The following is a 57,671-nucleotide window of genomic DNA, read 5'->3' as shown; positions in this document are numbered from 1 at the left end:
GCCGTTTTCAGCCTATATTTGCACAAATAAGGACTTTGGTGTCCGCTTACCTCCAAATGTGCCTGCATAACTCCAGGTCTAACCTTGGTTGTGGTATTCTAATAGAGGGGAGTGTGAGATATGAAAATAATTGATACACATTGTGATGTTCTATTGAAACTACAACTTGCAAAGCGAGGGATGTATTATAAGGATGGAGCATTAACTTTTACAAACTCGAAGCATCTAAACGCTAACTTACATAATTTAAAAGCTGGAGAAGCGATGGTACAGTTTTTTGCGATATTCATTCATCCGGATGTGTCGTCTGATGAAAAATGGCAGCATGCACTTGAGCAAGTTGATTTATTTTATACGGAAGTATTAGGGAAAAATCCAGAAATGAAGCACATCAAGTCGTGGGCGGAATTTGACTCGCTTCAGGAAGGTGAAATTGGTGCAGTACTAACATTAGAAGGTGCTGATCCGATTGGAAATGACCTTGGTAAAATGCGTCACTTGTATCGGCTTGGCGTCATGTCAGTAGGGTTGACGTGGAATGCTGCAAATTTGTGTGCTGATGGAGCAGAAGAGCCGCGTGGAGGTGGATTAACGCTCCTTGGGAAGGAGTTAGTAAAGCTCAATAACGAGCACCATGTACTTACGGATGTTTCCCATTTAACGGAAAAAGGATTCTGGGATGTTATGGAGCTGGCAGATTATCCAATTGCTTCCCATTCGAATACGCGTGCCTACGCAGATCACCCGCGCAATCTGTATGATGAACAAATTAAGGCTATGTTTCCTAATAATGGTAATATCCACGTTGTATTTTTCACGCCATTTGTTAACGACAAGCGGGATGATGCAACCATCTCTGAACTGATTACACATATTGATCATCTTTGTTCACTTGGTGGTGAGAAGCGGATTGGCTTCGGTTCAGACTTTGACGGAATGTCGTCCATTGTTACTGGACTTGAGGATTATTCAAAGTACCAAACGTTGATTAATGAACTGCTTAAGCACTATTCAGAGGAACAGGTGAGAGGTTTCGCTTATCAGAACTTCTTGGATAATCGGCCAGGTATGTAAGAGAAAACCCTGAATAAAAAAACTCGGCATTCGCTATTAAGACGAGGCGAATGTCGAGTTTTTCTAAAAAGATAAGAATGTATAAAATCTGTCCAGCACAAGCGGACTAGACACTCGGGACATAAGCAGTCCACATCCGTGTGGTAAAAACCACCACACTGCAGCGTTCTGCTTATGCTTGTCGTGTCTTTTAAGGCACTTGCGCTTTTCTAATTCATGCAAGCTATTATTCAGCCGCAGCATGTGCCCACTTATATTCGTAGGTAGCTCCTGCTGGGTTGGTAATTACACCTTTTAGTTTAGGTGAAATTAATTGTGCACGAGCACTTTGATAGAGTGGTGCTACTGCAGCATCCTCTGCTAATATTTTTTCAGCTTCTAAGAACGCTTCAAATCGTTTTACTGGATCTAACGCAAATTCATTTACAGTGCTTTTAATTAACGCATCATACTTAGGATTGGAATATCCCATATTGTTGTTCGCTCCGCCGGTTAACCAAACGTTTAAAAACGTGTATGGATCCAAGTATGCTGGAGCCCATCCGCCAAGCAGCACATCATAGTTTCCACTTGTTCCTAACTCGATTCGTTGTTCGAAAGGAACTTGTTTCAACGTGATGGACAAACCTGGGAGGTTGGATTCTAGTTGATTAGCTAGAAACTCTGTCATTGTTTTCGTTGTTTCACTATCACTACTTAAAAGCTCAAGTTCTACTTTTTGTTTACCTATTTCTTCAAGACCACTCTTCCATAATTCCTTTGCTTTTTTCACGTCATAGGTTACTAGATCGCCATTAATTTCACGGAAATCTTCACCTGTTTCAGGATGTTTGACAAAGTCCTTCGGAATAAAGCCATTTGAAACGGTCGATCCATTATTGAGAATCTCGTTGACTAAAGCTTTTTTATTAATTGCCTTACTAATTGCTTTGCGGATGTTTGTGTTCGCAAGTGCATCCGAGCTGTTTTGATTGAATTTCAAATAATATAATCCCGCTTCAGATGTAACGGTATAGTCATCATGTGTTGCATATTGATCAACTAAATCAGACGTAAGATTTGCACGGTCTACTTCACCTTTTTCATATAAATCAACTGCTGTTTGTGGGTCTTTCACCACGTCATACGTGAGTTTTTTTAATGAAACCGTATTTGCATCCCAATAATCGGTATTCTTTACTAAGTTCCAAGACTGTGATGTACTTTTCCAATCAGCTAGCTTGAACGGTCCATTAAATAATAATGTATCGCTGCTTGTCCCGTATTTCCCATTCTGCGCTTCAACAAATTCTTGATTCATTGGTAAAAATGTTCCAAAAGCTGTGAGCGATTCAAAATATGGAATCGGTTTTTGCAGGGTGACCACTAATGTATAATCTCCCTCTGCACGTACACCTAATTTCTCAACCGGTAATTCTCCTTTGTTAATAGCTGTAGCATTTTTAATAACGTCACCCATCATATATGGTCCATACTCAGAGCCGGTTTCTGGATTCACTACGCGTCTCCAAGCATAAACGAAGTCATGTGCGGTTACAGGATCACCGTTTGACCAGACCGCATTTTCGCGAAGAGTAAACGTCCAAGTTAATCCATCTTCACTTATTGTGTGTTTCTTGGCGATACCTGGTTTAAGCTCGGCATCTTTACCAAGACGATATAGACCTTCCATGCTTGCGTTTAAAAAGTTCATTGCGTACACATCAGAGGCTAGGGCAGAGTCCATCGTTGGGATGGTATCTCCGTTTGTTAGGTTAAAAACCTGTTCACCTTGAGACGATTCTGCTGACTTTTCTTTCGAGTCGTTAGAAGAAGTACCATTGTTATCAGAACTCGAGCAAGCTACCATAAAAATACTTAGTAAAAGTCCTAACGTTACTAGTAGTCCAAATTTAAATTGTTTCATGGCTATCGTCCTCTCTCTGTGTAATTAATATCGTCAACCTAGAAAATCTATATTCTTGTCTTCTTCTTTTACAAATGCTTTTAATAGATCCTTCACTGCCTTTAAGTCACTTGCATCAATTACTTCAACTGGTGAATGGGCGTTTCGCGATGGAATGGATAAGACTCCTGTTGGTACACTTTTATTTGCTAAGGTGACAGCACCAGCATCTGTTCCGATTCCTGTAAAAATTTCTAGTTGATATGGTATTTTTTCTTTCTTAGCTAATTTAACGAGTAATTCCTTTATTGCGGGATGTGAGATAAGGCTACCATCCATAACCTTTATTCCCGCGCCGCCCCCGAGAGCAAGTGACTGATCCATAACATCTTCAGGAGTGTCGCTAACTACTGTCGCATCTATCGCAATTGCTATATCGAATTGCAAATTAGCTAGTGCCACTTTTGCACCACGTAAGCCAACTTCTTCTTGTACGGCAAAAAGTGCTATTACTTCGCCAGGGAAATTCTTATTCTGTAGATCTTTCAAAAGTTGAACTAGTACAGCACAACCGGCTCGGTCATCTAAACCTTTGCCGACTATTTTTCCGTTCTGTTCATCTCCGAGGAACGCTGCCTCAGAATCCCAAGTAATTGGGGTACCAATTTCAATTCCCATTTCTTCAACCTCTGATGGTGAGCTTGCACCAACATCTACGTATAATTGACGATAATCTCTAATCTTTTGTGGATCATCAAATTTTTGGTAGTGAGCAGAAATAGTACCAATTACTCCTAGCTTCGGTCCATTTTGACTTCGAACAACTACTTTTTGGGCAAGTAAGATTCGATTATCATGACCACCTAGCTTTTCGAATCGGAGTAATCCATTTTTTTCAACTTTTTTAACGATGAATCCAACCTCATCCATATGTGCTGTTACAAGTACTGTAGGTCCCGGTTTATTACCACGTAGCCTAGCTATTACGTTTCCTATTCCATCAACCTGTATATCATCACATAATGAAGTTGTTTTTTCTTTGATATAGGATGTAACAGGTTGCTCAAATCCACTTGGACCTTGTAGTTGGGTTAGTTCTTTAAGTGTCTGAAACATAGCTAACACCTCCATTGATTAAAGAATATTTTGACATTTAATAGTAAAAAATTTAGATGAAGTCAAATGTATTTTTATGAACTTCCGTTTGAAGGAGTACATTTGTTGAACTGATATTCGGTATTTGTTGAATTGACTTTATTGTTTCGTTCAGTTCATCGTTATCGCGAACATTCAACTGCAGTAACAGTTGGTAATCCCCTGTAGTAGATGAAATGTATCGAATGACGGTAATTTCCTTCAGGTTTTCAATAACTTGATCAATCTTTTGGGGAACAACTTTTAATTGAACGATCCCTCCAACGCGAATACCTAATTCAATAGGGTTAACGACACCAATAACTTTCATAATATTAGCATCAACCATGTTATTGTAACGATTTCGGATTGTTTTCTCCGTTACATCTAAATGGTTAGCTATTTCATTGAAAGACATTCGACCATTCGCAGATAGAAATTTAATTATATCTTTGTCGAGCCCATCAATTACCTCTTTTCCATCATTTTGAGTCACCATTTCTCCTCCTTTCAGTAATAAAATTAATATAAATTACAATATAGAATAAATAAAAATAAATATTTTACTAGATTAGGTACCAAATGGATTAGTTAGTACCGAAAAAGTAATTCTTAACAGTATAAATGTTCAGTTAACTAAATGCAAGCGTTTTTTGCAGGTAGGAAAGAAATCCTTTCTTACTGCATAAGTGCAACTAAGGTTTGGCGATAAACCAAGTTTTCTAATAACGTCGAAAAGTATAAGTTAATGGTAGACCTTATAAGAAAAACTTCGACTTTCGCTATTAAGGAGTTTTTCTAATAATTAATTTTTGACGTTACCTAGAAAATAATCGAATTATCATCTCTGTGACATCCGCCCACACCCTTGCATAACATAACCATGGAGAAAATTTTTCTCATGGAAGGATGAGTTATGGTGTGTGGCATTACTGGTATCGTTAACTGGAAGAAGGATGTTCGAGCAGAGCAGGCGACATTGCGTAAAATGACGGAAACGCTGTCACTTAGAGGGCCAGACGACTCGCAGATATGGATGGATCAGCATGTGGCTTTTGGTCATAAACGACTTGCTGTAGTGGATCTTGAGGGTGGAAAACAGCCGATGAGTAAGAGCCACAATGGCGTTACGTACACAATTGTTTACAACGGGGAATTATACAATACAGAAGATCTACGGAAGGAACTAGGAAATAAAGGCTATCGTTTTCGTACGACCTCTGATACAGAAGTTTTATTAACTGCTTATATGGAATGGGAAGAAAAATGTGTTCAGTACGTAAACGGAATTTATGCATTTGGTGTGTGGAATTCGGCTAACGAGCAACTGTTTATGGCGAGAGATCGACTTGGAGTGAAGCCGTTATTCTTCCTTGAGTCAAATGGTCGTTTATTATTCGGATCAGAGCTAAAGGCAATTTTGGCGCACGATGATGTAAAAGCAGAAGTTGATCGTGATGGTTTGGCTGAAATATTTGGCCTTGGCCCATCGCGTACACCTGGTCATGGTATTTTCAACGGATTTCAAGAATTGCGTGGTGGTCATGCGTTAATTTTTTCAAAGGATGGATTGAAAACATGGCGTTATTGGAATGTTAAAAGCGAGAATCATCTTGACACCACGGAGGAAACAGTAGAAAATGTACGGAATCTATTTACGGATGCTGTGGAACGTCAACTGATTGCTGATGTTCCGGTATCTACCTTTCTATCAGGTGGATTGGACTCTAGTGCGATTACTGCGATTGCTTCGAATTATTTTGAAAAAACGGGGCGTGGTAAGCTATCTACTTTTTCCGTTGATTATGAGGGAAATGAAAGGCACTTTAAAGCAAGTAAGTTTCAACCTTCTAGTGATCGACCATGGATTGAGAAAGTCGTCAATCATTTCAAAACAGATCATCATGATGAAATCATTAGTGGAATGGAGCTTGCGGACTTATTAAAGGAATCGGTAGAGTTACGAGATCAACCAGGTATGGCAGATATTGATTCATCGCTATTGTGGTTCTGCCGGAAGATTAAGGGTCACACCACCGTAAGTTTATCAGGTGAATGTGCAGACGAAATATTTGGTGGGTATCCATGGTTTCATGATCCTGCTAGCTCTGATGGAAAAAGTTTTCCATGGATGCGTTCGTTAGATTCACGGGTTAATTTGTTACGGCCAGAATGGCAAAAGAAATTAAATCTAAAAGACTATGTACAGAACCGGTACCAGGAAACGGTCGAAGAAACACCTCGTTTAGAAGGAGAAAGTGAGTTAGATGCGCGGAGACGCGAATTATTCTATGTGAATATGCAGTGGTTTATGGCGCAATTGCTTGATCGTAAAGATCGGATGAGTATGGGTGCGAGTCTTGAGGTTCGAGTCCCTTTTGCCGACCATAAACTAGTTGAGTATGTCTGGAATATTCCTTGGGATATGAAAGTTTACGAGGGTCGGGAGAAAGGTATTTTGCGGAAGGCGATGGAAGGGCTGTTGCCAGATGATGTGTTATATCGTAAGAAGAGTCCTTATCCGAAAACGTTCCAGCCTGAATACACACGGCAAGTAGTGAACTGGATGGAAGAAATTCTAGCTGAGGGTAATTCGCCATTATTCGATTTTGTAAAACGAGATCATATTGAAGCTATCGTAAAAAGTGAAGGGAAAGAGTTTACAGAACCATGGTACGGTCAGTTGATGAAGGGACCTCAACTCATTGCTCATTTATGTCAAATTGATTATTGGCTCAGAAAGTATGATGTGAAGGTTCGGGATTAGGTTGAAAAATGCTCATTTAAATGGGCATTTTTTTATCCCGTCTTAACGGGGAGTATGAGTAATGAACATGGAGGTGAACAAAATACTGGTGAGCATCGGCGAAATCGAGCGGTTTATCGGTTAAATAGCACGGAACATCGGCGAGAAATACCTTTTTATCGGCGATAATCCATCACTTGCTTTTTCATAAAGGAAACTCTACCATAATAAATAAAATGTAGAAATTTGTGGGAGGTTCCTGACATTGAATTACAAAGAGAAACTGGCAAAATTTAATCCGGCAAAAGCAATAAAGGGTAGTCAAAAGTATTTTTCAGAAAATAAGTTTGCTACGAAAATGGTCGACTATGCAAAAATCCTTGGAACAAAAATAGCGTACTATAGCTTTTTGTTGTTCTATGCGTTTAAAAGTCCCAAAACACCACGTAAAGCAAAATTGACGATAGCTGGTGCGCTTGGTTATTTAATTTTACCAATTGACTTGGTACCCGATTTTGTTCCACTGGTAGGACTGGCGGATGATAGCGCGGTTATTCTATACGCACTGTACCAAGTTATTTCACACATAGACGATGAAATAAAGCATCAAGCAGATGCGAAAATGAAAAAGTTTTTCGGCGACAATTATGATAAAAAGGATATTGATAAAAATTTGATCATTGATCAAGAAGCAGTGGAGCGCGATGAGGATTCGGTTAATTGAATCCAAGCGTAAGGGTAATTCAATGGAAATTATGGCTTAAAGAGTTCGAAAAGTTTTTTTTTCAAACGAGAATCCAGTTTTAAATGTGGTTCAACAGCTAAGTGAAGAGCTTTACGCCGAGCTCCTAACCTTGATAAGCTAAGCTCTTCATATGCTTGAAATTTTCTATCAAAAAAACATGAGGTTGGCGAGATCCCGCAGGACGGCGAATGATGAAGGCCGACTAAAACCGTCCTTTGCGGACAACGTCGGCATACGCCTTGCCGGGGCAAGGAGACTCGACACTCGCCCGCGGAAAGCGAAGTATATTTCCGGAGCGGTTTTTTACACCATTTTATATTATTGTTGCGATTCTCTTTAATAAATTTAATTTTGTCCCAGCCTCATGCCAAATTTCACTGTTGAAAGTGAGCTCATTATTTTATTTATTGATTTCGTATGTTCGCAAGATTGCATGATATAAAATCTTCACACCATTTAGCATAGCGGATTTATTGAATTTCATTGCTGGGTGATGAAGGCCTGGTTTTAGATCACAGCCGAGACCGACCATTGTTGCTTTAAGTGACGGTTTTTTAATTGTATAAAAATGAAAGTCATCGCCGCCAGGTGTAACAAGACGAGGCATTAATTTATTTGCGCCTAATGAGGCTGTTATGGCATGCTTCATGATCCCGATTGCTTCTTTATTTGTTTTTGCAGCCACAACACCACTAACTTCATCAACTGTAATTTTAATATCGTATAATTCACTTATTGCTGCAAAAATTCCTTGTACCTTTTGCTCCAACTGATCAATTAACGCGTTTGATTGTGCTCGCATGTCAATTGAAAATGTTGCACTGCCAGGTATAATATTAATGCTTTTTCCGCCTGCATGGAACGACGTCATTTTGACTGTATGCGGTATGCGCGGATCGAGATGAATTTTGTTCATCATGTCTACCAGCTGTGCGCCAATTTCGATTGCATTATGGTTAAGGTGCGGACGTGCTCCGTGTGCGTCATGCCCTTTGATTGTAGCACGGTATTTCCGTGTTGCACCGTGAACAATTACTGGAGTAGCATACCCCATTTGTGTTTCTTGAGCAGGACGTAAATGGATCCCATATAGATAGTCAACGTTATCGATTACGCCTTTTTCGACCATTTTCAGTGCCCCGGTGCTTTTTTCTTCTGCAGGTTGAAAAATAAATTTCACGGCTATTTGATCCCGAAGTGCTGGATTTTCTGCTAACGCCCAAAGCACACCAAGTGCAATTGCCATATGTGCATCATGTCCGCATGAGTGATTTGCTTGAAAAGTACCATTAACTTCTTGCCAGAGCGCGTCCATATCGGCGCGAATAGCAACAACAGGAAGTCCTTTTGTAAAATGACCAAATTCACCGATTACGCCTGTACAATCGTCAAAGGTTGTGACGTTGCAGCCACTTTCTTTCAGCAGATGAGCAATATACGTAGTGGTGTTTTTTTCTTCCCAACTGATTTCTGCATTATCGTGTAGGTAAGCAAACGTGTCTTGTACACGTTGGTTCAATTTATTCCATTTCATTTGTTTTCATCCTTGTTTGTCTAGTAGGTCTTGCTTACTTTCATTATACAAAATAGTTGTTGGAATAGCTTCACTTATTTTATTGTTTGTTGAATTGGGTAAGATGATGTAAATGGTGATGTACTGTTAAACGTTACGCTTTCGGCGGGCTTGCGCTAGGCCCTTCTCGTCACGTCAAAGAAGTCCACGAGCTAACCTAAGGTGCACCGAAGTGGAAATGAACAATCCTGTTACTGTGCAGTTTATAAAAAAGTAAGTTTACTAGCAGCGAAATGGAAATAAGCGGACACCAGAGCCCTTATTCGTGCAAAATTGATTGGAATGCGTCTGTTCGCGGACTTAGGATGCCTTATTGTGATAAAAATAGGATGAAATCACTACTTTTTACTAAATAAGGCATCCTGTGTCCGTTTGACCCATAAAACACGTATGAAACGTAAAAATAAGGTCTTTTGTGTCCGATATTCACCGGCTCTGAGCATACTTCACAGTAGTATCAACCTTTATTTTTAACCGACTTTTTATCGATGAAGTTTAAGAAGTGATCGTAGCGGAAAAACAATATGTAGGATGATAATTAGTTAAATAAAAAGGAGTAGATAGATAATGAAAGTTTTAGTTGCAGGTGCAAATGGACATACAGGACGTTTACTTATTCAGTATTTGAAGCAGGACGGTCATGAACCATACGCGATGATTCGTAAAGAGGACCAGAAACCGGAAATGGAGAAGCTCGGCGGAACTCCTGTTGTAGCGGATTTAGAAGGTGATGTTGGTCATGCGGTTCGTGGTATGGATGTAGTTATATTTGCTGCAGGATCAGGAAGTAAAACTGGCCCTGATAAAACAACCACTGTTGACCGAGACGGTGCCATTAATCTTGTTAAAGCAACCGAAAAAACTGGTATAAAGAAATTTATCATGCTAAGCAGTTTTGGTGCTGGTCGCGACTTAGGTGAACCTGAGAAAGGAAAAGAGTCTTTCCATCATTATCTAAAAATGAAAAAAGAGGCAGATGAATTCTTGATGGGAAGTGAGCTTGATTATACCATTGTGCGACCAGGAGGGCTGACACATGATGAGAGTACAAGTAAGATTAAGGTTGGTGAGACGGTAGAACGTGGCTCGATTCCTCGGGCAGATGTTGCGAAAACGATGATCGCAGCCATTCAAGAACCAAATGCTTATCATAAGGCATTTGAAATGATTTCTGGAGATGTCCAAATAGAAGAGGCATTACAAAGTTTGTAATTGACCCTTGTTTTTTAGGTACTAAGTACTTTTGTGCTTAGTACCATTATCATTTTATTGACAAAATAATGCTGGAATAATAAGATAATATGTAATCGTTTTCAAAATTTTGTAAGTAGAAGGTAGGGGATCTCGTGGCAAATATTCAAGAAGTGGCTAAACGTGCTGGGGTTTCCGTTGCAACAGTTTCAAGGGTTTTCAATAACCAAAGCACCGTTGCAAAAAAGACAAGATTACGAGTGGAACAGGCGATAAGTGAGTTAAATTATGAGCCCAGTGTCTTGGGCCGGAACTTGAGAAACTCCGAAAGCAGGTTACTTCTTGTTTTAATCCCTAGCATTTCAAACCCCTTTTATTCGGAAATTATTAACGGTATTCAAGATACGGCAATTGGTTTGGGTTATAACATTCTTCTATGCGAAACAGATTCAAATCCACAACGAGAATCGATTTACTTTAATTTGATTCGAAATCGATTAGCGGATGGCATCATATCGATGGACCCTACTGTAAATAAAGAAAAGTTAGTGGAGCTTGCGGGTCAATACCCGATTGTCCAATGTAGTGAATTTGATGAAGATGCGAATATTTCCTATGTCACGATTAACAATGAGTTAGCTGCATACCATGCGGTGAAACATTTGATAAAGATTGGCCAGGAAAAAATAGCACTTATCAATTCTGATGAGAAATTTTTGTATGCACGGGAACGACGTGCTGGATATGAAAAAGCAATGAAGGAATTTGGCTTACCTATTGATTCGAGCTGGATTTATCATACAGAGACATTGAACTTTGAAGATGGAAAACGTGCCATGCGTAGCTTGCTTGAGTTACCTGAAAGACCTACGGCAGTGTTTGCTGTATCAGATATTCTGGCGATTGGTGCACTAAAGGAAATCAATGCTTCTGGTCTAAAGGTACCGCAAGATATCGCGCTGGTAGGATTTGATAAAATTGCCTTTTCAAATATGACACACCCGACATTGACTACTATTTCACAACCAATGTACAAAATGGGATGTGCTTCTGCAACAATGATCATTAATAAAATCCAAGGAAAAAAAGTAGAAAATATCATTTTAGAACATGAACTTGTACTACGTGAATCTACATAAAGTGAAACTTCATTAAGTGGGCAACTTCTTCCCCACTTAATGTTAGTTGAACAAAATCGAACCTTTACGGGCGGTTGAATCCCGCTTATTTAGTCCTTTGTGGAAGAGGGGATTTTACGCCAGTTAAGGCAGGATGAAAGGTGGAACTCTAGTATGCAGAAAAAAATTGCGGTGGTAACCGGTGTTAGCCATGCAGAGGGAATTGGCGCAGCGATCTGTAAGCGTCTTGCTATGGATGGGTGTGCAATCTTTTTTACCTATTGGGATACAGAACCAGACTGGGCAAAATTTTTTCGGAAAGAACTAGAAGAGCTAGGTATTCGTGCTGCTAGTTCTGAGATTGATTTGAGCAATAAGCATGCAGCATACCAACTACTAGATGAAGTTGAGGAAAAATTAGGCTTGCCGACAATTTTAGTTAATAATGCTGCGTATTCAACTAGAGATGGATATGAACAATTGGATGTAAAAACGCTAGATTCGCATTATCAAGTCAATATGCGTTCGACATTTTTATTGTGTGTTGAATTTGCAAAGAGGTTAAAAAAAGCACAATTATCTGGTGGGCGAATTGTTAACCTGACATCAGGACAAGCTCAAGGACCAATGCTCGGCGAGCTTGCCTATGGCGCCACGAAGGCAGCTATTTCAGGATTTACGTTAACTTTATCAGCAGAAATAGCACCTCTTGGAATTACCGTAAACGCCGTGAATCCTGGACCTACTGATACGGGATGGATGACAGATGAAATTAAACAGGCGTTATCCAGCAAATTTTTAATGGGTCGAATGGGGTTGCCGGATGACGCTGCTAGATTAGTAACGTTTTTAGCAGGTGAAGACGCGGGATGGATTACTGGTCAGGTAATTAATTCTGAAGGTGGATTTTTACGCTCATAAAAAATGAAAGAAGAGGCACAGTTGTTAGTAGCCATAACATACTGTGCTTTTTTATGTTGATAAGAAATTTGATACGGGGTCAATAGTGTAGTTTAGGCTATCGTCATTAGAGCTTGTCGGTAAGCTACGTTTTCTACTGTGTCACCGATTTCAGATTCCTGTAAAATTTCTTATTGACATAGGTTAATGTTCTTGTATAATAAAAGGCAAGATGTAATCGATTTCATTTTTTTGAAAATTAAGTTTGCATCATTCGTTTATAATCCATTTCAAAAAGGTGGAATCATTAAAATTAAAGGGGGAACTAATTTGAAGTTCTGGAAAAGTACAGTAGGAATTCTGTTTGTAATCGCCATGGTCTTTTTCTTAGTAGCTTGTAACAACGGAGATTCGACTGATAATGCAGAAGGATCGTCTGATAATTCGAATGACGATACCACAAAAGAAGATGAAAAGGCTTCTGAAGAGGAAGTAACAATTGTTTACGCTCGTGGTGTCGATACAACTGGTGCTAACGAAAAGCTTGTTGCAGCATTTGAAGAAAAGCATCCAAACATTAATGTTGAGTTTCGGGAAATGCCTGCGGATACGGGGCAACAACATGATCAATATGTAACCGCTTTCAGTGCACAAAGCTCTGAAATCGATGTTTTTGATGCGGATGTAATCTGGCCAGCAGAATTTGCACAAGCAAATTACGCATTAGAGCTAGACCGTTTTATTGAAAAGGATAACATTGATATGAGTGCTTACTTCGAAGGGGCAGTAGCTTCGGGTAAATTTAATGGAAAACAATGGGCAATGCCAAAGTTCACAGATGCTGGAATGCTTTACTACCGTTCTGACATTGTGGAAGATCCTCCAGAAACGTGGGATGAGCTAATTGAGCAAGCTAGCAAGTTACAAGGTGAAGCAGGAACTGAATTTGGATACTTAATGCAAGCAGCGCAGTATGAAGGATTAGTTTGTAACGCAATTGAGTTCATTGCATCATATGGTGGCCAAATCATTGATGAAAACAACAATGTTGTGGCTAATAGTCCGGAAACAGTGAAGGCAATTAAGAAAATGCAAGAAATTGTCAACTCTGATTTTGTTCCAGATAACATTTTAAACTTTATGGAAGTGGAAACAGAAACAGCATTTATTGAAGGGAAATCAGTATTTGCTCGTAACTGGCCATACATGCAAGCATCTGCAGCTGACGAAGAACGTTCAAAAGTTGTAGGTAATGTTGAAATTACAACGCTTCCAAAGGGTGACGCAGGAAGCGCCGCTACACTTGGTGGATGGATGACAATGATCAACCGCTACTCTGAGCACCCTGAAGCTGCTTGGGAATTTGTGAAGTTCATGACTGGACCAGAAGGACAGAAGATCACTGCTATTGAGGGTGGATCTGCTCCTACACTTAAAGCTCTTTATGATGATCCAGAAGTACAGGAAGCTAGTCCATTATTTGCTAATCCAGAGTTCGTAAAAGTATTGGAAAGTGCTGTTCCTAGACCAGTAACACCAATTTACCCTGTGATCTCTGACATTATGCAAATCGAGCTTTCAAAAGCGTTAACTGGAGAGCAAACTGCTGAAGAAGCAGCGAAAAATATGCAAACAAAAATTGAAAAGGCCGTTAATGAATAATAGGTAGAAATAACAGTATAAGGCAAGATGGGAGGAAACCCTCATCTTGCCTTTTCTATCAAACTCGTAATTTTACATATTCAGCATCATAGTAAGGGGGGGTACGAATGGGTAATAAGAAAAAACCGCGATTTCAGTTGAATGAAAAGCAGCTTGGATATGCAATGGTAATACCATCTTTAATTCTAGTAGTAGTTGTTGTACTTTGGCCGGTTGCCCAGTCATTCTGGAATAGTTTGTTTGACTATCGGTTGAATGATCCCGCACGGTCGGAAACGTTACTAGGGTCAAATATTGATTTAGAAAATTATTTAGATAACTATTTTTATATTGAAAATCAGTTAGAAGATCTGAAATCTAAAGCTGAAAAACCTGAAGTGAAGGAAACGATTACTTCGATTGAAGAAGGTGTCACGAAGTACCACAGTGAGTTGCTTAGTGATGATGCAATAAAGCAAAAGGCGGATAAAATCAATGAAATGTTGATGGCCTATGAACCTGTTACGAATGAGGAGTTAAAGTACTCTGAGGTAGAGAATGATTTTGCAAAGACTTACCGTTCTGCATTGGAGTCGTATCAAAAGGATCTCCTGCAAATTTCTAAAACAATTAATGATGACATGTTAAGTGAACAGTTTAAACAAACAGCTGGATTACTTGGAAATACAAGTGAAACGATATTGAAATCTAATTTTGTTGGATTGGATAACTACATCAATTACCTACAAGACAAACGAATGTGGAAATCACTTTGGAATACAACGTTTTTCACCGTCGTCTCTGTTGCTTTTGAGCTTGTCCTCGGACTTGCAATCGCACTCCTAATTAATCGTGCGTTTAAAGGTCGGGGAATTATCCGGGCGTCTGTTTTGATACCATGGGCAATTCCGACAGCAGTTGCAGCAATGATGTGGGGATTTTTATACGATGGCCAGTCAGGAATCGTTGCACATTATTTGCAAGTACTAAATCTTATTCCAGATGCCGCATGGCTTTTATCGACAGCTGAAGGTGGAATGTTTTCGGTGATATTAGCAGATGTATGGAAAACAACGCCGTACATGGCTTTACTTTTATTAGCAGGATTACAAACAATACCTGCATCATTGTATGAAGCGTCCGATGTAGATGGAGCGAACAAATTCCAGCAATTTTGGCGAATTACTCTACCACTACTCAAATCTTCTATTCTAGTAGCATTGTTATTTAGAACGCTAGATGCATTTCGAGTGTTCGATCTTATTTACGTATTAACAGGTGGTGGACCGGCAAATGCGACCGAGTCGATTTCCATCTATGCGTATAAAACATTATTTGCGCAACAAAATTTTGGGGAAGGCTCAACGCTTTCCGTTATTGTATTTATCTGTGTAGCTATTATTAGCTTTATCTATGTAAAATTAATCGGATCTGAGTTATTTGCAGGCCGTTCAAAATAAGGGGGGACGAAGATGAATAAACGAGCAGGAATTGGATTCTATATTTTTCTAGTACTATTTGTGTTCCTTGTGATGTTTCCATTTATTTGGGTGTTCTTGACTTCGATCAAGCCCCCCGGTGAAATATTTTCATCGTATAAGTGGTTTACAAATAATCCGACACTCGAATCGTATACTGCTGCACTAACGAATCGACCGTTGCTTCGTTATATGCTAAACAGTTTTGTTGTTGCTACATTAACTACAATTCTATCATTGACATTCGCATCGTTTGCATCCTATGCGGTGACACGTCTGCCGATTAAAGGAAAAGGTTTAATATTGGGTGTTGTTCTTGCGGCGTCGATGTTTCCACAAATCGCAATTATTTCGCCAATGTTTAACCTAATTACTGGCCTAAATTTGCGCAATAGCTATATGGGTCTGGTAATTCCATACATTACAATTAGTTTGCCGTTGTCGATATGGATTTTGTCGACGTTTTTTCAAAAAATACCATATGAGCTTGAAGAATCAGCAAAGCTTGACGGAGCTAGTCCGTTTCAAACGTTTCGGAAAATTATATTCCCGCTTGCAGCACCAGGTGTTTTTACAACTGGAATTTTAGTATTTATTGCAGCTTGGAATGAATACTTATTTGCATTAACGATCAATACAGCTGATGAATGGCGAACGGTTCCAGTTGGAATTTCGTTGTATCAAAGTCAATTTTCTATACCATGGGGCGATATTTCCGCTGCAACGGTAATCGTGACGATACCGATCGTTATTATCGTATTATTTTTCCAAAAACGAATTGTGTCCGGACTAACATCAGGTTCGGTTAAGGAATAAATGTGGGAATGTGAATTTTCCCTCTCAGTTGTACAGTATTATGCCTGTGACGCTTAGTAGCGGACAGAGGATGCCTTATTTTACTTATTTGGCGTAATTTTGAAGATTAACGGACACAAGGTGTCTTATTCAGGTAAAAAAGGATGATTTGCATCTGTTTTAACCTAAATAAGGTATCCTCAGTCCGTAAACTGCCACGTTTACCCTTATTATTCACAAATAAGGAATCGTGTGTCCGCTAGCTTGTATGCCAACGCAAATGCTACTTTACCACTGGATTTTTCCCGGGGGAAAGAAACGTTAATGTCATTTTTAAAATGAACTTTCACTAGTGAACAATTTATATCGATTAAGAGTTTAAATCAGAAATATGCCGCATTTAGAAAGGGTTTTCTCCATTGCGGTCAGTAGAAGAATTTTTTTAACAGTAATAAACAATAAAGGATGATGTACGATGAAAAAATTACGTGTAGGAATTATTGGCTGTGGTGGGATTGCGAATGGTAAACACTTGCCAAGCTTACAAAAGTTAGAGCAAGTTGAGCTTGTGGCGTTCTGTGATATCGATGTACAAAAGGCGCAGGTAGCTGCTGATGAATATGGGATAGCAGAAGCGGCTGTATATGAGGATTATAAGGAATTATTAAACGATGCTTCGATTGATGTCGTACATGTTTGTACACCAAATAATTCACACGCGGAAATCTCGATTGCTGCGATGCGTGCTGATAAGCATGTAATGTGTGAAAAGCCAATGGCAAAAACATCCGCAGAAGCAAAAGAAATGGTAAAGGTAGCTAAGGAAACAGGGAAGAAATTGACAATTGGTTATCAGAACCGTTTCAGACAGGATAGTCAATATTTACGTAAAGTTACACAACGCGGAGATCTAGGTGATGTTTATTTTGCAAGAGCACACGCCATCCGTCGTCGTGCGGTACCAACATGGGGTGTTTTTTTAGACGAAGAAAAGCAGGGAGGTGGACCGTTAATTGATATCGGAACACATGCACTTGATCTGACGCTATGGATGATGGACAATTACAAGCCAAAATCAGTAATGGGGTCGACGTTTCACAAACTAGGAAAGCATAAAGATGCTGCAAATGCCTGGGGTTCATGGGATCCTGAAAAATTCACAGTGGAGGATTCTGCATTTGGATTTATTACAATGGAAGATGGTTCGACAATTGTTCTTGAATCTGCTTGGGCACTGAATTCACTTGAGGTTGATGAGGCGAAATGCTCGTTAAGTGGAACGGCAGGCGGCGCAGATATGAAAGACGGATTGCGTATTAATGGAGAAGAATTTGGAAAGCTTTATACGACCAATGTGGAGCTCGACAACAGTGGTGTAGCTTTTTATGACGGAGAATCGGAGAGTGATGCAGATCTTGAAGCTCGTTTGTGGGTCGAAAGTGTGTTGAACGATACCGATCCTGTTGTAAAACCACATGAGGCTCTTGTTGTAACGCAAATATTAGAAGCAATTTATGAATCTGCAAAAACTGGGAAAGCGGTATATTTTGATTAAGCGAATCTAGCTTCCGTAAAAATGACTTCAAGTAAAGGAGGTGTCTTGACGTGAAGGTTGCAATGTTAAGTAGATGGCATGTACATGCTGATGACTATGCACGTGAGGTTCAGGAAAATGAACAATTATCGATTGGCGTTGTCTGGGATGAAGATGCTGAGCGTGGTGCAGCTTGGGCTGATGAGTTAGGTGTGTCTTTCGAAAGCGACTTGGAAATTGTTTTATCAAACCCGGAAATAGACGCTGTTATCGTAACTACGCCAACCAGCTTGCATAAAACAGTCATTATGGAGGCAGCTAAGCATCATAAGCATATATTCACGGAAAAAGTACTAGCGTTCACTGTAAAAGACTGTAAAGAAATTTATGAAATGGTCGAAAAGCAAGGCGTCGAATTAATGGTTTCCATGCCAAGGTTAACAGAAAAAGAATTCCTCTATGCAGAAAATGTTGTTTCGGAAGGAGTTCTTGGGCGATTGACAATGATTCGTTGCAGGTTAGCGCATAACGGGGCAGTGATACCGCATGGGAAAAATCACGGCTGGTTACCAACCCGATTTTTCAATAAGCAACAAACTGGTGGTGGATCTCTCATTGATCTTGGTGCACATCCTATATACTTGACCAATCGATTGGCAGGGAAAGCGAGTGCGATTTATGCTCGATTGGAAAAAGGTGCTAACCATGATGTGGATATGAGTGCTGCTGTGATTGTCGATTATGAATCTGGTGCACTTGGTGTTATTGAAACTAGCTTTGTATCGCATGGGAGTCCGTTTCAGTTGGAAATCTACGGGACTGAAGGGACACTTTACTGTGTTGACGGTGAGATTCGGCTTCGAACTGTGCATCGTGGTAATGGAGAATGGATACAGCTTAAAGACGAATTACCAACTGTACGTAAGCCTATGGAACAATGGGTGGCTAAAATTCGTGATGGAATTGAACCGAGTATAACGAAGGAAGATGTACTTCAATTAACAAAAATAAATGATGGTGCTGTGCTGTCTAACCTTGAAGGGCGCCGTGTAGTATTCTAACGTTAGGAAGTATAAATTATGGTAAAACTTATAAGGAAATCTTGGCACCCGCTATAAGTCTAGGCGAATGTCGAATTTTCCTAACAACATGATAATGTATAAAATCTGATTATTTTTTGAGTATTCAACAAGAGTAACGTAAAGTAAAGATTAGACAGATTCGCAGTCGAAGTAAACTGCGAGCTAAGTAAGTGCTATGTTGATTTCCGCTCCGGTCAGTCGCTTTCCGCGGGCACGGCTTCAGTCTCCTCGAGAAAACCACTCTGCGGGGCCTTCAGACTCGTGCTTTTCCCGCAGGAGTCGACTGTCCTACGCTCCAATCAAAAATCCAATTAGTAAGTGTATTGTATTTAATCAAATAGTACGTAAAACTAAGGGGAATTTACAGCACTACATTAGCGGAGGAAAAACACGGAGACTCCTGTGGGAGCAGAAGCCTAGATGAGACCCCGCAGAGCGTAAGCTCGAGGAGGCTCATCAGCTGCCCACGGAAAGCGCAGTGTTTTTCCGTAGCGGTCGATGCTAGACTTAAATTTTCACTAGTTTGTAGCATTTACTTTTAAAGAGACCTGGTGACAACCAAGTTTTCTAATAATTAATAGATTACTAACTTTGGGGAGGAGAATGACCTATCGGAGCTATTGGTTTGCAGATGTATTCTGTCCGAACTGCGGCTGAAAAAGATTTTTTAGGAACAATTCGACAAGTAGCAGACATGGGCTATGATGGTATACAATTTGCTGGTTTTTTTGATACACCTGCAACAGAAGTGAAAAAGGTATTGAACGAGAAAGGACTTCATGTTGCGGGTAGTCACACAGACCTTGATTCGTTAAAAGATGATAAGCTAAAGGAAGCGATTTTGTATAATCAAGAAATCAACAATGACTTGATTATTTGTCCGTATGTTTCAGAAGAAAAACGTCGTTCTCGCGATGATTACAAGCGATTAGCAGAAGAGTTGAATCTAGTCGGTCAAAAGTGTAGAGAAGATGGAATGACGTTTGCTTACCATAACCACCAATTTGAATTTGATCTATACGATGGTACTACTGGATTTGATTTGTTGTTTGGAAACACTGATCCGGATTTGGTTAAAATGGAATTGGATTGCTTTTGGGCAAATTATGCTGGTTATCCAGCAACAAATATAATGGAGACCTATAGCAAACGGCTGATTTCGCTACATATTAAGGACATGATTGAGGAAGATGGTAGAAGGAGAAGTACTGAAATTGGCTTTGGTGCGTTTAATATGAAAGATCTTTTGCAAGCAGCAAAAAATCACCAAGTGGAATGGCTAATAGTTGAACAAGAGGATTTTGATCACGATCCAATGGTAAGCGCCAAATTAAACCAGGACAATTTACGGGCAATAGTAAATTAATAACGAGGTGAGGAAACATGAACGTAACGGTTTGGAACGAAAATCGGCATGAAAAACAAAACCCAGTAGTTGCAGAAGTATATCCGAAGGGGATTCATGGAGCGATAGCAGAATTTTTAGAGGAAGACGGAAATGTTGTGCGAACTGCAACTTTGGATGAAAAAGAGCATGGGTTGACCGAAGAGGTGTTAGCTGAGACAGATGTGCTCGTGTGGTGGGGACATATAGCGCATGAAGATGTAACGGAAGAGGTTGCTGAACGAGTGAAGCAACGTGTGTTAGATGGAATGGGATTAGTAGTTCTGCATTCTGCGCATTTTTCCAAAGTTTTCAAAAAGCTGATGGGAACTGGATGTGATTTAAAATGGCGTGAAGCGGATGAAAAGGAACGACTATGGGTTGTTGACCCAAGTCACCCTATTACGGAGGGAATTGGCCAATACATTGAATTAGAAAAAGAAGAAATGTATGGTGAACATTTTGATATTCCTGCGCCTGATCAATTGATTTTTGTAAGCTGGTTTGAAGGTGGCGAGGTTTTTCGAAGTGGTGCAACATTTAGTCGCGGTCGAGGAAAAATCTTTTACTTTAGACCTGGTCATGAAACATACCCAACGTATCACAATAAAGAGATTCAACAAGTTATTAAGAACGGTGTGAAATGGGCAAAAAATACAAATACACCAAAGCATGACTATGGAAATGCCAAACCTTTAGAAGAAATAAAAACGAAGTAGTTGCAGTAAAAGGGGAAGTAAAATCATGAAACTAAAAATGGGAATTATCGGAGTGGGCGGGATTGCACAAGACAGACATATACCTGCATATTTAGCTTTAAATGATAAAGTGGAGCTTTTCGCTGTTCAAGATCTGAACGGCGAACGAGCGCAAGAGGTTGCGGATAATTTTGGTATTCCGAAAGTTTTTGACGATTACACTGAAATGTTTTCTGTAGTGGATGCGGTAACTATTTGTACGCCAAATAAATTTCACGCGACAATTGCAATACAGGCACTAGAAGCGGGTGTGCACGTATTATGTGAAAAGCCAATGGCAATCACGACAAAGGAATGTGAAGCAATGATTGCCGCAGCGAAGAAAATGAATTCAAAGTTATCGATCGCCTACCACTATCGTCATACACAGGAAGCACGTGTAGCGAAACAAGCTATTTTAAATAACGAAATTGGCGATCCACTTGTAACCCGTGTTCGTGCGATGCGACGTCGCAAAGTTCCAGGCTGGGGAGTATTTACAAATAAGGATTTGCAGGGTGGAGGTAGTTTAATCGATTGGGGCTGTCATTTTCTTGATTTAGCGATTTGGCTACTTGGTGATCTGAAACCTGTGGAAGTCATGGGGACCACATACAATCGTCTGAGTAAAACGCCAAATCAGTTGAATGAGTGGGGAGCTTTTAATCACGAAACATTTGATGTAGATGATCATGTTACAGGTTACATCACATTTGAAAATGGCGTTTCGTTGATGCTCGAATGCTCGTGGGCTGCGAACATTAAAGAAGATGAAACAAGTTTAAGTATTTCAGGTGTTGATGGTGGATTGAATGTTTATCCATTCGAATTGTACCAAGCAAAATACGGAACATTTTTTAGCAATGAAGCAAAGTTCGCCTCGATAGAAGATAATGCTGGTTTACTCCAGGCTGAAAATTTTGTTTCGAGTTGTTTAGGTGAAGCAGAGTTAATTGTAAAACCAGAACAAGCGTTACAAGTGACGAAAATTATAGAAGCAATTTATCAAAGTAGTGAAATGGGTAAGAGTGTCAGATTGGGTTAATTGTAGACTTCATGGAAGGGTGATACATATGAAATTAGGTGTATTTTCTGTATTATTTTCAGAGAAATCATTTGAAGAAATGCTTGATCATGTAAAAGATTCTGGTCTCGAGGCAGTCGAAATTGGAACAGGTGGTCATCCTGGAAATGCGCATTGTAATGTTGATGAGCTTTTGGAAAGTGAAGCAAAACGAAACGATTATTTGGAAAAAGTTCATTCTCGTGGTTTAACGATTAGTGCATTTAGTTGCCATGGAAATCCAATTTCTCCAGATAAACAATTTGCAGCAGAATCACATGAGGCATTTGTGAAAACTGTAAAGCTAGCTGAGCGAATGAATGTGCCGGTAGTTAATACATTTTCCGGAACACCTGGAGATCACGAGGATGCCAAATATCCGAATTGGCCAGTTACCCCATGGCCGAGTGAGTACTCGGATATCTTACAGTGGCAATGGGAAGAAAAGCTAATTCCTTACTGGAAAAAACAAGGGCAATTTGCGAAGGATCATGGCGTGAAGGTTGGTCTTGAGCTTCATGCAGGATTCTTAGTACACACACCGTATACGATGCTCAAGTTACGCGAGGCAACGTGTGATGCGATTGGAGCTAACCTAGATCCAAGTCATCTTTGGTGGCAAGGGATTGATCCGGTCGCAGCAATTAAAATTTTGGGCAAAGAAAATGCTATCCATCATTTTCATGCAAAAGATACCTACATCGATCAAGAGAATGTAAACATGTACGGATTGACCGATATGCAACCATATGGTGAAGTCCAAACCCGTGCTTGGAGTTTCCGATCCGTTGGGTATGGGCATGGAATTCAAGAATGGTCGAATATTATTAGTGCATTGCGTACGTATGGTTATGATTATGTTGTAAGTATCGAACATGAGGATCCGATTATGTCAATCAATGAGGGCTTTACTAAAGCAGTTGCGAATTTAAAAAGGGTTCATATAGCAGAAAAACCTGCTGATATGTGGTGGGCATAAAATAGATATCCTCTAAACCAAAAAGGCCGGGCGTGAACTAAACTATCGCCCGGTTTTTCTTTTTCATCATTATCAATACTATCTGATGGTTGTAAAGCTTTCTTCTGTAATTGTGTATTCTGGTTTTTCCTCGCTTAGAACTGGTTCCCGCTTTTTCTTTTGGAACTTATAAAGAACACCGATTTTAGCTTGCTGCACTTCTTCAACACCTTTTATGATTAATTGCATTGCAAATATACTTAACATAAAAGCAAGTAATGGGAAAAATAAAACCCAAAAGTGCATACCGCCATGAATTTCCTCTTTTGAAGCGCCAATCAGACCAGCCCACTCGTTGGTAACAGACATGTCTGGATATATGGCACCTCCTTCTACAATTGTTCCTCCGAAAAAGAGCTGAACTACTCCAAGATGTATAAAGAGAAACAATACTTGAATAAATTGTTGACCAAAAAGGATAGTCATTTTTGGTCCAATATGTGGCAATATATGATGACGTAGTAGGTGCAGTTTACTTCCGCCTAATACTTTTGCGCTCATAATGAACTCTTTACTTAAAATAATATTAATATTATTTCCAATTAAAACAGTTGTCAATGGTACAACAAGTAAGGTTAAGATGACTACTTCAATTATAATCCGGTCGGGAGTTGAGTAATCTAATGATCCAACTGGTAGTATAGGTTTAAGAAATATGTACGCAATTAAAGCTAACGGTAGGAAGTGTATAGAATCCACCAGTTTTTCTAGCCATACTTGTTGCCGAGCTTTTAGTGTAAAGGCGTATAGAATTCCACCTAGCAAACCAATGATTACACGTAAGAAAGCAATTAATAACCCAAACAGTAAAGTGTATTTTGCTCCTATTAGAAGCATATCTAATAAATCATATCCGTAAAAATCTGATCCAAGTATAAGTATTTCACTTGGAGGATGTATTGGTGTACTTTTGATCGTTACTCCATCTTCTTCGTAAATCATAAGTACCTGATCTATATGGTCATTTGTGGATATAGAATAAATAAAACTAGCACTAATCATAACAACAAAAAATAGAATTCCAATAGTAAATTTAACATTTTTTACATGTGTAATAATCATCGACCATAAGTATTTGACGATTTGAAATGGTCTAATGTGCAGTTTTGACCATCGGATAGATGACAAAACTGTAAATATCGAAAAGGAGTGTTTATTTTTGAAAGATATTCCATCGTTATATAACTTATCACCATACAACCACATATCCATAAGTTGAAAAAAGAAAAAGAAAGGTGTGAAGATTAAAGCCAATGAGACCGCAATTGTCATCGGTGAAAAACTTTCAATGATGGCAGTAGTTATCCCGTTAATATTGAACAAATATTCAATGATAAACTGACTAGACAACGTTGCCCATATGATTACTTTAGTGTGTTGGAATGTTGTAATTAGTACATTTTTCAACATGTGACGAAGAAGAACCCCTAATTTCTTAATACCTTTACTTTTTAGAAAAAGCACATAGTCTTTTATAAACTCTTCTTCAATGTGATAAAGCAAAACTTTGAACAAGGAAATCATTGGGATAATGGATAATGTTACAATTGGTGCAAAGTAAATTTTAGTATCCATATAGCCAGCTACACGGAACAAATCAACCTCAAAAGACTTGTATAGGTACACGCTTAGTGCTTGTAAAGATACAGCTATGACTACATCAGGTATTGCCTCAAGAAAGTTTAAAAGTTTTTTTAGCAATATAGAATGTTTCTTTGGTAAAAAATTAGCCAACAGGGCTAATAAAAGTGCCAATGTAAATCCTAAGACTATTGCCCCTAGAAATATTTCCATTGAATAGATAAAGGCATCCCAAAGTGTTTCAAAAAGGGGAAATTCCGCAATAACTTTTGATTCTATATACTTTGATGGTTCACTCATAACACGGTAAACCCAGGACTCGCTTTTGAACAGATCGACAAAAAAAGTTCCTAGGTGTTTAAAATATTTTAATGGATTCGCCAGACCATCACTTGCTAAAAATTGAGGAAATACACTTATACAGCTGATACCAATAATCCCCAGAAAATAAAAAACAATTATTCTTACTATTTTCATAGAATCCCCCCAAACTAATCTATTTCAATAAAATTCTGTAAAGTTAGTTTACTACTTATTTCTAATATTTACCACAAATTATTATACAATTTTCATGAAATTGAATCCAAATTGAAAAAGAAAATAACCTTGTTCTAATAGATTGTATCCCTTTGATTCGGAAAAATTATAAAAAAATATATAGCTCTTTTTTCTAGTATCTTTGAACTATCTTGAATAATTTAAAATAAATTCACCCAATTTTGAAATTAAGCCTATACAAAATTATCTGAATAGTGGTATAATCTTTTTGTAAGTTTCAGCATGTACCAAAACAATCAAGTTGGTACATAAAAATAAAAGGGAGGGAAATTAGCCATGAAATTTTCTAAAATTTCATTACTTTTGGCATTAGGTTTATTGCTAAGTATTTTCATGGTAGCCTGCTCTGGTGGAGGAGAAGGCGGTACTGATTCACAGGGATCAGAAGGAAATGATGAGAAGGAAGAAGCAGCAGCTGAAGGCGGAGAAGAAGTAGAACAGGTTCTTAACCTAATTAATGGAGATACCATTCCTACAATGGATGCTTCAATGGCTACTGATGAGTACGCTTTCCAATTTTTAGGGACTACGATGGAAGGTCTATACCGTCTAGGGGAAGACACGAAATTAATGCCAGGTATTGCGACTGAGCATACTGTAAGTGAAGATGCGTTAACGTGGACATTTACATTACGTGAAGATGCACAGTGGGAAAACGGAGATCCTGTAACAGCACATGACTTCGTTTATGCATGGCAACGTGCAGTAAACCCTGATACGGGTTCTGAATATGGTCCATACATGATGGGTGGCGTAATTAAAAACGCTACAGCAATTGCTGCTGGTGAAAAGCCAGTTGAAGAGTTAGGTGTTAAAGCTGAAGGGGATTATACTTTAGTAGTAACGCTTGAAAAACCAACACCATATTTTGAATCATTAACAGCTTTCGGTACTTTCTTACCGTTAAACCAAAAGTTTGTTGAAGCGCAAGGTGACCAATATGCTACAAGCTCTGAAACGTTGTTAGCTAACGGACCATTTTTGCTAGATGCTTGGAAAAGTACTTCTTCAAAATGGAATCTAGTTAAAAACGAAAAATATTGGGATGCTGAGACTGTAAAGATTACAAAAATGACATACGACGTAGTAAAAGATCCACAGGTTGGAGTAGATTTATATAACAAAGGTGAAGTAGACCGTGCAGGTATCTCTTCTGACCTTGTTGACCAATATTCTTCACATAAAGACTTTACAATTACAGAAGAAGCAACATTATTCTATTTGAAAATGAACCAAACAAAATCAGATGCTCTTGCGAATGTGAATATTCGTAAAGCGATTAGTAAAGCTATTAACAAACAAGCAATGGTAGATGAAATTATCAATAACGGTTCTGTAGTTTCTAACGGATTTGTACCAAAGAATTTTGCTGCACATCCTGAAACTGGAGAAGACTTCCGTGAAATCAATGGTGATCTAGTAACATTCGACGCTGCAGAAGCGAAGAAACTATGGGAAAAAGGTCTAGAGGAACTAGGTAAATCTGAAGTTACTCTAGGGTTCTTAGCAGGAGATAGTGAAACTGCCAAATTACTAAACGAATATATTGCTAACCAATTAGAAACAAACCTTCCAGGTCTTTCAATTGAGTTACAACAAGTACCATTTGAACAACGTCTAGAGTTAGACACAGCTCAGGATTATGATATCCAATTCGCAGGTTGGGGTCCTGACTACATCGATCCTAACACATGGTTAAATCTATGGGTAACAGATGGCGGAAACAACCACATGGGTTACTCAAATCCAGCGTATGACAAGTTAATTGCACAAGCTGGAGATGAATTAGCTCTTGAGCCAGTTAAGCGTTTTGAAGCTTTCCTTGAAGCTGAAAAGATCTTAGCTGAAGATGCAGCGGTTGCTCCATTGTATCAAAGTGCACGTGCACAGTTAATTTCACCTAAGATTCAAGGTGTAATTAACAACCCAATGGGTGCTACGTATGAGTACAAGTGGGCAAGTGTAGGATCAGCTGAATAACATATAATTATAAAAAATAAACACAGGCCAAAGGTCTGTGTTTATTTTTTATAAAATCTTGGACGAATCCATTTGAATTAAAAAAAAATTATTTTTTTGTTTTTCATAAGAGTGTTAGAAGCCTTGATAGTATAGTACTTTTGTTTTATATTTTTCCTTCAATTGTGTAAATTTAGAAATTCAACCTATACAAAATTCTCTGAATAATGCTATAATGGGCACTGTAAGATTTAGCATGTACCGAGATAGAAAATTATTTGGTACATAAAAATAAAAGGGAGGGAAATTAGCCATGAAATTTTCTAAAATTTCATTGCTCTTAGCATTAGGTTTATTGCTAAGTATTTTCATGGTAGCTTGCTCCGGTGATGGAGGCGGCGATTCTGATTCACAGGGGTCAGAAGGAACAGACGAAGGTGGAGAAACAACAACTGAAGGCGGCGAAGAGGTAGAACAGGTGCTTAATCTGTTAGAAGGTGATGTAATTCCTTCAATGGATCCACAGCTTTCTACTGACGCAATCGCTGCGATTTATTTAGGCAATACGTATGAGGGGCTTTATCGTCAAAAAGAAGGAGAATTAACTCCTGGTATTGCAACAGAACATGAAGTTAGTGAAGACGGATTAACGTGGACATTCCATCTACGTGAAGATGCAACATGGGAAAACGGAGATCCTGTAACTGCACATGACTTTGTCTTTGCTTGGCAACGTGCAGTGGATCCTGATGTAGGATCTGCATACGGACCATACATGATGGGTGGCGTAGTTAAAAATGCTAATGCTGTTAACAAAGGTGAAGTACCAGTTGAAGAACTTGGTGTAAAAGCAGTAGATGATTATACTTTCCAAGTTACGCTTGAGAAGCCAACACCATATTTCTTAGAACTTGCTGCATTTGCAACTTTCTATCCGGTTAATGAAGAATTTGTAAAAGCACAAGGAGATAAATTTGCAACTAGTTCAGATACAATGTTAACGAACGGACCATTTACATTGGAAAATTGGAACAGTACTGCAACTAGCTGGACATTAGCTAAGAATGATACTTATTGGGATGCTGAGACAGTAACTTTAGAAAAATTAACGTTTGATGTAGTAAAAGATCCGCAAGTTGGAGTGGATTTATATAACAAAGGCGAAGTAGATCGTGCTGGTCTATCTGCAGATATCGTTGACCAATACGCATCAGATGAAAATTTCGTAGTTACACCAGAAGCGTCAATTTTCTGGTTGAAGTTTAACCAAACAACTTCTGAGGCTCTTGCGAACGTGAATATTCGTAAGGCGATCAGTAAATCATTTAACAAGCAAGCATTAGTTGAAGAAGTATTAAATGATGGTTCAACTGCTGCCACTGGATTTCTTCCTAAGGAATTCTCTTTCCATCCAGAAACTGGCGAGGACTTCCGCGAAATCAATGGAGATCTAGTAACGTTTGATCCTGAAAAAGCAAAAGAACTTTGGGAAAAAGGCTTAGAAGAGATTGGTAAGGAAAAAGTTACACTTGAGTTCCTAGGTGGCGATGGTGCAACTACTAAGTTAATGAATGAATACCTTGCTAACCAAATGGAAACGAATCTTCCAGGACTGAATATCGAGCTTAAGCAAGTGCCGTTCGAGCAAAAGTTAGAGCTTGACACAAACATGGATTATCAAATCCAGTTTGCTGGATGGTTACCTGACTACCAGGATCCAAATACGTGGTTAAATCTATGGGTAACTGATGGTGGAAATAACCTAATGGGTTACTCTAATCCAGAGTATGATAAGCTAATTGAAGCTGCAAACAACAAATATATTAAGGATCCAGTTAAGCGTTTTGAAGCATTCTTAAAAGCAGGTCAAATCCTTGCAGAAGATGCAGCAATCGCACCAATCTATCAAAGTTCTCGTGCTCAATTAATTTCACCTAAGATTTCAGGTGTTGTGCACAATCCTACAAGTCCAATTTATGACTATAAGTGGGCTGAAGTAGTACCGGTAGATTAATAAACACAAAAGAAGCAGTGGCCATTTCGGGTCACTGCTTCTTTTTTTGCACTGATAAAGCTATGCAGTATATTGTAATGCTCGATTCTGCCTTTTTACAACAAAATACCTTCTTTACGCAATGCTTCGCAAGCTGCTTCAATTTTTTCTTTTGTATCCGCTTCTAATGTGTGCATATGGATACCTTCTGTCAACGTAGATAAATAAGCTGCTTTGGTGTCCTCAATTTTCCTTATGAATTTTTCTACTTCATGGCGATTACTGACCAAAATGGAAGCTGTTAGATCACCGTATACAGGATGCTCCACTGTAACGTCCTTGACCGTAACACCGTGGTCAACAATTATGGTTAATTCCTTTTCTGTTTCGGCTGGTTTATGTTTACAGGCGATCACCTTGCTATGGGCTGCTTCTGTAATTGGTTGTTTTACATATAGATAGCCTTGGCTCGTCGCGATTATCGGTTCATTTTTTGCCTTCAAAATAGAAATGTCCTGAACGATAACTTGTCTACTTACCCCTGTTTTCTCTGCAAAGTCACTTCCAGTAATTGGCTGTTCACCTTCCTGTAGACTTTTTAAAATTAATGCCTGCCTTGCTGCAGACGATAGCTTCGCCGTGTTACCCATTGTTGCTCCTCCTTAGATAAGAAAGAATTTTTCAGTGATGGCTTGTAATGCTTGAATCGTTTGTTCGACATCGTCATTTGTTGTATGCTTCCCTAACGATAGGCGGACAAACTGCTTTGCCTCCATGTCTGTTCTACCTAAAGCTTTAAGTGTTCGTGATGGCTTTTGGTTGCCGACTTGACAGGCGCTTCCAGTAGAAAGTGCAATACCATGTCGGTTACACTCAAGCATTACGTACTGTCCTTCCATTCCTTCAAAACGTAGACCAAGAATATGTGGAAGGTAGTTAGTCGGATGACCTTCTAATTTAATCGATACTGGTAGCTGTTTAAGCCGTTCAATAAATGACTTGCGAAGTTCATCGATTCGATTATGTTCCTTTATTCTATCATCACATACTGCTTTAGCGGAAGTAACAAACGCTGCAATTCCCGGAACGTTCACTGTTCCTGGACGTAATCCCATTTCATGGGTCGTATTTGGTAACTGCGCCTTCCATTTTACGTCTGGATTAATGTATAGTGCACCGACGCCTTTTGGTCCATATATTTTGTGGCTAGAAATGGATAGACTATCAACATTTGCAGTACGGAGATCAATAGGAATCTTACCGAAAGTTTGAACTGCATCACAATGGAGTACTATTCCATTCTGATGGAGTAATTTTCCTATTTCCTCAATTGGCTGAAGTGTACCAATTTCACCATTGCCATGATGGATTGATGCCAAAATTGTCGTTTTCCGAATAGCGTTTTGAACATCCTCCAACCTTACTTGCCCATACTGATCCAACGATAGGTACGTCACATCAAACCCGATTTTTTCCATTTGATTAAAAAAATGATAAACAGAAGAATGCTCGGATACAGTTGTGATCAAATGATTCCCTTTTTCCTTATGTGCATCAATAAGGGAAGTTAGTGCAAGTGTATTCGATTCTGTTCCACCACTGGTAAAGTATATTCCGCTATCACGGCAATGTAATAAATATGCTAGCTCTTTTCTTGCCGCCTCAACAATTTGGGAAGCTTTTGAACCAACATCGTGCAAGCTACTCGTATTTCCGAAATAGGATCTGGAAACCTCGTTATAAATCGTTAAAGATTCCTCTGAAATAGGGGTGGTTGCCGCATAGTCTAAATAAATCATCTCAACACTCCTGACGAATAAAAACATGGGAAAATGAAAAAAGTTCTTGTCAATAGTTTAATTGTGTGTAAATATAGGTGTCAAGACATATAAATATACAGATAACATTTAGGGAGATATAACCATGTCTATTCACGATGTGATTATTGTTGGGAGCGGTATTGCTGCTTTGACGATCGCTGATCGATTAGCAACGGATAAAAATGTGATTATATTCACAAAGTCAAAGAAAACGTCGAGTAATTCGTTTCATGCGCAAGGTGGAATTGCTGCTCCTGTAGATAAAGAAGATCATTGGTTTGACCATTTTCAGGACACTGTTAAGGCAGGATGCCAGCATCATGATCTAGTAAACTTACAAACGTTGATTCAACATGGAGCAAACCATTTATTCAAGTTGGTGGAAAAAGGGATGCTATTTGACCAAAATTCAGATGGTACATGGAATTTAGGTCAAGAAGGTGGGCATTTAAGACGGCGCATCCTTCATGCTGGCGGTGACGCTACCGGTAAAGCGTTAATCGAATTTATGCTTCAACGGATGAAGAATAAAGTAACCATAGTGGAAGATCAGTTTGTAGTAGATTTGGTTGTTCGAGAGCGACAATGTATGGGGGTCACAACCAAGGATGTTACTGGTAATTTGCACAATCATTTAGCTGGCACTACTATTCTTGCAACTGGTGGATGTGGGCAGCTATATTCGTACACATCGAATGATAGAACGATAACTGGTGATGGTATTGCTATGGCGTTCCGTGCTGGGGTAGAGATTTCCGATATGGAGTTTGTGCAGTTTCATCCAACGTTATTATATGACGGTGAAAAAACACTCGGGCTGGTTTCGGAAGCAGCCCGTGGTGAAGGGGCCGTACTCGTAAATAGTGAAGGTCATTTCATTATGGATGGAATTCATAAATTAAAGGATTTGGCACCACGTGATGTTGTAGCCAGAGCTATTTTTAACGAAATACGTCTTGGAAAACAAGTATATTTATCTATTAAAAATGTAAAAAACTTTGCCACTAGATTTCCAACTATTTACCGAATGTGTATAGATAATGGAATTGATCTCAATGATCAATTGATACCGATTATTCCCGGTGCACACTTTTTGATCGGCGGTATTAAGGCAAGTCCAATTGGAAAAACATCGATGGGGGGACTATATGCTGTTGGAGAAGTTGCCTGTACTGGAGTACATGGTGCGAATCGAATTGCGAGCAATTCATTATTAGAAGGTATTGTATTTGGAAATATGACTGCTGAAGCAATTTTAGCAAGTGATAGTCCTCTGATTGAAAATAAGGCTTTTTCATATCAAGAAACAAGCAAGCAAAGCCCATGCCTTCCAACCAAAACCGATGTTCAACAAAAAATGATGCAACATGTAGGTGTTATAAGGGACGAACAAGGTTTAGTGACAATGAAAGAATGGTTGGAGCGTTTTGACTTTTTGCATGTAGATATAAAAAATCTATCGATTCATCAGGTTGAGATTGTGAATATGTTAACAACCGCATGGTTAATTACCATGTCGGCATTGGACCGTAAAGAAAGCAGAGGTACACATTATCGGTCTGATTTTCCGCAATCAAATGGTGCATCAATACGCAACGAAAAGATACTGAAGCTACAAGAGGAGATTAGCGTATGAATTCATTAAAATTACGAGTACTTTTACAGCAATTTTTACTAGAAGACATAGGTGACCGCGACCTGACGAGCAGTGCTATTTTCCCTCCAAATGAGCAGGGGAAAGGGGTATTTTTTGCAAAAGCAAGCGGCACATTAGCTGGGCTGACAATTATACAGGAAGCGTATCAATTAATCGATCATCAAATGAAGGTTACATTTTTCCGTCAAGATGGAGATCATGTCAATGCTGGAGATCAAATTGCTGAGGTTGAAGGTCCTATTGTGAGCATTTTAGGTGGAGAGCGCGTAATTCTTAATTTGGTGCAACGGATGAGTGGAATTGCGACGCTGACTAATGAATGTGTGCAGACATTGAATGATCCAAAAATTCATTTATGCGATACTCGAAAAACAACGCCAGGGTTACGCATGCTTGAAAAATATGCTGTTGTAACTGGAGGCGGAAAAAATCACCGGTTCGGGCTATATGATGGTGTGATGATTAAGGATAATCATATTTCATTTTGTGGATCGATTAGGAAGGCAGTGACGGCGGTACGGGAAAACTGTGGGCATATGGTAAAAATTGAAGTAGAAACCGAGACGAAGGAAGAAGTACTTGAAGCGGTAGAAGCCGGTGCTGATGTGATCATGTTTGATAACCGGACTCCAGAAGAGGTCAAGGAATTTGTGCAATACGTACCAGAATCTATTATCACAGAAGCCTCTGGTGGCATCACACCAGTGAATCTTGCGGGATACGCTGGAACAGGTGTCAACTATATTTCACTTGGGTTTTTGACCCATTCGGTAAAAGCTTTAGATATTAGTTTATTAGTTCGATAGGAGGAAGCGACAATGAGTTTACTCGATTTAATTCAAGGCAAAACTGGTCAAATGTTACCCGACCATTATAAAACGTTATCTGAAGCGGAAATGGTGGCGCGTGTTAGTGAAATTAAAGAAAAGTTAGGCGATCGCGTATTTATTCCAGGACACCATTATCAAAAAGACGAGGTAATTCAATTCGCAGATGAAACTGGAGATTCCTTGCAGCTTGCACAGGTTTCAGCAAAAAATACAAAAGCAGCATACATTGTATTTTGCGGTGTTCATTTTATGGCAGAGACAGCGGATATTTTAACTGGAGACGAACAAAAGGTTATCTTACCAGATATGCGAGCAGGTTGTTCAATGGCGGATATGGCAAACATTGATCAGACCGAACGTGGTTGGAAAGAAATGCAGCAGGTCTTTGGTGACACTATTATTCCGCTAACGTACGTCAATTCTACAGCAGCAATTAAAAGCTTTGTTGGAAAAAATGGTGGAGCAACTGTAACTTCATCAAATGCGAAAAAAATGCTTGAATGGGCGTTAGGAGAGAAGGAACGAATCTTGTTTTTGCCTGACCAGCACTTAGGGCGTAATACGGCGTATGATCTTGGGATAGGCTTGGATGAAATGGCTGTCTGGGACCCGATTTCAGAGCGCTTTGAGTATGATGGTGATTTGGACCGGGTTCGGGTGATTTTATGGAAAGGTCATTGCTCGGTACACGAAAACTTTACCGTTCACAACATTGAGGCTTTACGTTCTGAACGACCGGATGTGAACATTATCGTTCATCCAGAATGTAGCCGAGAAGTAGTAGCATTGTCTGATTATGCTGGTTCAACAAAGTATATTATTGAAACAATCGGTAAAGCAGAACCAGGCACAAAATGGGCGGTTGGAACGGAGATGAATCTAGTTAATCGATTGACAAAACAACATGCAGATAAAGAGGTATTTTCGCTGAATCCACAGATGTGTCCATGTCTAACGATGAACCGAATCGATCTTCCTCATTTGCTATGGACAATGGAATCAATTGAAAAAGGCGAGATTAACAATCAAATAACCGTTGAACCTGAAATTGCAAAGTGGGCGGGAGTAGCACTAGAACGCATGTTAGAGCGCGCGTAGATAGAGCACCAGAATTACTTTAGTTGGTCGTAATTCTGGTGTTTTTTGGTTGGATTTTCTGTGTGTGATTACTTCCCAGTGAAACATTTTTGAAGTATGCGCTTTGGTTAGACACAATCGTGCTAAACTATTTTTTCCGATTTAGCGGACACCAGATTCTCTATTTGTCTATAAAAGGGAAAATGTTGGAATGTAGCGGACACCAGAGTCCTTATTTAGTAAAAAAGTAGTGATTTATTGTGTTTTTACGAAAATAGAGTCTTTGGTGTCCGCGTCGTACTTAAAAAAGGGTAATTTACGTGAAATAGGGGCATCTGAGTCCGCATGCATCGTCGGCAACTCTCTTTGTATCTTTTATATAATTTTTGGTGTCAATTAAGTGTGATAAATGTTATAAACTATAGAAAATTAGAGAAAAAAATAGTTCTTTGAAGAAAAAATAATGATTTTAGTCATTTTTGCATGAATTTGATACTTTACACTTTAAAATCACAAGCGTATTATGAATTCCATCTTAATGATATAAAAATCAAAATCGCTGAATTCAATTGAAACGGGGAAACCAATTTTCGTGGCTATTTGCTACTAGGGGTGAATCCTTTTAATGTTTAGCTCTAGCATTTACAACTCGGGACATACGAAATTCGGTTCCGAGTGTGAAAGATGCTTGTGCTTTTCTTAAAGGTAGGGTGACTCTACACATCCGAATCCGACAGCTAACTCCGTAAGCGTTTAGAGAGAGATCATAACCAAATGCAAGGTGTCTTAAGTGATGCCTAAAATCTGCAAGGGGATCTTATTCTCTTGTGGATTTTTTTATATAGAGACTCTTTTTTTGATATTTCTCTTTAATCATCGTAATTGAAGTTAGTTGCGGCGTAATTGAAAAATGGTTGGAACTACCGTTCCGGAAATACACTACGCTTTCCGCGGGCTTGCGCTGAGCCTCCTCGTGAGCAAAGTACGCTCACTGCGGGGTCTCAACACTTCGCTTTCCCGCAGGAGTCTTCGTGTATTTCCTCCACTGTATAGTGCTTTATAATCTGATTATTATTGTTGTTTCAATCTTATGTAAAAAAATGTAGCAGTAATTGAAACACAGGAAAAGAGGTAATTGGCATGCATTTCGAGAAAAAAGTGAGAAGTCGATTGAATACAACAAAACTCACGCCACCACAAATTTTGGGTTTGGGATTCCTGATTCTCATCGTAATTGGAGGAGTGTTGTTAAAGCTTCCAATTTCAACGAAAGTGCCAGTAAGTTGGATTGATGCGTTTTTCACTTCCGCGTCTGCCACTACAGTAACAGGATTATGGGTGGTTGATACACAAACTGCTTATTCGTTATTTGGTCAATTTATTATTTTAGGATTAATTCATGTCGGTGGACTCGGTTTTATGACATTTGCAATCATGATTGTCATTTTTTTAGGTAGAAAAATCGGTTTGCGACAACGATTAATTATTCAAGAGCAGTTACAAACTCCTATTGGCGGGATCATTAGGTTGGTGAAGCGGGTTGTTATTTTTTCTCTGATTATTGAAGCTATTGGTATAATCTTACTTTCTTATCGCTGGATACCGGAAATGGGGTTCTGGAAGGGATTGTATTACAGTCTTTTTCACATTGTTGCTTCGTTTAATAATGCAGGGTTTGCACTTTGGCCAGATAGCTTATCGAATTACGTTGGGGATCCAGTAGTTAACTTAATTATTACTTCCATGATCATCACAGGTGGTATTGGTTTTACTGTATTGCATGACCTATGGTATACCAAAAGTTTTAAGTTGTTGTCTCTTCACTCTAAAATAACGATTGTTGGAACGATCATTATTAATACTGTTGCAATTATAGCCATATTTATTATTGAATTTGACAATCCGAATACGTTAGGTGGACTTCCTATAATGGACAAATTTTGGGCTGCCTATTTTCAAGGAATTTCTCCTAGGACAGCTGGATTTAATACAATTCCAATAGGGGAACTAGAAGAACCTACAAGCTTTCTCATGATGCTACTAATGTTTATCGGTGCCGGAAGTATTTCTACCGGTGGTGGTATTAAGATTACCACGTTCATTATTATTTTACTCGCTGTTGTTACATTTTTAAAACAGAGAAAGCAGAGTCCAAGTATTTTTAACAGAAGAATTGATGTACGAATCGTATATCGTGCGTTAGCCATTGTGGTTATCAGTTTGACGTTTATCTTCATAGCGGTATTTACATTGTTAATTACAGAGGATTTCTCCTTTCTCCCGTTATTATTCGAGGCTGTATCGGCGTTTGGAACGGTCGGATTATCGATGGGTATAACTGCTGGACTTAGTGTGATTGGAAAATTAATTATCATGTTTTTGATGTATCTTGGACTTGTTGGCCCATTAACGATTATGTTATCGATATCCCAAACGGAAAGGGAAAAAGAGAAAATTCGTTATCCTGCAGAAAATGTTTTTACAGGATAATTTTAACAATATAGGTCGAATTCATCTTAATAATCACCTTCCATTCGTTATATTATTACTATATAGACTTTGGAGGTGTTAGTGTGACACAAAAAATTGCTGTGGCATTTTTACATGGGGCAGGAACACCAGATGAAGATTTCGCGGAAGAAATGACTCGAAAGATTAAGGATGGCTTTGCGAAAAAAACAGGAGTCGATGCTGCCGACCAGGAACTAATTGTTGAATCAATCTTTTGGTCAGCGGTTTTTGAAGCAGAAGAAGAAAAGTTACTAGAACGTTTGAAACAAAACACGGATCTTGATTATCTTAGGCTACGCCGTTTTGTAGTAGAGTTTTTAGCTGATGCAGTAGCATACCAGCCTACGAAACAAGGCAATCAGAATTATGATCGTGTAAATGCATGTTTAGCTGAATCGATCCGGAAGTTAAAAGAAAGAGCAGGAGCAACTGCACCGCTATGTATTATTAGTCATAGTCTTGGGTCGGTAGTAGCGAGTAACTATTTTTACGATTTGCAGTTTAAAAGAGAAAATATTGGGACGATGACACAAAAAGTAAATACGAATACACCAATCGAGCAAGCAGAAACGTTGACGCTTTTTTATACAATGGGAAGTCCGCTTGCTTTGTGGTCGATGCGTTATGCTGATTTCGGTAGACCGATTCAGATACCATCTGCTGGATTAGAGAAACTTTATCCCGATGTGGTTGGTGAATGGTTAAACTTTTATGATAAAGATGATGTGTTGGCATTTCCGTTAAAAGGGTTAAATGCGTATTATGAAGACACTGTTACAAAGGATTTACAAGTTAATGTTGGAAATTGGGCAACTAGCTGGACGCCATTATCACATAGTCAGTACAACACAGATGCTGATGTTATCCAGCCAATTGTCGAAGGTATTACCCGAGTTTGGCGTCAAATTAATGGGGGTGGCGGCTGATTATTTTTCAGCTGCCACCTTATAAAGGTTGTTCAAAAAATCCGGTAAAAATGACACATTGAATAGGACCTTCTACTAAAACCGCCCACGTCCTGTGGGCAACGTAGAAGTCACCACATCCTGTGGAAGCTCGTTAGCTTGCTTTTCCGTTCCTTGGAAAAGAAAAACGCTTTTCCTGCGTGCTAGAACGTTTCCTCACGTATTAAAAGCATACGTTCCGGTACTCAAAGCTGCGCTGCCTCGAACTTCTCGGTCCTTTTTATCCTCCTTTTTGAACACGCACTTATATAAATAAATTTTCCATGGTGATTGTTCGGTTGTGAAGCTTTTTTCATAGGTGAGTCCGAGTTGGTTATAATTTTGGATTGGCAGTGCGGAAAATATATAGTCACCGCCTAATTTTTTTAATGCCTCGGTGTTTATATCTAGATGGTTTATCACCTTATCACTATTTTTAGAAAACAGATATTCCTTGCCAAGTTCACTGACAAACATGTACATTCTGCTTCCCCATGTGTCATAGTAGTTCTCCAATTTAGGACTTTCCTCAAGCTCTGGCGCAATTACTTCGCGAAATTTTTTCTTATAGGAGAGTGGATAACTCGTGTTATACGTATCCAGCGTATAAAAGCCATTATATTGGGCGATGGTTGGGTGCATAGCAATACTTACAACCCTATATGAGGATTGCGGTTCACCGATATATTCTTCGATGTTTTGAAATAATTGCTGGGAATAAAATTCGTTAAATGTTGGTGTACCGATTCGTGCGTATTTGAATTCCTCGGTTAACTGAAAAAGATTGAAGCATTGTAAGGTGATCAACACGTAAACAATGAACCGTCCAAACTTCATATATCTCCACAAAATAACCAATGCTAACCCGAAGCATAAATACCAAAATAACGGATGGGAAAAATGGACTCTACTAAAATTAAATGTATTGAATACCATGAAGTTATCCTTCAATACACGCAAGCCTTCCCAATACCAAAATGCATAAAACAATGAAAGAGCTGCGTTAATAAGCAGACATCCAAGTAGCCATTTCGCTTTTAAGCCCTTCACTCCCGCGATAATTAATGCCACTCCAACAACTGGAATAATCACGTAAAAATGAACAGCCATGTCATGTGTATGACCATGATAGAAGTTTTCTAAAAAAAGCTGGAATGTTCCACGTAAATCCTTATGGCCAAGGTCTAATGCACTTCGATGTGACGTGAAACTACTGCTAATAAACATCTGATAGATCACAAGATAGTTTTTGATCAAATAAATGAGGCTCATCACAAAAATTGCCGTGAAAAATGGACCGTTGAATAGCTTTGTTCGGATCCAGTCGGTTAACCAAAGTAACCCCATTACGCTTAAAAAGAAAACAAACGTTAGAATAAAACTAGAGAAAAATGGCATGATTACAATCGTGATCCAATGCCATTTTGGTACGTTAAAACCATTTTTTCGAATCGATAAAAAGATGTGCAGTGCTAGCGGAAGACCTGCAATGGAAAGCATACCTGATGGCCAGTACGGAAGCATCGCAAATCCTAAGGCTACACCAACATAAATCCACTCGATTCGTGCCCGGGGCATCACCGTTTTTTTAATTAATAAATACATGCCAAAAAATGCAACGAAGCGCATGATCGTTTGGTTTATGATATACGCTGTCATTGGTCCGAATAACACGTAAAGCCAAACCATCGCATCAAGGCTTGAAGGTAGTGAGCTTCTCGGCAATCCATTGATAACATTTTCAAATTCTGCAGAAGGCGAGGCAAAAATTTTACCGCTCTCTGCTAGCATTTGATACCAAACAATGTTCGAGTCCAAATTATCGTGAACCCGAATATGGGTGTCGCCACCTAAAATGTAGTACGGCATCAAATATCCGATGATGACGAGGCATGCTAGTATGATGTATTTATATTTGATAAAAGCGGTATACACTGCTGACCACATGCGCGATGTCCTCTTCTCCAATTCCGTAATATAATGGTAAGCGTACCAGTCTGTCGCTATTTTTGGTTGTAACGCGATCTTCACCGACAAACGTACCATATTTTTCCCCAGCGTGTGAAGTGTGCAATGGTACATAATGGGATACTGCCATTACACCGTCTTCTTTTAACTGCTGAATCAGTTTCCCTCGCTCGGTACCGTCCTTTGTTTTTACATAAAACATGTGTGCATTGTGGATGGAACCTGCTGGTACGTGCGGCAATGAAACGTGACCTTGTTTTTCAAGCTGGCTTAGTTCGGCCTCATATTGATTCCATGTTGTTATGCGATTATCGTTAATTTTATCAGCGTGCTCTAGTTGTGCATATAAATAAGCGGCATTTAAGTCACTTAATAAGTAGGATGAACCGATATCACGCCATGTGTATTTATCAACCGCTCCTCTTAAAAACTGCGAGCGGTCCGTTCCTTTTTCCTGCAAAATTTCTGCACGGTTAATTGCAGCAGGATGGTTAATTAATAATGCGCCACCTTCCCCACATGTATAATTTTTTGTTTCGTGAAAACTTATCGTTCCAAAATGTCCAATTGTTCCAAGTGCCTTGCCTTTATACGTACTTAACAATGCTTGTGCAGCATCTTCCACTACCCATAATTGATGTCGTTTGGCAATCTCCATCACTTGTTCCATCTCACACGCAACACCGGCATAATGTACAACGACAATTGCTTTTGTACGCTCCGTTATGGCTTCCTCGATTGCTACGGGGTCGATGTTCATTGTCGCTGGATCTGCATCAACGAAACGAATGCTTGCCCCACGTAGCGCAAATGCGTTTGCGGTTGAGACAAATGTATACGATGGCATAATAATTTCATCGCCTTCTTGTACATCGATTAAAATTGCGCTCATTTCAAGCGCGGCCGTACACGAAGGGGTTAACAATGCTTTCGTACACCCTAAACGATCCTCTAACCAATCTGTACATTTTTTTCCAAACGTACCATTCCCTGAAAGCTTTGGCGTTTGGAGTGCTTCTTGTATATAGTTTTGTTCCATGCCAGTAACACACGGCTTGTTAAACGGAATCATCCATATCACCTCACAACGATTGACTTGTCACAATTATCCCTAATACGATTAACGCAAGCCCGATAACTTTCTGGCTTGTAACAGGTTCCCCGAAAATCATAACGGAAAGGATGAACACGAGCACAAACGATAGACTCATAAATGGATAAGCAAAGCTTAGATTAAACTTTGTCATGGCTGCCATCCAAAATAGCGATGCGACAAAGGCTGAAAGAAAGCCCGACAAAATTAATGGATCTAGTAAAAGGCGTAAAATAAATGTCGCTTTATCTAGTAAATCCTCTGGTAAACTTCCATACTGGTCAATCTTCCACTTTAGTATTAGCTGTCCATAAACGGTAAAAATGATGGTTGCAAAAATATAGAAAAATCCCATCACTAAACGCCAACCTGAGCTGGACTATTCATCTTGTGATAGACATCCACGGTATTTTTTAATTTAAAACCAAGCGCTTGGAAAAGGTTCAAGGATGCAACGTTTGCAGCAGATACGGAGGTTCGTAAATGGCTATGACCGTTTTCAAGTTGTTTCAAGCACCCTTGACTAACAAATGCTTTGGCGAGTCCTCTGCTCCGAAATTCTTCTTTCATCCCCATCAGTAATACCTTGTCATGATCGAATGCATAAAACCCAGCTGTAACATCTTCGTACAAAAGGGAAAATACTTGATTGTTATCCATCAAATCTTTTAGCCAATTCATATAACGATTGTCTGCTTGATGATTTGGGATATTGAAATCACGGTGAAAACGACCATGAATGAATGCCTCTTCTGCTATTTCGAGTAATTCTTCTCGATTATAATCGTTTGAAATCGATGTACCTATTCGTTCAAAAACGTGTAAGTTATCTTTTCGGCAGACTGGTTCAATAAGCGTATCCATGTAGTAAAACCCATAGTCTACTAATAGCTTAGCGTTTTCTAGCGGATTCACTTTTACCGTAAAGTGGCCCTTCGTATGAACCGTTTCTTTCAATGCTTCTTCTGATATAGAAGTTAATTCATACGTATCCATGTTAAAATTTCGTTTATCCCAAGGTGTTTCTTTTAAAAAGTTAGTCATGTGTTCCATCCCTCCGATCATCATCTTCATCAAACGCATTCGTTTTTTCCTGGATTAAATAAAGTGGTCGAGCTTTTGTTTCGTTGAACACTTTCCCAATGTATAAGCCAAGAACGCCAAAATTAAAGAATATTAAACCTCCGATAAAGTAAATGGATACCATTACACTAGTCCATCCTGGTACGGGCTGAAACAGGAAAAAGTAACGAAACATCAAATAGACTCCGTAGAGAAATGACACAAGTGAAATAAGAAAGCCAAACTGGATCGATAATCGAAGCGGCTTATTGGACTGGGAAATAATAGCGTCTGTCGCAAGTACAATTAATTTTTTAATATTGTAGGACGATTTACCTTCTTGCCGTTGATTATGATCCACTTCAACTGTAGCGTTTTTGAAGCCCATCCATTTGATAAACATTGGAAAGAAGCGGTTCTGTTCCTTCATTTGACGGTAGCCTTCTATTACCTTTTTTGAACAGATACTAAAATTCGCTATTGTATGATCGGATGAACGGTTAGCCAAGTAATCATAAACTTTATAAAAATATTTTGATGATGCGCGCTTGAACCAATTATCCTGACGAACGGTACGAGTTCCAAAAACAACGTCATAACCTTCTTGTGCTTTTTTATATAGTTTTTCGATTTCTTCTGGCTGATCCTGAAGGTCGCAGTCCATGACAACTACCCAATCACCTGAAGTGTGATCAAGTCCTGCGGTAATCGCATGATGCTGCCCGAAATTACGCGAAAGGTTGAGACCTTTTATTTGTTTGTCGTTTGCATTGATTTCTTGGATCGTCTCCCAAACCTGATCTGGACTAGCGTCGTTTACTAAAATAATTTCATAGTTTGCTGGAATTTGTTTGATTGTCGCCTTCGCTCGGTTACACAGCTCTTTTAAGCATGTTTTACAACCGTAAACAGGGACGACAATAGAAATTAGTGGACGGGTTGTTTCCATCGTTTCACATACCAATCAATTGTTTTTTGTAGTCCAGTGTAAAGGGATACGCTAGGTTTAAAATCCAGTGTCTTTCGTAATTTCGAGTCGTCTACCGCATACCTTCGATCATGGCCAAGTCGATCGTCCGTGAAGGAAATTAAATCTTTAAACGATCGTAATGTCGATCTATTTGAATGGAGGTAATCCATTTGATCGAGAATTTCACATAGTTCAATTGCGATTTCAATATTGGTTTTCTCATTACCGCCACCAACGTTATACGTTTCCAATTGATTTCCATGATGGTAAATGGTATCAATCGCTCGGCAATGATCATCAACATAAAGCCAATCACGTACGTTTTTACCATCGCCATATATCGGAATGGGTTTTCTATTAAGCGCATGTTGAATGATTGTAGGAATAAGCTTTTCAGCATGTTGACGTGGACCATAGTTGTTTGAACTGCTAGAAATGACAACATTCATGCCATACGTATTACCGAAGCTTTTGACAAGCATGTTGGCGCTAGCTTTTGTTGCGCTATACGGGTTGCGCGGGTCGTAAGGTGTTTGTTCGTTAAATTTGCCCGTTTTTCCGAGTGAGCCATACACTTCATCGGTTGAAATTTGATGGAATCGGTATTCATTTAATTTTCCTTTTCGTTCCCATGCATGTTTTGCTGCTTGAAGAAGGGCCAATGTCCCTTGTACATTTGTTGTGACAAATGGAGATGCATCGTCGATTGATCTGTCCACATGGGATTCTGCTGCAAAATGAATGACACCAGTGATTGCAAAATTAGTAAATATACCGTCTAGTAATTTTTCATCCGCAATGTCTCCCTGAATGAAATGGTAGTTCGGTAGATTTTCCACCTGGTTTAGGTTTTGTTTTGACCCAGCATACGTGAGCTTATCTAGGTTGACTAGCTTGATCTCTGGGTATTTCGCTGAAAAATAAGTGATAAAGTTGGATCCGATAAATCCTGCTCCACCAGTAATTAAAAGTGTGGGTTGATTGTTATTCATTTTCGACCAGTCCTAGCACGGGATTACGTTCGATGGAATCCCAGTATTGTTTGGAATGCTTTCGATTAGCTATTTCGATTAAATATTGTCCATAATCGTTCTTTTCCATTGTTTTGCCTTTTGCATGCAATTCTTCTTTTGACATATACCCCATGTAATAGGCGATTTCTTCAAGACATGCAAGCTTAAATCCTTGGCGTTGCTGGATGTTTTTAACGAATTCAGATGCTTCGAATAGTGAATCATGCGTACCAGCATCCATCCAAGCGAAGCCTCTGCCAAGTAACTGTACCTGTAATTGATCACGCTTTAAGAATTCCTTATTTACATCGGTAATTTCTAGTTCTCCACGGGAAGAAAAGTTGAGTTTCTTTGCGATTTTTACCGCTTGGTTACTATAGATATATAAGCCCGTAACGGCGAAATCTGACTTTGGTGATGCAGGTTTTTCCTCTAGTGAAAGTACGCGCTGTTGTTCATCAAATTCTACAACACCAAATCTCCTCGGATCCTTTACGCGATACCCAAATATGGTAGCATGGGTGTGGTTTTTAATTGCGTTTCGTAAAATATTCGTGAAGCCTTGCCCATAAAATATATTGTCACCAAGAATCAACGTTACATCGTCGTTTCCTATAAACGATTCACCGATAATTAACGCCTCGGGAATCCCATTTGGATCATGCTGCTCACGGTATGTTAAGGATATTCCAAATTGCGAACCATCACCTAATAAGTTTTCAAACCGTGGTCGATCTTCCGGTGTACTAATAATCATCATTTCATCAATTCCACCAAGCATTAAGATGGATAGTGGATAATAAATCATTGGTTTATCATAGACTGCTAGTAAATGTTTATTGATACTGTTAGTGCTCGGTGAAAGCCTTGTTCCGCTTCCGCCTGCAAGAATAATTCCCTTCATGCAAATCGCCTCCAAAATTAAGTATCTTGTTGCGCATGAAATTTCGTTTATTAGTATCACTATTACCATATAGCTGAAAAATAATCTTACAATTGGATTGCAGTTGTGTTTCACATGGAGCTGTTAGAATTGTATTGACTTCTTAGGGCTTGATTTATATAATTAATCAAGTGATTTCAAGAATATCCGTACTATTACGGGAGAGGTTCTTAGCTTATAACCCTCTATAAAAAACTAAGGACAGATGATTTGATTCGTAAACCATGTGCCTTGGGCCATGGTTTTTTTGTAGGTAAGAAAGGCTTTCTTACTGCATAAGTGCAACTAAGGCTTTTGCCATAAAGGCTTGGCGATAAGCCAAATTTTCTAACTTGTATGATAGGAGGTATTTACATGCACGGTCGACAAGATGAGGATTTGAAGGATTTAACGCTATTAGGAAGCCAGGGGACAAGCTATGATTTTGACTATAATCCTGGGGTTTTAGAAACGTTTGATAATAACCATCCCAATAGAGATTATTTTGTAAAACTTAATTGTCCGGAGTTTACAACATTGTGCCCGAAAACGAGACAACCGGATTTTGGCGCAGTGTATATCAGTTACATTCCAGATATTAAAATGGTAGAAAGTAAATCACTGAAACTCTATTTATTTAGCTTTCGTAACCACGGGGATTTTCACGAAGACAGTATGAACATCATCATGAACGATTTGATAGAGTTGATGGACCCACGATATATCGAGGTTTGGGGGAAATTTACTCCACGAGGTGGGATATCGATTGATCCATATTGTAACTACGGTAAACCGGGTACAAAGTTCGAAAAGATGGCTGAAAATCGAATGATGAATCACGATCTCTATCCAGAAAAAATAGATAATCGATAAGTTAGTAAGATAGAAGAGGGTTGCTTTGATCCTTCCCTAAACAAGAAGGGGAAGTGTACGTTATGCTAATGTATTTAAATGCGCTTTTTGTTGGATTATTACTAATTTCCAATGTCTTAGGCGTTAAATTGTTCAGTATTGGTGATTTCATATTGCCAGCTGCTGTTATTGTTTATGTTGTTACCTACTTAATAACCGATGTAATAGGAGAAGTATACGGTAAGGACGCAGCAAGGAAAACGGTCCAGGCAGGGTTTGTAACGCAAGTGTTTGCATTAATTTTTATATATATTGCAATTCAACTACCAGCCGCACCGATATTTGAAGCACAGTCTGAGTTTGAAAGAATTTTAGGTGGTAGTTTTCGCGTTATTTTAGCAAGTCTTGTATCGTATATTGCAAGTCAAAATTTAGACGTAACGATTTTTCATCAATTGAAGGCAAAGCACGGGGATGGTAAGCTGTGGTTGCGCAATAATTTATCTACGATGACAAGTCAACTTGTCGATACAACACTTTTCATTACGATAGCATTCTGGGGAATAGTTCCAACTTCCGTATTACTAGGAATGATTGCGACACAGTATGTATTTAAGTTGTGCGCAGCTATTGTGGACACACCGTTTGCTTATTTATTAGTGAGAATGGCGAGGAAAAAATAGGGGGCCAGTCCCATCACAGTTTTGCGTGATGGGACTGCCCCTTTTTCTGGCTCTTTGTTCCGTTATTGATGTAATGTGCGATCTAGTGGAAATTTATGTTTAGGCTAACAGCAACGTTAATTTCCGCTGTGGGCAAGGCTAGTGAAGTACATTTTCGAGCGTACTGGAAAGATTGCATGCAGGATGTCAGCTAGCGGACACACGATCCCTTATTTGTGAAAAATAAGGGTAAATGTGGTTGTTATCGGACTCAGGATGCCTTATTTGGGTAAAACCAGTTGAAAATCATGTTTTTTAACTGAATAAGGCATCGTATGTCCGTTAACTCTCAAAATAAAGGTGAAAAAGGTAAATAGGGCATCCTCAGTCCGATACCAACCAGTGTCCTTGGCATACTATTCGTTCAGAATGTGGTTCTCTTCCGGGGAGATTGAAGCGTTGCCCGCGGAAAGTGACTGTCCGAAGTGGAAAGCAACATAGCACTTACTTAGTTTCGCAGTTTACAAATACTGAGAAAAACTTATTAATGCACTATTAGCGAAATTGAAATTAGCGGACACCAGATTCCTTATTCGAGCAAAAATAGGGTAAATGTGGTTGTTTGCGGACACAGGATACCTTATTTAGTATAAAAGGCTAATTTCAACCCGATATTACCTAAATAAGGCATCCTGTGTCCGCTTAACCCATAAAACATGCCCGAAAAGTAAAAATAAGGGCTTCTGAGTCCGCTACTGTGAAGTTGACGGCTCGAACTATTCCAGATGAGCCAAGTTCGCAATCCCAAGTGTAAAATGTTAGCGCAAAATGCTCATCCTTATTCTTTCGGCAATACAATTCGTTTGTACATTTGCGCAGTTAGCCAGTAGTAAATTCCATAGATTACAAGGAAGATGCTAATTGGTATATAGATTTTTGTATACGGTTCAACTAATATAAACGAAAACATTTGCATACCGATCAATACGTGCATCAATCCGATAATCGCCGGGAATAGAAATACTAGAAATAATTCGCGGTAAATGGATTTAGCTAACAACGACCTGCGTACACCGATTTTTCGTAGCATGTTGTAGCGGTGAATATCCGCTGACGCCCCGGATAATAGTTTAAACATAAGGACACTTGCCATCATCATTAAAAAGGCAATTCCAAGGAATAACCCCATGAAAATGGTGCCGCTAGCCAAGTTTTTATAGACTAAATAATTGGCATACTTGCTATTAGATCCTTGCATGTTACCTGTATCAGATATGCCGGCCAATTCTAGCTGGTGTTTTTCAATTTCTTTTATTTGTGGAAGTGCATCGGTAAAATCCTCTACCCGAATGTTCAACACCTTGAATTCCTCAGCTTTTATATCTTGATAGTTTTCCTCATCAACAATGACGACTTCACGTTCACCAAACATGGCAAAACTTGCACGTAGTTCAGTCGATAGGGCATGCATCCATTCACCCGGAATCGCTTCACCAGCATATTTATTCTTTGGCAGTGACACTGTTACACGTTTCGCCTCTGGTAATTCCAATGTTTCGGAATCAAATTTCTTAATCAGTGGTGGATTTTCTAGCAAATCCTTTTTTAAAAAGTAGATGCTATTATCAGTGAGTTTGTAATGATAGGCATGGTTCTCTACCACATCCATTTCACTTACCAATTGTTGATCTTTTTCAGTAGGCTGATGGATTGCTACATCATTCGCTTGGAACATTCCTGCCTGTAATTCGACGTTATTGTAAAAGGATAAACCTGCTGTCATTGCTCCTAATCCAAGTGCTACTAACATCGCTACAGTACCTAATACTCTAGTTAGATTGTTTATTCGAAAGCGAAGCTGTCCCAACGTAAAAGAGTTAATTCCTTTTTCATTAAGTGAACGAATTCTTTTAACTTTCTTCATTAAATACGGTAACAGGGAAATGAACAGTAGATAAGTTCCAGCCGTACTCGTAATTGCTGCGATAATGATTCCAAATTGTTGGAGCTGTACGATGTTAATCATGGCATAATAGCCTACAACCATTAAGACGATAGAAAAGACAACACCAATGAATGTCCAGCTTCCTTTTGCCTTCATTTTATCCTGCTTTTGTCCAGCATGAATTAACGTTAGTACGGATTTATTGGCAATTTTGACTGCATTAACTATCGATGTTAGCAAAAATAATGCCAAATAAAATATCACGGTTGTAATAATTGATGATTGATAAAACGCTTGAAATCCGTCCGCGGAAAAATCCAGTTGTTCCATGAGTAAGGTTGCAATACCCTGTGCTAGTCCAACACCTAATACGAGTCCAACAATTAATGAAATAACCCCAATAAATAAGGTTTCAAAAAACATTAATTGTGCAACCTTATGCTTTTTTGCCCCAAGCGTCATGTACATTCCAAGCTCTTTTTGCCGCATGGATAACATAAATGACGTGGCATAAAAAATATAGAATAACGTAATTGCGCCTAAAATAAAGGTACCTACGTGGAAAATAAATACGATGGAGCCGACGATTGAATTTGACTCAATAAATACTTTGTTTTGCGCTAATGTCTCGAACATGTAAAAAATCGCGATGGAAATTGTCAGTCCAAAAAGTAGAACTAAATAATTTTTAAATAACTTTCGCATACTTGCGAATGATAATTTCAATAACATGGAATGCCCTCCTTATTCCATTTCATGTGGAGATGCGAATTCTGCAAGTACATGGAGAATCTCTTGGTGGAATTCACTTCTACTTCCTGCTCGTTTAATTTCTTTATAGATTGCACCATCTTGAATGAACAAAATACGTTCACAATAGCTAGCACTTAACGGGTCATGTGTTACTAACATAATGGAGACATCATGATTTATGTTTAAATGAACCATCGCCTTCATTAAGTCTTTCGCATTTTTAGAATCAAGTGCACCAGTCGGTTCATCCGCTAAAATAATTGCTGGTTCATGAACCAATGCGCGTGCAGCAGCGGCGCGTTGTTTTTGACCACCAGAAACAGTAACTGGATATTTATCCAAAATGCCTTGAATACCGAGTTTTTTTGCTACCTCAATAACACTCGGCTTGATATTTTTAGATTTTACTCCCTGTAAGGATAAGGGAAGTGCGATATTTTCATAGATGGTCAGATTTTCTAACAAATTAAAGTCTTGAAAAATAAATCCTAATTGCGCAGAACGAAAGTCTGCTAGCTGTCCTTGCTTCATCGTGGTAATGTCAGTTCCGGCAATTTCAATTGTTCCATCTGTTGGGTTCTCTAATGTTGACACAACATTTAATAGTGTCGTTTTACCGGCACCAGATGGCCCCATAATTCCAACAAATTCTCCTTCCTGTATATCAAACGATACTCCACGAAGTGCATGGAATTGATTTTCATTTTTTCTTCCAAATACTTTTCGAACGTCTTTTACGTTTACAACGGCGTTACCCATATTCATACCTCCAAAATTTGATCTATAACAAGTTTACTTTGGCATTCTATTTTCTCCTATTTGTTTTTCTTACGATAAGCTTACAGTTTTGTAAGGTATGTGGAGGAAGCAATTATTTTTGTTAATATTTTTAGTGATTGCATCATACACATGGTAGTACAACAAAAGACAACCCCTCTTAGAATCACATGATTCGAGGTGAGTGGCCATTTTAAAACTGAAAGGTGTTCTGCCCGCAGTTCGAAATATAAAGCAGTTTGAAAAAGTTCTTCAGGATAAACATGAATACATTGTTTTTTTAGAATCCCGACTTAGTCAAATTACATCCATTGCTAGATATGCTAAGCAAAACAACCAGAAACTACTAATTCATGCTGATTTAATTCAAGGATTGAAAACGGATGAATATGGTTTTGAATTTTTATTACGAGAAGTAAAACCTGCAGGAATCATTTCAACAAGAAGTAATATGATTACGATGGCGAAGAAAAACAAATTAATAGCTATTCAACGTTTATTTGCACTAGATTCACATGCTTTGGAGCATAATATTGCGCTTATCAACAAGGTGAAGCCAGATTATATAGAGGTTTTACCAGGAATCGTTTCAGATATTATCGAGGAGATTTATCGACGGACAAACATACCTGTAATAGCTGGTGGATTAATTCGCTCAAAAGAAGATGTGGAAAAAGCATATAACTATGGAGCAATTGCAATAACTACCTCAGAGTCTGAACTTTGGAATCTATCTAAAGTTGGTAAGAAAATATAATGATTCGAGTAGCATGATAAGTGCAATAAAGGTTCGCAATCAAAAATTAGTCGCAAGTTTTCTAACAATCTAGAATTTGTTGGATCTAACAAGTTAATGATGTGGCGGAGACGAGGAGACCCACACGTAAACAGTACTTTACTTTTGTAGAGTGCGTTTATCTGCGTGTGGGTCTTTTTCTTTATTTGTAAACTAGTGAAAATTCAGTGGATACAACTTACTAGACACATTGTTAACTCGTTACTCATATAGATTCAAAACTTTGAACAAGAAGGGTGTGTTAGCATGTCAGAGTTTTTAGCAGAGTTACTCGGTACCATGATTCTTATTATTTTAGGTGGAGGTGTAGTTGGGGGTGTTGTTTTAGCTAAATCAAAGGCTGAGGGATCTGGCTGGATTGTCATTACCGTTGGTTGGGGTCTTGCGGTTGCAATGGCTGTTTATGCAGTTGGTAGTGTATCAGGAGCACATATTAATCCAGCCGTGACACTTGGCTTTGCAGCTGTAGGAGAGTTTCCATGGTCAAAGGTCCCGATGTACATTACTGCTCAAATGCTAGGCGCAATTATTGGTGGGGCAATCGTTTTCCTAAATTATTTACCCCATTGGAGAAAGACACCAGATACGGGAACTAAACTTGCGGTTTTCTCAACTGATCCAGCAATAAGTAGTCCATTCGCAAATCTACTCAGTGAGATGATCGGTACGTTTGTACTGTTGATGGGCTTAATGTTTATTGGTGCTAATGAATTTACAGAAGGATTGAACCCATTAATTGTTGGGTTATTGATTGTTGCTATTGGTGTATCACTCGGTGGTGCCACCGGGTATGCAATTAATCCGGCGCGTGATCTTGGACCAAGAATCGCACACGCATTACTGCCAATTCCAGGTAAGGGTGATTCCAACTGGAGTTATTCTTGGATTCCAGTAGTTGGACCGATTCTTGGTGGCGTTTACGGTGCCGTTTTTTACCGGGCAATGTTCATGGCGGAATTTTCCGGTCTTTTCTGGGGATTAAGCTTGTTTATGCTTATTGTCATCATTGGGGCGGTAAGTTCTGAAGTGAAAAAGAAAGAAACAGTCGCTGACAAAGTAGAAGAGAAAATTAGTTAAGGAGAGGATAGCATGCGTACGAAATATATTTTATCTATTGATCAAGGAACAACAAGTTCTCGAGCAATTTTATTCAATCACGCCGGGGAAATTGTAGAAACTGCACAACAGGAATTTGAACAATTTTTTCCTAAACCAGGCTGGGTAGAGCACGATGCGAATGAAATTTGGACGTCTGTGCTTGCTTGTATAGCTGAGGTATTGCGAAAGGCTGATGTGGAGCCAAGTCAGGTTGAGGGTATTGGTATTACGAATCAACGAGAGACCACCGTGGTATGGGATAAACATACTGGAAAGCCAGTTTATAAAGCGATTGTCTGGCAATCACGCCAAACAGAAGATATTTGCAAAAAGCTTCGCGAACAAGACTATAATGAGCTATTCAGAAGCAAAACAGGATTGTTACTAGATCCATATTTTTCTGGAACAAAAGTAAAATGGATTCTAGATAATGTGGAGGGCGCACGCGAGAAAGCGGATAATGGTGATTTGTTATTTGGAACGATGGATACGTGGCTTGTGCATAAGCTAACGGGCGGGAAAACGCATGTGACAGATTATTCCAATGCCTCACGAACCCTAATGTTTAATATCTATGATTTGAAGTGGGATGACGAATTGTTAGCTATTTTAGGTGTTCCAAAATCCATGCTTCCAGAAGTGAAGCAATCGTCAGAGGTATACGGAAATACAGTGGATTATCATTTCTTCGGTCATGAAGTTCCGATTGCGGGAATTGCTGGTGATCAGCAAGCGGCACTATTTGGGCAAGCGTGTTTTGAATCTGGCATGGCTAAAAACACGTATGGAACAGGTTGTTTTATGTTAATGAACACTGGAGAACAGGGGGTTGCGTCTGAAAACGGATTATTAACAACATTAGCTTGGGGTGTCAATGGAAAAGTAGAATATGCGTTAGAAGGTAGTATTTTCGTAGCGGGATCAGCAATTCAATGGCTACGTGATGGCTTAAAATTAATTGATAACGCTCCAGAAACAGAGGATTTTGCAAAAAGTGTGGCATCTACTGATGGGGTTTATCTTGTCCCAGCCTTTGTTGGGCTCGGGACACCATATTGGGATAGTGATGCGCGAGGAGCGGTGTTTGGCTTAACACGTGGAACATCGAAAGAACACTTTGTGCGGGCAACACTTGAGTCATTAGCCTACCAAACGAGGGATGTATTAGATGCGATGATCGCGGATTCTGGTATTGATTTAAAAGCATTACGTGTGGATGGTGGTGCGGTAAAGAATAATTTCTTGATGCAATTCCAAAGTGACATCCTAGGTGTGCCAGTTGAACGTCCAGTTGTTCAAGAAACGACAGCGCTTGGTGCAGCATATCTAGCAGGCCTCGCGGTTGGATATTGGGAAAGTAAAGAAGAAATTGCTACTCAGTGGCAAAACGAGCGAACGTTTAAGAATGCGTTAGACGTGGAAAAAAGTAATGAGCTCTATGAAGGCTGGAAAAATGCAGTAGCAGCGACAAGGGCTTTTAAGTAATATGACTAAACGTTAAGTATAGTAGTGAAATATAAAGGGGCCAAGTCATCTATGATTTAAAGAGATTGGTCCCTTTTTTAGTAAAGGAGTATGTTAATATGAAAAAAATCATCAATGATCCGGAGCAAGTTGTGCAAGAGATGGTTAAAGGATTTGTTGCTGCGTATCCGAATGATGTAAGGCAAATCCCTGAAACGACTGTTATCGTTCGGAAGGATGCACCAATTTCTAATAAAGTCGGACTTGTTAGTGGTGGTGGAAGCGGACATGAACCAGCTCATGCCGGTTTTGTCGGAAAAGGGATGCTAGATGCAGCTATTGCGGGTGAAGTTTTTACATCACCTACACCTGATCAAGTTTTAGAGGCAATTAAAGCAGTGGATAGTGGTGCTGGTGTATTTTTAGTGATTAAAAACTACACAGGCGATGTTTTGAATTTTGAAATGGCTACTGAAATGGCAGAAGCAGAAGGAATTCAAGTTGAACAAGTTGTGGTGAATGATGATGTCGCCGTTGAAGATAGTTCATTTACATCAGGAAGAAGAGGAATCGCTGGCACCGTGTTTGTCCATAAGATTGCAGGTGCAAAAGCAGAACAAGGTGCGACGTTACATGAAGTAAGAGAGGTTGCGGAAAAAGTGGTTGCAAATGTCCGTTCAATGGGAGTTGCATTAAGCTCCTGTACAGTTCCAGAAGCTGGAAAACCTAGCTTTCAGCTGAACGATAACGAAATGGAAGTAGGTATTGGAATTCATGGGGAACCTGGAATTGAACGGAAGCAAATAGGAACGGCTGACGAAATAGCAACTGAATTAACTAATAAAGTATTGGAAGAAAGTTCATTGGAGGAACAAGATGAAGTAGCAGTCATGATAAATGGTTTAGGTGCGACACCAGAAATGGAGCTATATATTGTCAATGGAAAAGTCCAGCAATTGCTGGCTGAAAAGGGTATCAAGGTATATAAAACGTACGTTGGTGAATATATGACATCACTAGAAATGGCTGGTTGTTCCGTGACATTGCTGAAATTAGATAATGAATTAAAGGAATTACTTGACGCTAAAACTGATGCACCAGCTTTATAAGCGAGGAGGTAGTAGTGATGCAATTTTTACATGTAGATCAAGCTTTACAATGGATGAAGCTTACAAATGATAAAATACAAGAAAATAAGGAGCACTTAACGGAACTAGATCAAGCAATTGGTGATGGTGATCATGGGATTAATATGTCACGTGGATTTAAAGAGGTAACAAAAAAATTAAATGCAGATGAATTTGAAAGCGTTTCGGATGTTATGAAAGCTGTGGCAATGACATTAATGAGCAAGGTAGGAGGGGCTTCAGGTCCATTGTATGGAACAGCTTTCCTTAAATTATCAATGGCGTTTAAAGAACAAGAAGTCGATTATCAGACCTTTGTAAAAGGGATGGTTGATGCTGTTAATGGTATAAAACAGCGAGGAAAAGCTGGTTTCGGTGAAAAAACTCTTGTTGATGTTTGGCTTCCCGTTGTAGAAAAATTAGAGAAGACAGATGATTTTAGAAGTGATGGAATTTTGGAGACTGCTCAATCAGCGATGGAGAATACAAGGGATACTTTGGCAACTAAAGGTCGTGCTGCATATATGAGGGAACGATCTGTCGGGCATATTGACCCTGGTTCGATGTCTTCATTCTATTTATTTGAAGCATTGGCTATGGTCATTAAGGAAGAGGAGTGATTAAACATGTCTAAGGTTGGCCTTGTATTAATTTCCCATAGTCCGAAAATAGTTGATGGTCTGAAAGATATCATTACCCAGGTTGTTGAAAACGTGGCAATTGAAATAGCCGGAGGTACAGATGAAAATGAGATTGGTACAAGTATAGAAAAGATTCAAGCTTGTATTGAACGAGCATATTCAGATAAAGGAGTTCTGCTCCTTTATGATATGGGAAGCGCTAAAATGAATGCGGAATTCGCAATGGAAATGACTGATAACAAGTTAATTGAGATTGCGGATGCGCCATTAGTTGAAGGATCCTATGTGGCAGCTGTTGAGGCAGGAATGGGTAAATCATTACAAGATGTAAAGACTTCAGCAGAACGGGCATATTGAATTAAAAAATTTTTTTAATTGTAACGAAGTACCCGAAGTGATAAACTGCGGGGTTCGAAAGCAATAATTCTACAATAACCGTATATATTCAAAAGGGAAATTCGCTTAAAGTAAATTTCCCTTTTTTACGTAAAAAGAAGGTATAAGTGAAGCTATAAATTTTACGACAAGCCAAGTTTTTATATTTTTTTCACATTCCATGCCACCAAATGTGCTTTAGCTAACGATTATAGTTGTAGACAATTGTACTAAGGAAAAAGCCGGCTTTTTAGAGAGAGGCTGCCAGTGGCTGCAGCAATATCAATCATTGAAACATTTGAAGACGTATTGGCATTACATGAAAGGAGAATTCATTTTCACATTCATCGGTTGCGAATCCGTGACCCTCACCAAGAATTTTATCAGGAAGGCGTTGTTGCAATGTGGCAAGCATACAAAAGCTATCAATTGAATAAAGGTGATTTCTCAACCTATTTAAATTGTGCGATTCGTAATCGATTGATAGATTTGATTAGAAAAAGAGTAAGGGATGATGAACATACGGTATTAATCGAACAAAGATATAAAGTCACACAGGAAAGTGGGAATTATGTTGGAAGAGCGGGGCGATCACAAGTGTTATATGATGGGTATGGGCTTGACATTGACGATGGTAGCTTTTGGAACCAAGTTAGAGACTTGCTTTCGGAAAACCAGTGGAAATGGGTTTGTTTATACATTGTAGAAGGACTTTCACTGAAAGAGATTGCGGCTCAGGAGTACGTCTCGGTAGATGCAGTGAAAAGCTGGGGAAGAGAAGTTAGAAAAAAATTGCGTGGGCTTGAGGTTGAATTTTTTGCGTTTTAGAAAGTAGCCCCGTCATAAGGTTGACGGGGCTACTTAATTCATTCAACAAGTCCAAGTTTTTTCAGTCCATTAAAAATACCTGAGTCAGATACAGTGGTTGTTTGGTTTTTAGCATAGGCAAATAAATCTGGATGAGCATTTCCCATTGCGAAACCTTCTCCAACTGCTTGAAGCATTTCCTTATCGTTCATACCGTCACCAAACGCGATGGAACCTTCCTTTGAACGGTTTAGTTGCTTTAGAATAGAAGTAATTGCCTCGCCTTTATTGACGTTGTTTCGAATGACATCATAGCAATTTTGAACAGCATCGACATTTACCGGTGACATGTATAAGTTTTTGTCAATGGTATAAAGTGAAAGATCATCATCACTAATATTAATTAGGGTCATGCTGAGTATTTCGCCACTGATATTATGTTCGGTTTTTAATTGTTCATTTTCTTTCAGGTGAAAAGCCTCAATAAACGCTTGTGTAGCTTGTGCCCCCATTGATGTGTAGTAATTTTTTTCACTCGTATAAATAACTAGTTCATGTTGATGCTTTTTTGCCGTCTCAAGAAAGTAGTTAATTGTGTCAGGATGCATCGGTTCATCGACAATTGTGTTATTTTGGTGGATAGCAAATGCACCGTTATAACCAATAAATGAGTGAACATGTAATTCATCAGCTATATGGTATATTTCATGAAGCGGACGCCCTGTCGCAATAAAAACGTCAATACCTTGTTCTTTCACTTGGTTAACTGCGCTCTTCGTTGTATCCGAAATGGTATGATCCGGCTTTAAAATCGTACCGTCAATGTCTAGAAAAATTGTGTGGTATGTCATATGGATCTCCTTTTTAGCAATCATTCCTTAATATTATAGTACACTTTTGATGAAAATGTGGATATACTGTTTATAAAAGGTGGTGTTGTTCATGCGTTCCTTGAGTATTTCGCAGGTTAATGAAAATATACAAACTTATCGTAAAGAAGTTAATGCAAAATTACAAGAAGAACGTGCAAATACACCACGAATAAAACGAAATAGGCCACGTACATTGGATGAAAGAAAAGCGTTGACAGAAATTACACGAGCAAGTATTGAAAGAGCAAAACGTGAAGGTAAGATGAAAATGATTGGAAAAAGGACGATGTATTATGATACATCTGAGTGAATTGAAACAAGAATTTCGCTTGCTTAAAAATTTTGCTAAACATAAAAGAATGCTAGAATTATCAAAAAGCGGCGTAAAACATCTGCATTCATGTATGGGGATATAAGCCGTGTTGATTTAAACTAGCTTTTGATTT

General features: G+C 39.0%; 49 protein-coding genes and 2 riboswitches. Of the genes, 32 read left to right on the top strand and 17 right to left on the bottom strand.

Annotated features, from left to right (window positions below):
- The first annotated feature begins 120 nt into the window (after positions 1-120).
- A complete protein-coding gene (locus ACY9Z2_RS00245; RefSeq protein ID WP_463607585.1) occupies positions 121-1,074 on the top strand; it encodes a dipeptidase in 954 nt (317 codons plus the stop codon).
- 226 nt (positions 1,075-1,300) lie between these two features.
- Here the strand turns inward: ACY9Z2_RS00245 and ACY9Z2_RS00240 are convergent, their stop codons facing one another.
- The 3 genes from ACY9Z2_RS00240 to ACY9Z2_RS00230 are packed head-to-tail and all read right to left on the bottom strand — an operon-like array spanning position 1,301 to position 4,589.
- Positions 1,301-2,980 (bottom strand): peptide ABC transporter substrate-binding protein, encoded by a 1,680-nt coding sequence (locus ACY9Z2_RS00240; protein ID WP_463607584.1) that lies wholly within the window; start codon positions 2,978-2,980, stop codon positions 1,301-1,303.
- Between the two features lie 33 nt (positions 2,981-3,013).
- Positions 3,014-4,075 (bottom strand): M42 family metallopeptidase, encoded by a 1,062-nt coding sequence (locus tag ACY9Z2_RS00235; protein ID WP_463607583.1) that lies wholly within the window; start codon positions 4,073-4,075, stop codon positions 3,014-3,016.
- A 52-nt stretch (positions 4,076-4,127) separates the two neighbouring features.
- Positions 4,128-4,589, bottom strand: a complete 462-nt coding sequence (locus ACY9Z2_RS00230) for an Lrp/AsnC family transcriptional regulator (protein ID WP_463607582.1) — start codon at positions 4,587-4,589, stop codon at positions 4,128-4,130.
- Between the two features lie 423 nt (positions 4,590-5,012).
- Between ACY9Z2_RS00230 and asnB the strand changes: the two genes are divergently transcribed.
- A complete protein-coding gene (asnB, locus tag ACY9Z2_RS00225) occupies positions 5,013-6,860 on the top strand; it encodes an asparagine synthase (glutamine-hydrolyzing) (RefSeq protein WP_463608262.1) in 1,848 nt (615 codons plus the stop codon).
- A gap of 244 nt (positions 6,861-7,104) precedes the next feature.
- Entirely contained in the window at positions 7,105-7,563 is a 459-nt protein-coding gene (locus ACY9Z2_RS00220) for a YkvA family protein (RefSeq protein ID WP_463607581.1), read from the top strand.
- 421 nt (positions 7,564-7,984) lie between these two features.
- On the opposite strand, the gene ACY9Z2_RS00215 is transcribed toward ACY9Z2_RS00220, so the two are convergent.
- Positions 7,985-9,118, bottom strand: coding sequence for a M20 peptidase aminoacylase family protein (locus ACY9Z2_RS00215; RefSeq protein ID WP_463607580.1), 1,134 nt, complete (start codon positions 9,116-9,118; stop codon positions 7,985-7,987).
- Positions 9,119-9,724: 606 nt separating this feature from the next.
- Here ACY9Z2_RS00215 and ACY9Z2_RS00210 point away from each other — a divergent pair.
- The 12 genes from ACY9Z2_RS00210 to ACY9Z2_RS00155 all read left to right on the top strand — a co-directional run bounded on the left by ACY9Z2_RS00210 (position 9,725) and on the right by ACY9Z2_RS00155 (position 23,059).
- Positions 9,725-10,369 (top strand): SDR family oxidoreductase, encoded by a 645-nt coding sequence (locus tag ACY9Z2_RS00210; RefSeq protein WP_463607579.1) that lies wholly within the window; start codon positions 9,725-9,727, stop codon positions 10,367-10,369.
- Between the two features lie 134 nt (positions 10,370-10,503).
- Positions 10,504-11,487 (top strand): LacI family DNA-binding transcriptional regulator, encoded by a 984-nt coding sequence (locus tag ACY9Z2_RS00205; RefSeq protein WP_463607578.1) that lies wholly within the window; start codon positions 10,504-10,506, stop codon positions 11,485-11,487.
- Positions 11,488-11,640: 153 nt separating this feature from the next.
- The gene (locus tag ACY9Z2_RS00200) at positions 11,641-12,387 is read left to right on the top strand and encodes an SDR family oxidoreductase (RefSeq protein WP_463607577.1); all 747 of its coding nucleotides are present in this window, start codon (positions 11,641-11,643) and stop codon (positions 12,385-12,387) included.
- A 354-nt stretch (positions 12,388-12,741) separates the two neighbouring features.
- The gene (locus tag ACY9Z2_RS00195; RefSeq protein ID WP_463608261.1) at positions 12,742-14,028 is read left to right on the top strand and encodes an ABC transporter substrate-binding protein; all 1,287 of its coding nucleotides are present in this window, start codon (positions 12,742-12,744) and stop codon (positions 14,026-14,028) included.
- 107 nt (positions 14,029-14,135) lie between these two features.
- Entirely contained in the window at positions 14,136-15,467 is a 1,332-nt protein-coding gene (locus ACY9Z2_RS00190; RefSeq protein ID WP_463607576.1) for a carbohydrate ABC transporter permease, read from the top strand.
- Positions 15,468-15,479: 12 nt separating this feature from the next.
- Positions 15,480-16,301: a carbohydrate ABC transporter permease gene (locus tag ACY9Z2_RS00185; RefSeq protein WP_463607575.1), complete on the top strand. Its 822-nt coding sequence runs from the start codon at positions 15,480-15,482 to the stop codon at positions 16,299-16,301.
- Positions 16,302-16,755: 454 nt separating this feature from the next.
- Complete coding sequence (locus ACY9Z2_RS00180) at positions 16,756-17,835, top strand: Gfo/Idh/MocA family protein (protein WP_463607574.1); 1,080 nt, start codon at positions 16,756-16,758, stop codon at positions 17,833-17,835.
- 50 nt (positions 17,836-17,885) lie between these two features.
- The gene (locus tag ACY9Z2_RS00175; protein ID WP_463607573.1) at positions 17,886-18,875 is read left to right on the top strand and encodes a Gfo/Idh/MocA family protein; all 990 of its coding nucleotides are present in this window, start codon (positions 17,886-17,888) and stop codon (positions 18,873-18,875) included.
- Positions 18,876-19,527: 652 nt separating this feature from the next.
- Entirely contained in the window at positions 19,528-20,262 is a 735-nt protein-coding gene (locus ACY9Z2_RS00170; RefSeq protein WP_463607572.1) for a sugar phosphate isomerase/epimerase family protein, read from the top strand.
- A gap of 17 nt (positions 20,263-20,279) precedes the next feature.
- Complete coding sequence (locus ACY9Z2_RS00165; RefSeq protein ID WP_463607571.1) at positions 20,280-20,999, top strand: ThuA domain-containing protein; 720 nt, start codon at positions 20,280-20,282, stop codon at positions 20,997-20,999.
- A gap of 22 nt (positions 21,000-21,021) precedes the next feature.
- Positions 21,022-22,062 (top strand): Gfo/Idh/MocA family protein, encoded by a 1,041-nt coding sequence (locus ACY9Z2_RS00160; protein ID WP_463608260.1) that lies wholly within the window; start codon positions 21,022-21,024, stop codon positions 22,060-22,062.
- 28 nt (positions 22,063-22,090) lie between these two features.
- Complete coding sequence (locus tag ACY9Z2_RS00155; RefSeq protein ID WP_463607570.1) at positions 22,091-23,059, top strand: sugar phosphate isomerase/epimerase family protein; 969 nt, start codon at positions 22,091-22,093, stop codon at positions 23,057-23,059.
- Positions 23,060-23,137: 78 nt separating this feature from the next.
- Here ACY9Z2_RS00155 and ACY9Z2_RS00150 read toward each other — a convergent pair whose 3' ends face one another.
- Positions 23,138-25,156 carry an ABC transporter permease subunit gene (locus tag ACY9Z2_RS00150; RefSeq protein ID WP_463607569.1) on the bottom strand — a complete coding sequence of 673 codons (2,019 nt, stop codon included), beginning with the start codon at positions 25,154-25,156 and terminating at the stop codon, positions 23,138-23,140.
- 357 nt (positions 25,157-25,513) lie between these two features.
- Between ACY9Z2_RS00150 and ACY9Z2_RS00145 the strand changes: the two genes are divergently transcribed.
- On the top strand, positions 25,514-27,217 hold the full coding sequence (locus ACY9Z2_RS00145; protein WP_463607568.1) for a peptide ABC transporter substrate-binding protein: 1,704 nt from the start codon (positions 25,514-25,516) through the stop codon (positions 27,215-27,217).
- Between the two features lie 292 nt (positions 27,218-27,509).
- Positions 27,510-29,210 carry a peptide ABC transporter substrate-binding protein gene (locus tag ACY9Z2_RS00140; RefSeq protein WP_463607567.1) on the top strand — a complete coding sequence of 567 codons (1,701 nt, stop codon included), beginning with the start codon at positions 27,510-27,512 and terminating at the stop codon, positions 29,208-29,210.
- A gap of 95 nt (positions 29,211-29,305) precedes the next feature.
- On the opposite strand, the gene ACY9Z2_RS00135 is transcribed toward ACY9Z2_RS00140, so the two are convergent.
- Both ACY9Z2_RS00135 and ACY9Z2_RS00130 read right to left on the bottom strand, forming a co-directional pair.
- Positions 29,306-29,839 (bottom strand): transcription repressor NadR, encoded by a 534-nt coding sequence (locus tag ACY9Z2_RS00135; RefSeq protein ID WP_463607566.1) that lies wholly within the window; start codon positions 29,837-29,839, stop codon positions 29,306-29,308.
- Between the two features lie 12 nt (positions 29,840-29,851).
- Complete coding sequence (locus tag ACY9Z2_RS00130) at positions 29,852-30,988, bottom strand: IscS subfamily cysteine desulfurase (RefSeq protein WP_463607565.1); 1,137 nt, start codon at positions 30,986-30,988, stop codon at positions 29,852-29,854.
- Positions 30,989-31,112: 124 nt separating this feature from the next.
- Here ACY9Z2_RS00130 and nadB point away from each other — a divergent pair, with 124 nt between their 5' ends.
- The 5 genes from nadB to ACY9Z2_RS00105 all read left to right on the top strand — a co-directional run bounded on the left by nadB (position 31,113) and on the right by ACY9Z2_RS00105 (position 38,010).
- Positions 31,113-32,645 (top strand): L-aspartate oxidase, encoded by a 1,533-nt coding sequence (gene nadB, locus ACY9Z2_RS00125; RefSeq protein ID WP_463607564.1) that lies wholly within the window; start codon positions 31,113-31,115, stop codon positions 32,643-32,645.
- Positions 32,642-33,472 (top strand): carboxylating nicotinate-nucleotide diphosphorylase, encoded by an 831-nt coding sequence (gene nadC / locus ACY9Z2_RS00120; protein WP_463607563.1) that lies wholly within the window; start codon positions 32,642-32,644, stop codon positions 33,470-33,472. Before nadB ends, nadC begins: the two co-directional genes overlap by 4 nt.
- A 12-nt stretch (positions 33,473-33,484) precedes the next feature.
- Positions 33,485-34,594: a quinolinate synthase NadA gene (gene nadA / locus ACY9Z2_RS00115; protein WP_463607562.1), complete on the top strand. Its 1,110-nt coding sequence runs from the start codon at positions 33,485-33,487 to the stop codon at positions 34,592-34,594.
- A gap of 526 nt (positions 34,595-35,120) precedes the next feature.
- A riboswitch (cyclic di-AMP (ydaO/yuaA leader) is annotated at positions 35,121-35,341 on the top strand.
- Between the two features lie 372 nt (positions 35,342-35,713).
- A complete protein-coding gene (locus ACY9Z2_RS00110) occupies positions 35,714-37,063 on the top strand; it encodes a TrkH family potassium uptake protein (RefSeq protein ID WP_463607561.1) in 1,350 nt (449 codons plus the stop codon).
- 83 nt (positions 37,064-37,146) lie between these two features.
- On the top strand, positions 37,147-38,010 hold the full coding sequence (locus ACY9Z2_RS00105; protein ID WP_463607560.1) for a chemotaxis protein: 864 nt from the start codon (positions 37,147-37,149) through the stop codon (positions 38,008-38,010).
- Between the two features lie 195 nt (positions 38,011-38,205).
- Here the strand turns inward: ACY9Z2_RS00105 and ACY9Z2_RS00100 are convergent, their stop codons facing one another.
- The 7 genes from ACY9Z2_RS00100 to rfbA are packed head-to-tail and all read right to left on the bottom strand — an operon-like array spanning position 38,206 to position 45,038.
- Entirely contained in the window at positions 38,206-39,897 is a 1,692-nt protein-coding gene (locus ACY9Z2_RS00100) for a DUF6044 family protein (RefSeq protein ID WP_463607559.1), read from the bottom strand.
- Positions 39,898-39,937: 40 nt separating this feature from the next.
- Entirely contained in the window at positions 39,938-41,035 is a 1,098-nt protein-coding gene (gene rffA, locus ACY9Z2_RS00095; protein WP_463607558.1) for a dTDP-4-amino-4,6-dideoxygalactose transaminase, read from the bottom strand.
- Positions 41,036-41,078: 43 nt separating this feature from the next.
- Positions 41,079-41,444: an EamA family transporter gene (locus ACY9Z2_RS00090; RefSeq protein ID WP_463607557.1), complete on the bottom strand. Its 366-nt coding sequence runs from the start codon at positions 41,442-41,444 to the stop codon at positions 41,079-41,081.
- A 2-nt stretch (positions 41,445-41,446) separates the two neighbouring features.
- Complete coding sequence (locus ACY9Z2_RS00085; RefSeq protein ID WP_463607556.1) at positions 41,447-42,133, bottom strand: GNAT family N-acetyltransferase; 687 nt, start codon at positions 42,131-42,133, stop codon at positions 41,447-41,449.
- A complete protein-coding gene (locus ACY9Z2_RS00080; protein ID WP_463607555.1) occupies positions 42,126-43,100 on the bottom strand; it encodes a glycosyltransferase family 2 protein in 975 nt (324 codons plus the stop codon). Before ACY9Z2_RS00080 ends, ACY9Z2_RS00085 begins: the two co-directional genes overlap by 8 nt.
- On the bottom strand, positions 43,079-44,113 hold the full coding sequence (gene rfbB / locus ACY9Z2_RS00075; protein ID WP_463607554.1) for a dTDP-glucose 4,6-dehydratase: 1,035 nt from the start codon (positions 44,111-44,113) through the stop codon (positions 43,079-43,081). The genes ACY9Z2_RS00080 and rfbB overlap by 22 nt, the downstream gene beginning before the upstream one ends.
- Entirely contained in the window at positions 44,106-45,038 is a 933-nt protein-coding gene (rfbA, locus tag ACY9Z2_RS00070; RefSeq protein ID WP_463607553.1) for a glucose-1-phosphate thymidylyltransferase RfbA, read from the bottom strand. The genes rfbB and rfbA overlap by 8 nt, the downstream gene beginning before the upstream one ends.
- A 196-nt stretch (positions 45,039-45,234) precedes the next feature.
- A riboswitch (PreQ1 riboswitch) is annotated at positions 45,235-45,282 on the top strand.
- A gap of 149 nt (positions 45,283-45,431) precedes the next feature.
- Between rfbA and queF the strand changes: the two genes are divergently transcribed.
- Together queF and ACY9Z2_RS00060 are read left to right on the top strand one after the other, a co-directional pair.
- Entirely contained in the window at positions 45,432-45,929 is a 498-nt protein-coding gene (gene queF / locus ACY9Z2_RS00065) for a preQ(1) synthase (protein ID WP_463607552.1), read from the top strand.
- Positions 45,930-45,991: 62 nt separating this feature from the next.
- A complete protein-coding gene (locus ACY9Z2_RS00060; protein WP_463607551.1) occupies positions 45,992-46,591 on the top strand; it encodes a queuosine precursor transporter in 600 nt (199 codons plus the stop codon).
- 817 nt (positions 46,592-47,408) lie between these two features.
- On the opposite strand, the gene ACY9Z2_RS00055 is transcribed toward ACY9Z2_RS00060, so the two are convergent.
- Both ACY9Z2_RS00055 and ACY9Z2_RS00050 read right to left on the bottom strand, forming a co-directional pair.
- On the bottom strand, positions 47,409-49,247 hold the full coding sequence (locus tag ACY9Z2_RS00055; RefSeq protein WP_463607550.1) for an FtsX-like permease family protein: 1,839 nt from the start codon (positions 49,245-49,247) through the stop codon (positions 47,409-47,411).
- Positions 49,248-49,259: 12 nt separating this feature from the next.
- The gene (locus tag ACY9Z2_RS00050) at positions 49,260-50,027 is read right to left on the bottom strand and encodes an ABC transporter ATP-binding protein (RefSeq protein WP_463607549.1); all 768 of its coding nucleotides are present in this window, start codon (positions 50,025-50,027) and stop codon (positions 49,260-49,262) included.
- 208 nt (positions 50,028-50,235) lie between these two features.
- Here ACY9Z2_RS00050 and ACY9Z2_RS00045 point away from each other — a divergent pair, with 208 nt between their 5' ends.
- The 7 genes from ACY9Z2_RS00045 (at position 50,236) to ACY9Z2_RS00015 (ending at position 56,374) form a co-directional block, all read left to right on the top strand.
- Complete coding sequence (locus ACY9Z2_RS00045; protein ID WP_463608259.1) at positions 50,236-50,802, top strand: glycerol-3-phosphate responsive antiterminator; 567 nt, start codon at positions 50,236-50,238, stop codon at positions 50,800-50,802.
- A 285-nt stretch (positions 50,803-51,087) separates the two neighbouring features.
- Positions 51,088-51,918 (top strand): MIP/aquaporin family protein, encoded by an 831-nt coding sequence (locus ACY9Z2_RS00040; protein ID WP_463607548.1) that lies wholly within the window; start codon positions 51,088-51,090, stop codon positions 51,916-51,918.
- A 12-nt stretch (positions 51,919-51,930) separates the two neighbouring features.
- Entirely contained in the window at positions 51,931-53,424 is a 1,494-nt protein-coding gene (gene glpK, locus ACY9Z2_RS00035) for a glycerol kinase GlpK (RefSeq protein WP_463607547.1), read from the top strand.
- A gap of 98 nt (positions 53,425-53,522) precedes the next feature.
- On the top strand, positions 53,523-54,512 hold the full coding sequence (gene dhaK, locus ACY9Z2_RS00030) for a dihydroxyacetone kinase subunit DhaK (RefSeq protein ID WP_463607546.1): 990 nt from the start codon (positions 53,523-53,525) through the stop codon (positions 54,510-54,512).
- Between the two features lie 17 nt (positions 54,513-54,529).
- Positions 54,530-55,150, top strand: coding sequence for a dihydroxyacetone kinase subunit DhaL (dhaL, locus tag ACY9Z2_RS00025; RefSeq protein WP_463607545.1), 621 nt, complete (start codon positions 54,530-54,532; stop codon positions 55,148-55,150).
- A 6-nt stretch (positions 55,151-55,156) separates the two neighbouring features.
- The gene (gene dhaM, locus ACY9Z2_RS00020; RefSeq protein WP_463607544.1) at positions 55,157-55,528 is read left to right on the top strand and encodes a dihydroxyacetone kinase phosphoryl donor subunit DhaM; all 372 of its coding nucleotides are present in this window, start codon (positions 55,157-55,159) and stop codon (positions 55,526-55,528) included.
- Positions 55,529-55,813: 285 nt separating this feature from the next.
- Positions 55,814-56,374 carry a sigma-70 family RNA polymerase sigma factor gene (locus tag ACY9Z2_RS00015; RefSeq protein ID WP_463607543.1) on the top strand — a complete coding sequence of 187 codons (561 nt, stop codon included), beginning with the start codon at positions 55,814-55,816 and terminating at the stop codon, positions 56,372-56,374.
- A 38-nt stretch (positions 56,375-56,412) separates the two neighbouring features.
- Here ACY9Z2_RS00015 and ACY9Z2_RS00010 read toward each other — a convergent pair whose 3' ends face one another.
- Positions 56,413-57,204 (bottom strand): HAD family hydrolase, encoded by a 792-nt coding sequence (locus ACY9Z2_RS00010; RefSeq protein ID WP_463607542.1) that lies wholly within the window; start codon positions 57,202-57,204, stop codon positions 56,413-56,415.
- 91 nt (positions 57,205-57,295) lie between these two features.
- Between ACY9Z2_RS00010 and ACY9Z2_RS00005 the strand changes: the two genes are divergently transcribed.
- The gene (locus tag ACY9Z2_RS00005) at positions 57,296-57,535 is read left to right on the top strand and encodes a hypothetical protein (RefSeq protein ID WP_463607541.1); all 240 of its coding nucleotides are present in this window, start codon (positions 57,296-57,298) and stop codon (positions 57,533-57,535) included.
- The last annotated feature ends 136 nt before the right edge of the window (positions 57,536-57,671 follow it).

This window comes from Virgibacillus sp. GM2-2 (assembly GCF_055329585.1).
Note: the sequence above shows the minus strand (reverse complement) of the source record. Positions and strands in the feature narration are given on the sequence as shown.

Coding starts and splice junctions, on each gene's coding strand:
- nadB (WP_463607564.1), top strand. CDS start 31,113: ATGTCTATTCACGATGTGATTATTGTTGGGAGCGGTATTGCTGCTTTG.
- ACY9Z2_RS00235 (WP_463607583.1), bottom strand. CDS start 4,075: ATGTTTCAGACACTTAAAGAACTAACCCAACTACAAGGTCCAAGTGGA.
- ACY9Z2_RS00195 (WP_463608261.1), top strand. CDS start 12,742: ATGGTCTTTTTCTTAGTAGCTTGTAACAACGGAGATTCGACTGATAAT.
- ACY9Z2_RS00145 (WP_463607568.1), top strand. CDS start 25,514: ATGAAATTTTCTAAAATTTCATTACTTTTGGCATTAGGTTTATTGCTA.
- ACY9Z2_RS00040 (WP_463607548.1), top strand. CDS start 51,088: ATGTCAGAGTTTTTAGCAGAGTTACTCGGTACCATGATTCTTATTATT.
- ACY9Z2_RS00185 (WP_463607575.1), top strand. CDS start 15,480: ATGAATAAACGAGCAGGAATTGGATTCTATATTTTTCTAGTACTATTT.
- rfbA (WP_463607553.1), bottom strand. CDS start 45,038: ATGAAGGGAATTATTCTTGCAGGCGGAAGCGGAACAAGGCTTTCACCG.
- ACY9Z2_RS00180 (WP_463607574.1), top strand. CDS start 16,756: ATGAAAAAATTACGTGTAGGAATTATTGGCTGTGGTGGGATTGCGAAT.
- ACY9Z2_RS00245 (WP_463607585.1), top strand. CDS start 121: ATGAAAATAATTGATACACATTGTGATGTTCTATTGAAACTACAACTT.
- ACY9Z2_RS00155 (WP_463607570.1), top strand. CDS start 22,091: ATGAAATTAGGTGTATTTTCTGTATTATTTTCAGAGAAATCATTTGAA.
- ACY9Z2_RS00110 (WP_463607561.1), top strand. CDS start 35,714: ATGCATTTCGAGAAAAAAGTGAGAAGTCGATTGAATACAACAAAACTC.
- glpK (WP_463607547.1), top strand. CDS start 51,931: ATGCGTACGAAATATATTTTATCTATTGATCAAGGAACAACAAGTTCT.
- nadA (WP_463607562.1), top strand. CDS start 33,485: ATGAGTTTACTCGATTTAATTCAAGGCAAAACTGGTCAAATGTTACCC.
- ACY9Z2_RS00085 (WP_463607556.1), bottom strand. CDS start 42,133: ATGACTAACTTTTTAAAAGAAACACCTTGGGATAAACGAAATTTTAAC.
- ACY9Z2_RS00140 (WP_463607567.1), top strand. CDS start 27,510: ATGAAATTTTCTAAAATTTCATTGCTCTTAGCATTAGGTTTATTGCTA.
- ACY9Z2_RS00090 (WP_463607557.1), bottom strand. CDS start 41,444: ATGGGATTTTTCTATATTTTTGCAACCATCATTTTTACCGTTTATGGA.
- ACY9Z2_RS00240 (WP_463607584.1), bottom strand. CDS start 2,980: ATGAAACAATTTAAATTTGGACTACTAGTAACGTTAGGACTTTTACTA.
- ACY9Z2_RS00080 (WP_463607555.1), bottom strand. CDS start 43,100: ATGGAAACAACCCGTCCACTAATTTCTATTGTCGTCCCTGTTTACGGT.
- ACY9Z2_RS00210 (WP_463607579.1), top strand. CDS start 9,725: ATGAAAGTTTTAGTTGCAGGTGCAAATGGACATACAGGACGTTTACTT.
- rffA (WP_463607558.1), bottom strand. CDS start 41,035: ATGGAACAAAACTATATACAAGAAGCACTCCAAACGCCAAAGCTTTCA.
- dhaL (WP_463607545.1), top strand. CDS start 54,530: ATGCAATTTTTACATGTAGATCAAGCTTTACAATGGATGAAGCTTACA.
- ACY9Z2_RS00010 (WP_463607542.1), bottom strand. CDS start 57,204: ATGACATACCACACAATTTTTCTAGACATTGACGGTACGATTTTAAAG.
- dhaK (WP_463607546.1), top strand. CDS start 53,523: ATGAAAAAAATCATCAATGATCCGGAGCAAGTTGTGCAAGAGATGGTT.
- ACY9Z2_RS00190 (WP_463607576.1), top strand. CDS start 14,136: ATGGGTAATAAGAAAAAACCGCGATTTCAGTTGAATGAAAAGCAGCTT.
- ACY9Z2_RS00165 (WP_463607571.1), top strand. CDS start 20,280: ATGAACGTAACGGTTTGGAACGAAAATCGGCATGAAAAACAAAACCCA.
- dhaM (WP_463607544.1), top strand. CDS start 55,157: ATGTCTAAGGTTGGCCTTGTATTAATTTCCCATAGTCCGAAAATAGTT.
- ACY9Z2_RS00055 (WP_463607550.1), bottom strand. CDS start 49,247: ATGTTATTGAAATTATCATTCGCAAGTATGCGAAAGTTATTTAAAAAT.
- ACY9Z2_RS00200 (WP_463607577.1), top strand. CDS start 11,641: ATGCAGAAAAAAATTGCGGTGGTAACCGGTGTTAGCCATGCAGAGGGA.
- ACY9Z2_RS00135 (WP_463607566.1), bottom strand. CDS start 29,839: ATGGGTAACACGGCGAAGCTATCGTCTGCAGCAAGGCAGGCATTAATT.
- ACY9Z2_RS00005 (WP_463607541.1), top strand. CDS start 57,296: ATGCGTTCCTTGAGTATTTCGCAGGTTAATGAAAATATACAAACTTAT.
- ACY9Z2_RS00170 (WP_463607572.1), top strand. CDS start 19,528: ATGTATTCTGTCCGAACTGCGGCTGAAAAAGATTTTTTAGGAACAATT.
- queF (WP_463607552.1), top strand. CDS start 45,432: ATGCACGGTCGACAAGATGAGGATTTGAAGGATTTAACGCTATTAGGA.
- nadC (WP_463607563.1), top strand. CDS start 32,642: ATGAATTCATTAAAATTACGAGTACTTTTACAGCAATTTTTACTAGAA.
- ACY9Z2_RS00050 (WP_463607549.1), bottom strand. CDS start 50,027: ATGGGTAACGCCGTTGTAAACGTAAAAGACGTTCGAAAAGTATTTGGA.
- ACY9Z2_RS00215 (WP_463607580.1), bottom strand. CDS start 9,118: ATGAAATGGAATAAATTGAACCAACGTGTACAAGACACGTTTGCTTAC.
- ACY9Z2_RS00130 (WP_463607565.1), bottom strand. CDS start 30,988: ATGATTTATTTAGACTATGCGGCAACCACCCCTATTTCAGAGGAATCT.
- ACY9Z2_RS00150 (WP_463607569.1), bottom strand. CDS start 25,156: ATGAAAATAGTAAGAATAATTGTTTTTTATTTTCTGGGGATTATTGGT.
- rfbB (WP_463607554.1), bottom strand. CDS start 44,113: ATGAATAACAATCAACCCACACTTTTAATTACTGGTGGAGCAGGATTT.
- ACY9Z2_RS00060 (WP_463607551.1), top strand. CDS start 45,992: ATGCTAATGTATTTAAATGCGCTTTTTGTTGGATTATTACTAATTTCC.
- ACY9Z2_RS00100 (WP_463607559.1), bottom strand. CDS start 39,897: ATGCCGTACTACATTTTAGGTGGCGACACCCATATTCGGGTTCACGAT.